Annotated in this window: 53 protein-coding genes and 1 tRNA gene (2 of these 54 only partly in view); 25 read left to right on the top strand and 29 right to left on the bottom strand. The window is 56.1% G+C overall.

The window, feature by feature from the left end; genetic code table 11:
- Both HCZ23_RS07865 and HCZ23_RS07860 read right to left on the bottom strand, forming a co-directional pair.
- Nucleotides 1-436, bottom strand: partial view of a ribokinase gene (locus HCZ23_RS07865; protein WP_167601180.1) — the beginning only. The gene continues 440 nt to the left of window position 1, outside the view; 436 of the gene's 876 nt are visible here — the first part of the coding sequence; it begins with the start codon at nt 434-436; the stop codon falls past the left edge of the window.
- A 17-nt stretch (nt 437-453) separates the two neighbouring features.
- On the bottom strand, nt 454-2718 hold the full coding sequence (locus tag HCZ23_RS07860; protein ID WP_167601179.1) for an NADP-dependent malic enzyme: 2265 nt from the start codon (nt 2716-2718) through the stop codon (nt 454-456).
- Between the two features lie 167 nt (nt 2719-2885).
- Here HCZ23_RS07860 and mutS point away from each other — a divergent pair, with 167 nt between their 5' ends.
- Complete coding sequence (gene mutS, locus HCZ23_RS07855; RefSeq protein WP_167601387.1) at nt 2886-5498, top strand: DNA mismatch repair protein MutS; 2613 nt, start codon at nt 2886-2888, stop codon at nt 5496-5498.
- Here mutS and HCZ23_RS07850 read toward each other — a convergent pair.
- On the bottom strand, nt 5495-6073 hold the full coding sequence (locus HCZ23_RS07850; protein ID WP_167601178.1) for a nucleotide exchange factor GrpE: 579 nt from the start codon (nt 6071-6073) through the stop codon (nt 5495-5497). The two genes, mutS and HCZ23_RS07850, sit on opposite strands and share 4 nt — an antisense overlap.
- Before the next feature lie 10 nt (nt 6074-6083).
- Nucleotides 6084-7148, bottom strand: a complete 1065-nt coding sequence (gene hrcA, locus HCZ23_RS07845; protein WP_167601177.1) for a heat-inducible transcriptional repressor HrcA — start codon at nt 7146-7148, stop codon at nt 6084-6086.
- Between the two features lie 121 nt (nt 7149-7269).
- Between hrcA and rph the strand changes: the two genes are divergently transcribed.
- The 4 genes from rph to hemW are packed head-to-tail and all read left to right on the top strand — an operon-like array spanning nt 7270 to nt 10143.
- Nucleotides 7270-7983, top strand: coding sequence for a ribonuclease PH (gene rph, locus HCZ23_RS07840; protein ID WP_167601176.1), 714 nt, complete (start codon nt 7270-7272; stop codon nt 7981-7983).
- Nucleotides 7983-8603 (top strand): RdgB/HAM1 family non-canonical purine NTP pyrophosphatase, encoded by a 621-nt coding sequence (rdgB, locus tag HCZ23_RS07835; RefSeq protein WP_167601174.1) that lies wholly within the window; start codon nt 7983-7985, stop codon nt 8601-8603. The genes rph and rdgB overlap by 1 nt, the downstream gene beginning before the upstream one ends.
- Nucleotides 8600-8983, top strand: a complete 384-nt coding sequence (locus HCZ23_RS07830) for a RidA family protein (RefSeq protein WP_167601172.1) — start codon at nt 8600-8602, stop codon at nt 8981-8983. The genes rdgB and HCZ23_RS07830 overlap by 4 nt, the downstream gene beginning before the upstream one ends.
- Nucleotides 8984-8985: 2 nt before the next feature.
- The gene (gene hemW / locus HCZ23_RS07825; protein ID WP_167601170.1) at nt 8986-10143 is read left to right on the top strand and encodes a radical SAM family heme chaperone HemW; all 1158 of its coding nucleotides are present in this window, start codon (nt 8986-8988) and stop codon (nt 10141-10143) included.
- On the opposite strand, the gene HCZ23_RS07820 is transcribed toward hemW, so the two are convergent.
- From HCZ23_RS07820 to hemJ, 7 genes are all read right to left on the bottom strand, one after another.
- Complete coding sequence (locus HCZ23_RS07820) at nt 10140-11051, bottom strand: ParB/RepB/Spo0J family partition protein (protein ID WP_167601168.1); 912 nt, start codon at nt 11049-11051, stop codon at nt 10140-10142. The genes hemW and HCZ23_RS07820 overlap by 4 nt on opposite strands.
- A 1-nt stretch (nt 11052) precedes the next feature.
- Nucleotides 11053-11853, bottom strand: coding sequence for an AAA family ATPase (locus HCZ23_RS07815; protein ID WP_167601167.1), 801 nt, complete (start codon nt 11851-11853; stop codon nt 11053-11055).
- On the bottom strand, nt 11846-12463 hold the full coding sequence (gene rsmG / locus HCZ23_RS07810; protein ID WP_167601165.1) for a 16S rRNA (guanine(527)-N(7))-methyltransferase RsmG: 618 nt from the start codon (nt 12461-12463) through the stop codon (nt 11846-11848). Before rsmG ends, HCZ23_RS07815 begins: the two co-directional genes overlap by 8 nt.
- Nucleotides 12463-14331, bottom strand: a complete 1869-nt coding sequence (gene mnmG / locus HCZ23_RS07805; protein WP_167601164.1) for a tRNA uridine-5-carboxymethylaminomethyl(34) synthesis enzyme MnmG — start codon at nt 14329-14331, stop codon at nt 12463-12465. The genes rsmG and mnmG overlap by 1 nt, the downstream gene beginning before the upstream one ends.
- A gap of 24 nt (nt 14332-14355) precedes the next feature.
- Nucleotides 14356-15642 carry a tRNA uridine-5-carboxymethylaminomethyl(34) synthesis GTPase MnmE gene (gene mnmE / locus HCZ23_RS07800; RefSeq protein ID WP_167601163.1) on the bottom strand — a complete coding sequence of 429 codons (1287 nt, stop codon included), beginning with the start codon at nt 15640-15642 and terminating at the stop codon, nt 14356-14358.
- 27 nt (nt 15643-15669) lie between these two features.
- Nucleotides 15670-16941, bottom strand: coding sequence for a transcription termination factor Rho (rho, locus tag HCZ23_RS07795; RefSeq protein WP_167601162.1), 1272 nt, complete (start codon nt 16939-16941; stop codon nt 15670-15672).
- A 126-nt stretch (nt 16942-17067) separates the two neighbouring features.
- Complete coding sequence (hemJ, locus tag HCZ23_RS07790) at nt 17068-17520, bottom strand: protoporphyrinogen oxidase HemJ (RefSeq protein ID WP_167601161.1); 453 nt, start codon at nt 17518-17520, stop codon at nt 17068-17070.
- 394 nt (nt 17521-17914) lie between these two features.
- Between hemJ and HCZ23_RS07785 the strand changes: the two genes are divergently transcribed.
- From HCZ23_RS07785 to dnaQ, 4 genes are read left to right on the top strand one after another with little or no spacing between them, the layout of a single operon-like run.
- Complete coding sequence (locus HCZ23_RS07785) at nt 17915-18520, top strand: nucleoside triphosphate pyrophosphatase (protein ID WP_167601160.1); 606 nt, start codon at nt 17915-17917, stop codon at nt 18518-18520.
- Nucleotides 18517-19347, top strand: coding sequence for a shikimate dehydrogenase (locus HCZ23_RS07780; RefSeq protein ID WP_167601159.1), 831 nt, complete (start codon nt 18517-18519; stop codon nt 19345-19347). The genes HCZ23_RS07785 and HCZ23_RS07780 overlap by 4 nt, the downstream gene beginning before the upstream one ends.
- The gene (coaE, locus tag HCZ23_RS07775) at nt 19344-19943 is read left to right on the top strand and encodes a dephospho-CoA kinase (protein ID WP_167601157.1); all 600 of its coding nucleotides are present in this window, start codon (nt 19344-19346) and stop codon (nt 19941-19943) included. Before HCZ23_RS07780 ends, coaE begins: the two co-directional genes overlap by 4 nt.
- Nucleotides 19936-20676 carry a DNA polymerase III subunit epsilon gene (gene dnaQ, locus HCZ23_RS07770; protein WP_167601155.1) on the top strand — a complete coding sequence of 247 codons (741 nt, stop codon included), beginning with the start codon at nt 19936-19938 and terminating at the stop codon, nt 20674-20676. The genes coaE and dnaQ overlap by 8 nt, the downstream gene beginning before the upstream one ends.
- Nucleotides 20677-20685: 9 nt before the next feature.
- On the opposite strand, the gene secB is transcribed toward dnaQ, so the two are convergent.
- Together secB and HCZ23_RS07760 are read right to left on the bottom strand one after the other, a co-directional pair.
- A complete protein-coding gene (gene secB / locus HCZ23_RS07765) occupies nt 20686-21192 on the bottom strand; it encodes a protein-export chaperone SecB (protein WP_167601154.1) in 507 nt (168 codons plus the stop codon).
- 57 nt (nt 21193-21249) lie between these two features.
- Entirely contained in the window at nt 21250-21747 is a 498-nt protein-coding gene (locus HCZ23_RS07760; RefSeq protein WP_167601152.1) for an FxsA family protein, read from the bottom strand.
- A gap of 107 nt (nt 21748-21854) precedes the next feature.
- Here HCZ23_RS07760 and HCZ23_RS07755 point away from each other — a divergent pair, with 107 nt between their 5' ends.
- The 3 genes from HCZ23_RS07755 to HCZ23_RS07745 are packed head-to-tail and all read left to right on the top strand — an operon-like array spanning nt 21855 to nt 24162.
- Nucleotides 21855-22520, top strand: a complete 666-nt coding sequence (locus HCZ23_RS07755; RefSeq protein ID WP_167601151.1) for a Tim44/TimA family putative adaptor protein — start codon at nt 21855-21857, stop codon at nt 22518-22520.
- Nucleotides 22520-23560, top strand: a complete 1041-nt coding sequence (locus HCZ23_RS07750; RefSeq protein WP_167601149.1) for a murein transglycosylase A — start codon at nt 22520-22522, stop codon at nt 23558-23560. Before HCZ23_RS07755 ends, HCZ23_RS07750 begins: the two co-directional genes overlap by 1 nt.
- Complete coding sequence (locus tag HCZ23_RS07745; protein WP_175580880.1) at nt 23557-24162, top strand: Smr/MutS family protein; 606 nt, start codon at nt 23557-23559, stop codon at nt 24160-24162. The genes HCZ23_RS07750 and HCZ23_RS07745 overlap by 4 nt, the downstream gene beginning before the upstream one ends.
- Here the strand turns inward: HCZ23_RS07745 and hslU are convergent, their stop codons facing one another.
- From hslU to regB, 9 genes are all read right to left on the bottom strand, one after another.
- A complete protein-coding gene (hslU, locus tag HCZ23_RS07740; protein WP_167601148.1) occupies nt 24163-25467 on the bottom strand; it encodes an ATP-dependent protease ATPase subunit HslU in 1305 nt (434 codons plus the stop codon). It lies immediately after the preceding gene.
- Complete coding sequence (gene hslV / locus HCZ23_RS07735) at nt 25464-26021, bottom strand: ATP-dependent protease subunit HslV (RefSeq protein WP_167601146.1); 558 nt, start codon at nt 26019-26021, stop codon at nt 25464-25466. The genes hslU and hslV overlap by 4 nt, the downstream gene beginning before the upstream one ends.
- 124 nt (nt 26022-26145) lie before the next feature.
- Nucleotides 26146-26466, bottom strand: coding sequence for a thioredoxin (gene trxA / locus HCZ23_RS07730; protein ID WP_167601144.1), 321 nt, complete (start codon nt 26464-26466; stop codon nt 26146-26148).
- Nucleotides 26467-26522: 56 nt separating this feature from the next.
- Entirely contained in the window at nt 26523-29942 is a 3420-nt protein-coding gene (gene addA, locus HCZ23_RS07725) for a double-strand break repair helicase AddA (protein WP_167601143.1), read from the bottom strand.
- On the bottom strand, nt 29939-32920 hold the full coding sequence (gene addB / locus HCZ23_RS07720; protein WP_167601142.1) for a double-strand break repair protein AddB: 2982 nt from the start codon (nt 32918-32920) through the stop codon (nt 29939-29941). The genes addA and addB overlap by 4 nt, the downstream gene beginning before the upstream one ends.
- Nucleotides 32920-33543 carry a nucleotidyltransferase family protein gene (locus HCZ23_RS07715; protein ID WP_368487313.1) on the bottom strand — a complete coding sequence of 208 codons (624 nt, stop codon included), beginning with the start codon at nt 33541-33543 and terminating at the stop codon, nt 32920-32922. Before HCZ23_RS07715 ends, addB begins: the two co-directional genes overlap by 1 nt.
- Before the next feature lie 26 nt (nt 33544-33569).
- Nucleotides 33570-34625 (bottom strand): phosphotransferase, encoded by a 1056-nt coding sequence (locus HCZ23_RS07710; protein WP_167600848.1) that lies wholly within the window; start codon nt 34623-34625, stop codon nt 33570-33572.
- Nucleotides 34626-34699: 74 nt separating this feature from the next.
- Entirely contained in the window at nt 34700-36289 is a 1590-nt protein-coding gene (locus tag HCZ23_RS07705; protein WP_167601140.1) for a PAS-domain containing protein, read from the bottom strand.
- Between the two features lie 104 nt (nt 36290-36393).
- A complete protein-coding gene (gene regB, locus HCZ23_RS07700) occupies nt 36394-37788 on the bottom strand; it encodes a sensor histidine kinase RegB (protein WP_167601139.1) in 1395 nt (464 codons plus the stop codon).
- 146 nt (nt 37789-37934) lie between these two features.
- Between regB and HCZ23_RS07695 the strand changes: the two genes are divergently transcribed.
- A complete protein-coding gene (locus tag HCZ23_RS07695; RefSeq protein WP_167601138.1) occupies nt 37935-38564 on the top strand; it encodes an SCO family protein in 630 nt (209 codons plus the stop codon).
- Between the two features lie 85 nt (nt 38565-38649).
- Nucleotides 38650-39204 (top strand): ActR/PrrA/RegA family redox response regulator transcription factor, encoded by a 555-nt coding sequence (locus tag HCZ23_RS07690; RefSeq protein ID WP_167601137.1) that lies wholly within the window; start codon nt 38650-38652, stop codon nt 39202-39204.
- Here HCZ23_RS07690 and HCZ23_RS07685 read toward each other — a convergent pair.
- Entirely contained in the window at nt 39201-40115 is a 915-nt protein-coding gene (locus tag HCZ23_RS07685; protein WP_167601136.1) for a LysR family transcriptional regulator, read from the bottom strand. The genes HCZ23_RS07690 and HCZ23_RS07685 overlap by 4 nt on opposite strands.
- 114 nt (nt 40116-40229) lie before the next feature.
- Here HCZ23_RS07685 and HCZ23_RS18225 point away from each other — a divergent pair, with 114 nt between their 5' ends.
- Complete coding sequence (locus HCZ23_RS18225) at nt 40230-40361, top strand: hypothetical protein (RefSeq protein WP_303048530.1); 132 nt, start codon at nt 40230-40232, stop codon at nt 40359-40361.
- An 18-nt stretch (nt 40362-40379) separates the two neighbouring features.
- On the opposite strand, the gene HCZ23_RS07680 is transcribed toward HCZ23_RS18225, so the two are convergent.
- Both HCZ23_RS07680 and HCZ23_RS07675 read right to left on the bottom strand, forming a co-directional pair.
- Nucleotides 40380-41300, bottom strand: coding sequence for a LysR family transcriptional regulator (locus HCZ23_RS07680; RefSeq protein ID WP_167601135.1), 921 nt, complete (start codon nt 41298-41300; stop codon nt 40380-40382).
- A 270-nt stretch (nt 41301-41570) separates the two neighbouring features.
- Nucleotides 41571-42173 carry an HD domain-containing protein gene (locus HCZ23_RS07675; RefSeq protein ID WP_167601134.1) on the bottom strand — a complete coding sequence of 201 codons (603 nt, stop codon included), beginning with the start codon at nt 42171-42173 and terminating at the stop codon, nt 41571-41573.
- 161 nt (nt 42174-42334) lie between these two features.
- Between HCZ23_RS07675 and ahcY the strand changes: the two genes are divergently transcribed.
- From ahcY to HCZ23_RS07660, 3 genes are all read left to right on the top strand, one after another.
- Nucleotides 42335-43723 carry an adenosylhomocysteinase gene (gene ahcY / locus HCZ23_RS07670; protein WP_167601133.1) on the top strand — a complete coding sequence of 463 codons (1389 nt, stop codon included), beginning with the start codon at nt 42335-42337 and terminating at the stop codon, nt 43721-43723.
- 14 nt (nt 43724-43737) lie between these two features.
- Complete coding sequence (locus HCZ23_RS07665; protein ID WP_167601132.1) at nt 43738-44478, top strand: extensin family protein; 741 nt, start codon at nt 43738-43740, stop codon at nt 44476-44478.
- A gap of 120 nt (nt 44479-44598) precedes the next feature.
- On the top strand, nt 44599-44940 hold the full coding sequence (locus HCZ23_RS07660) for a DUF2853 family protein (RefSeq protein ID WP_167601131.1): 342 nt from the start codon (nt 44599-44601) through the stop codon (nt 44938-44940).
- Nucleotides 44941-45217: 277 nt separating this feature from the next.
- Here HCZ23_RS07660 and HCZ23_RS07655 read toward each other — a convergent pair whose 3' ends face one another.
- The 3 genes from HCZ23_RS07655 to HCZ23_RS07645 are packed head-to-tail and all read right to left on the bottom strand — an operon-like array spanning nt 45218 to nt 46884.
- Complete coding sequence (locus HCZ23_RS07655) at nt 45218-45640, bottom strand: EVE domain-containing protein (RefSeq protein ID WP_167601130.1); 423 nt, start codon at nt 45638-45640, stop codon at nt 45218-45220.
- On the bottom strand, nt 45637-45912 hold the full coding sequence (locus HCZ23_RS07650) for a YciI family protein (RefSeq protein WP_167601129.1): 276 nt from the start codon (nt 45910-45912) through the stop codon (nt 45637-45639). Before HCZ23_RS07650 ends, HCZ23_RS07655 begins: the two co-directional genes overlap by 4 nt.
- 3 nt (nt 45913-45915) lie before the next feature.
- Complete coding sequence (locus tag HCZ23_RS07645) at nt 45916-46884, bottom strand: NAD(P)H-dependent glycerol-3-phosphate dehydrogenase (RefSeq protein ID WP_368487312.1); 969 nt, start codon at nt 46882-46884, stop codon at nt 45916-45918.
- Nucleotides 46885-47016: 132 nt separating this feature from the next.
- Here HCZ23_RS07645 and HCZ23_RS07640 point away from each other — a divergent pair, with 132 nt between their 5' ends.
- From HCZ23_RS07640 to HCZ23_RS07625, 4 genes are all read left to right on the top strand, one after another.
- Nucleotides 47017-47697, top strand: a complete 681-nt coding sequence (locus tag HCZ23_RS07640) for a uroporphyrinogen-III synthase (protein ID WP_167601127.1) — start codon at nt 47017-47019, stop codon at nt 47695-47697.
- Between the two features lie 87 nt (nt 47698-47784).
- On the top strand, nt 47785-49017 hold the full coding sequence (locus HCZ23_RS07635; RefSeq protein WP_167601126.1) for a hypothetical protein: 1233 nt from the start codon (nt 47785-47787) through the stop codon (nt 49015-49017).
- 15 nt (nt 49018-49032) lie between these two features.
- Nucleotides 49033-50523 (top strand): heme biosynthesis protein HemY, encoded by a 1491-nt coding sequence (locus HCZ23_RS07630; RefSeq protein ID WP_167601125.1) that lies wholly within the window; start codon nt 49033-49035, stop codon nt 50521-50523.
- A gap of 67 nt (nt 50524-50590) precedes the next feature.
- Nucleotides 50591-50666 (top strand) — tRNA-Thr (locus HCZ23_RS07625).
- A gap of 196 nt (nt 50667-50862) precedes the next feature.
- Here the strand turns inward: HCZ23_RS07625 and HCZ23_RS07620 are convergent.
- Nucleotides 50863-53187: a glycosyltransferase gene (locus HCZ23_RS07620; RefSeq protein ID WP_167601124.1), complete on the bottom strand. Its 2325-nt coding sequence runs from the start codon at nt 53185-53187 to the stop codon at nt 50863-50865.
- A gap of 262 nt (nt 53188-53449) precedes the next feature.
- Here HCZ23_RS07620 and HCZ23_RS07615 point away from each other — a divergent pair, with 262 nt between their 5' ends.
- The 3 genes from HCZ23_RS07615 to flgK all read left to right on the top strand — a co-directional run.
- Entirely contained in the window at nt 53450-54298 is an 849-nt protein-coding gene (locus HCZ23_RS07615) for a flagellar motor protein MotB (RefSeq protein ID WP_167601123.1), read from the top strand.
- A gap of 91 nt (nt 54299-54389) precedes the next feature.
- Nucleotides 54390-55685 carry a flagellar hook protein FlgE gene (locus tag HCZ23_RS07610; RefSeq protein WP_167601122.1) on the top strand — a complete coding sequence of 432 codons (1296 nt, stop codon included), beginning with the start codon at nt 54390-54392 and terminating at the stop codon, nt 55683-55685.
- 30 nt (nt 55686-55715) lie between these two features.
- On the top strand, nt 55716-57033 hold the 5' portion of the coding sequence (gene flgK / locus HCZ23_RS07605) for a flagellar hook-associated protein FlgK (RefSeq protein WP_167601121.1). 140 nt of this gene lie beyond the right edge of the window; the window shows 1318 of its 1458 coding nt (coding positions 1-1318); it begins with the start codon at nt 55716-55718; its stop codon lies off the right edge, out of view.

The raw sequence follows: 57033 nt of genomic DNA, 5'->3' as shown, positions 1-57033 counted from the left end.
AGGTCGCGGCTTGGGGTTGCAGGTTGGTTTCGTTTTGCAGCAAAAGCGTATCCGACGCCTTTGCCTGATCAATCGCCTCGACAACGAATTCGCTGTCCTGTTTCACATTCGCGCCCGGATCAAGGACGATCATGTTTTCGCCCTCGGGATCGACATAGATCACGGCGTGCCCCGTCGCCTCGGTGACTTCGCGCAGGTATTTGCAGTTCACGCCATAGCCTTCGATGCGCTTACGAACCCAAGTGTCAGACTGACCAATCGCACCGATATGAAAGACCTCAGCCCCGGCCTTCGCGGCCGCGACCGATTGGTTCATGCCCTTTCCGCCAAGGCCAAGCTTATGGCCCGTCGCGGAAAGGGTTTCTCCCGGCTCGGGAAAATGAGGAAGCATATAGAAATGGTCGATGTTCACCGAACCCAGATTAAAGATCGCCATCACAAACCTCCTACTTTTTACTTTGTCTGTCCCACCTTACACGCAGCGAGCACGGCCATATTCAAAATATCGTTTACAGTCGAAACCGTTGAACAAATCTGAATCGGCTTGTCGACACCGGTCAAAATCGGCCCGATCACGGTCGCACCGGCCATTTCCTGCATCAATTTCACCGAAATAGATGCGGAGTGACGCGCCGGCACCACGAGGATATTCGCAGGCCCAGACAGGCGACAGAACGGATAGGCCGACATGACATCGGGATTCAGCGCCACATCGACGGTCATCTCGCCATCATATTCGAAATCGACACCGCGTTTGTCGAGGACTTGCGGCGCGATGTGCATTTTGTTGGCCCGCTCGGAGACCGGATAGCCGAAGGTCGAGAACGAAACAAAAGCGACCCGCGGTTCGATCCCCATCTTGCGCGCCACAGCGGCGGCGGCGGTGGCGATGTCGGCGAGATCTTCCTCTTCCGGCCATTCATGCACGAGCGTATCGGCGATGAAAATGATCCGGCCTTTGTGCAAAACGGCGGTGACGCCCACGGCGCCATCTTCCGCCTTCGCATCGAAAACCGAATTGATCCGGTCGAGCACATGCGCGGATTTGCGCGTCGCACCCGTCACGAGACCGTCGGCATGGCCATGTGCCAACATCAAAGCGGAAAACGCATGACGGTCGCGGGCGGCCAGACGGTGAATGTCCTTTTGGTCAAAACCGGTGCGTTGAAGTCGGTTGTAGAGGAAGTCTTTGTACTCAGAGAGGTGCTGCGTGTTGGCCGCATTCACGATTTCAATCTCGGACATCGCTTCGCCAAGACCCTCTTCTTGCAGCTTGGCCTGCACATCTTCGGTGCGTCCAACGACCAAAGCCCGGCCGAAGCCGCCACGATGATAGGCCACGGCAGCCCGCAGAACACGCGGATCGTCGCCTTCGGAAAAAACCATCGTCGCCTGTGCCTGACGCGCACGGGCATAGAGACCCTGCAGGATTTGCGCGGTCGGGTCCATCCGGGCTTGAAGGTCCTGTGCGTAGCCTTCCATGTCGATGATCGGACGCCGGGCCACGCCCGTATCCATGCCGACCTGAGCCACCGCTGGCGGGATCGTGTAGATCAAACGCGGGTCAAAGGGCGTCGGAATGATGTAATCGCGGCCAAAGGTCAGTTTGCGACCGTAGGCCAAGGCCACCTCGTCCGGCACATCTTCGCGCGCCAAAGCCGCCAGCGCTTCGGCACAGGCAATTTTCATCTCGTCGTTGATCGCACGGGCATGGATGTCGAGCGCACCCCGGAACAGGTAGGGAAAGCCCAACACGTTGTTCACCTGGTTCGGATAATCCGAACGCCCGGTCGCCACGATCACGTCATCACGCACGGCGTGGGCATCTTCGGGCGTGATCTCCGGATCGGGGTTCGCCATCGCGAAAATCACAGCATTCGGCGCCATGCTCTTCACCATATCCTGGGTCACGGCGCCCTTGGCCGAAACGCCAAGGAACACATCGGCATCCACCATCGCTTCGCCCAAAGTGCGGGCGTCCGTGACAGCGGCGTGGGCCGACTTCCACTGGTTCATACCTTCGGTACGGCCCTGATAAATCACGCCTTTGGTGTCGCACATGATGCAATTGTCATGTTTCGCACCCATGGCTTTGACCAGTTCAAGACAAGCAATCCCGGCAGCACCAGCCCCGTTGAGGACAATCTTACAATCCTCAATCTTCTTGCCGGAAATATGCAGCGCGTTGATCAAACCTGCCGCACAGATCACGGCCGTGCCGTGTTGGTCATCGTGGAAGACGGGGATGTCCATCTCTTCCTTGAGACGCTGCTCGATGATGAAACACTCAGGCGCCTTGATGTCCTCAAGATTGATGCCACCAAAACTCGGACCCATGAGACGCACCGCGCGGATGATCTCTTCGGGGTCTTCTGTGTCCAGCTCGATGTCGATGGAGTTCACGTCGGCAAAGCGTTTGAACAGAACCGCCTTGCCTTCCATCACTGGCTTGGACGCCAGAGCGCCAAGATTGCCAAGGCCCAAAACCGCCGTCCCGTTCGAAATCACCGCAACGAGGTTGCCCTTGTTCGTGTAATCATAGGCCGTCTCCGGCGCTTTCGCGATTTCCTCGCAGGGCACAGCCACACCCGGCGAATAGGCCAGCGACAGATCCCGTTGCGTTGTCATCGGCACGCTCGGTGCGACATCGAACTTGCCGGGACGTGGGTCCATGTGAAATGCGAGCGCTTCTTCGCGCGTTTGTTTGGTCTTGGACATTCGGGTGGCCTCCTCGCCGTCAGTTCGGACTACTTACCCACACCCCGCCTCGGTCTCAACAAAAAGAACGCGATCTGGCTCTTTACGCCACATATTGGGTCGTTAAGTTGGGGCGAAATTAGACAGGGACCTACATCGTGGCCACTGAAACCCCCGCCGCAACGCCGATGATGGCGCAATATCTCGAGATCAAATCGCGCCATCGCGATGCTCTTCTGTTTTATCGCATGGGCGATTTTTACGAGATGTTCTTTGACGATGCGATTGCCGCCTCTGAGGCACTCGACATTGCCCTGACAAAACGCGGCAAACATGCGGGCGATGACATTCCGATGTGCGGCGTTCCCGTGCATGCCGCCGAGACCTATTTGCTCAATCTCATTCGCAAGGGTTTCAAAGTCGCGGTGTGTGAGCAGCTCGAAGATCCGAGCGAGGCGAAAAAGCGCGGCTCAAAAGCCGTGGTCAAACGCGATGTGGTCCGCTTGGTGACGCCGGGCACATTGACCGAAGACACGCTTTTGGATGCGCGCCGTCACAACTACCTCGCAGCTTATGCGGAAATTCGCGAAGAGGGTGCGTTGGCCTGGGTCGACATCTCGACCGGCGCCTTTCACGTGATGCCCTGCCCGCTTGTCGGTCTTGGCCCGGAGCTTGCCCGGCTTAATCCATCCGAGATCGTCGTGTCTGAGGCCAATGAGGCGAATTGGGCAGAGTTTGTGCCTGATTTCCATGATCGCATCACCGAATTGTCGCGCGCGTCTTTCGACAGTACGTCTGCCCAAACCCGGCTGACATCGCTGTTCAGCGTCTCGTCTCTTGAGGCCTTTGGACAGTTCACCCTGCCCGAAGTGGCCGCCATGGGCGCCATCGTCGATTACCTCGACATCACGCAAAAAGGCAAATTGCCCCTCGTACGCCGCCCCATTCGTGAATCGCTGCGCGGCGCGATGCAAATTGACGCCTCAACACGTCGCAACCTTGAGATTTCGCATGCCCTGTCCGGCGGTCGCGAGGGCTCACTGATCGCTACGATGGATCGCACAGTGACGGCCGCAGGTGGACGTCTTCTTGAACGCAGACTGTCGAGCCCCTCGCGCGACGTCGATACAATCTCCGCGCGGCTCGATGCGATCAGCTTTGCAATTGAGAATACCCAAACCGCCCAAGCGCTGCGCGAGGCGCTGCGGAAGGTTCCCGACATGGAACGTTCGCTGTCACGTCTCGGGCTTGAACGCGGAGGCCCGCGCGATTTGGCCGCCATTCGCAACGGCCTCTCGCAAGCCGAAAACATCTATAGTTTGCTGGAAAACAAGCCTGTTTCGACCCTAATCCAGCAGAAAATGGCATTCCTCACAGGACAGGCTGAGCTGATCGACTTGCTCGATGCGGCTCTGATCGCCGAGCCACCACTGCTTGCACGGGACGGTGGATTTATCGCCACTGGTTACCACGAGGAACTCGATGAATCTCGCACGCTGCGCGACGAAGGGCGCGGTGTGATTGCCTCCTTGCAGATGAAATATGCGGAGATGACCGGCGTTCAGTCTCTCAAGGTCAAACACAACAATGTCCTCGGCTACTTCATCGAAACCACATCAACCCACGCCGAAAAGATGCATTCCTTGTCGGAAACCTTCATCCACCGTCAAACGACCGCCAATCAGGTGCGGTTCACAACGCTGGAGCTTTCCGAACTGGAGACAAAAATCCACAACGCCGGTGGTCGCGCGCTTGAGATCGAAAAGCGCCTCTATGAAACGCTGCGCATGGCGATTTTGGAGCAGGCCCCCGCGATCAACGATGCCTCCGGCGCGCTGGCCGAGCTGGACTTGATCACAGCGCTCGCCGATCTTTCTGTCAGCGAAGGCTGGACCCGTCCTCAGGTGGATTTGGGTCGAGAATTCCTGATTTCCGGCGGTCGTCATCCGGTCGTTGAGCGCGCTCTACGCAAACAAGGTGGTGACAAATTCGTCGCCAACGATTGTGATCTGTCTGACGGACACGATGGTGCGGCGATCTGGCTTTTGACCGGGCCAAACATGGCCGGTAAATCGACATTTCTGCGCCAAAACGCGTTGATTGCCTTGATTGCGCAGGCTGGCTCTTACGTGCCTGCCGATTCTGCGCATATCGGCATTGTGTCCCAACTTTTCTCGCGCGTCGGTGCTTCTGACGATCTGGCGCGCGGGCGCTCGACCTTCATGGTCGAAATGGTGGAAACCGCCGCGATCCTCAATCAGGCTGACGACCGAGCCCTCGTGATTTTGGATGAAATCGGGCGCGGCACGGCAACCTATGACGGCTTGTCGATCGCTTGGGCGACGCTTGAGCATCTGCATGATGTCAACAAGTGCCGGGCGCTGTTTGCGACGCACTATCACGAGATGACCAGCCTTTCCGACAAACTGTCTGGCGCGGAAAACGCCACCGTGTCGGTCAAGGAATGGGAAGGCGAAGTCATTTTCCTTCATGAGGTGATCAAGGGCAAAGCGGATCGGTCCTACGGTGTGCAAGTCGCCCGACTTGCGGGCCTGCCAGATGCCGTGGTCGAGCGAGCGAAATCCGTTTTGGAGGCTTTGGAGAAAGGTCAGGCCGATAACGCTGCCAACCCCAAAGCGATCATCGATGATCTTCCCCTGTTCGCGGCGGTACCGCCAGCTGCAAAGCCGGTCGTGGTTAAAGAAAGTGAGGTTGAGAAAAAGCTCGCCGAGATTTCTCCCGACGAGCTTACTCCGCGAGAAGCTTTACAACTTCTCTATGACCTCAAAGCGTTGAATTAAGCCGGGGTCGAAGACACACCCACTTGTGCCGGACGCAACAGGCGGTCGTGGATCATGAAGCCCACGTTCATCACCTGGATGATGTCGCCGGCTTTGGTGCCGGGCACGGGGGCCTCGAACATGGCTTCGTGAATTTGCGGATCGAAGGTCTCGCCCACGTCCGGGTTCACGATCTGAATACCGTGTTTCGAGAAGGTGTTCAGAAGCTCGCGCATGGTCAGCTCGATCCCTTCGATCAGGGCGGCCTGCGTTTCACGTTGATCCTCGGCAATCGCATCAATCGCACGCTTCATATTGTCGAAGACCGGCAACATATCGCGGGCCAGTTTCGACCCACCATAGTTTTCCGCCTCCCGACGATCACGATCCGCGCGCTTGCGGGAGTTTTCCGCATCGGCAACAGCCCGCATGAAACGATCCCGGAATTCATCGCGTTCTGCGCGGAGCTGTTCCAGTTCCTCCGACAGATCGCCTGTTTCCGGGTCTTCAAGCGCTTCATCAGAGGTGATGTCGATGATCTCTTCTTCGACGTTGGTTTTGATCTCTTCAGACATGTCTTTCTTCGGATCCGTCATATTTCACCTTTCAAGCCTTGCCTGACACAATCCGTCCGACAAGTTGGGCCGTGTAATCGACAATCGGCACGATCCGCCCGTAGTTGAGGCGAGTCGGCCCGATGACACCCACGGCACCGATAATTTTTCGTTCAGCGTTCATATATGGAGAAACCACCAAAGAGGAACCCGAAAGTGAGAAAAGTTTGTTCTCTGAGCCAATGAAAATGCGCACGCCCTCGCCATCTTCGGTCAGTTCGAGAAATTCCGCGATGTCGCGTTTCTTTTCGAGATCATCGAACAGGCTTCTGATGCGATCAAGCTCTTCGGCTTCTGCGCTTTCCCCCAAAAGATTGGCACGCCCGCGCACGATCAACCGCTCGTAATGCGATCCCTCGCCTTCCCAAAACGCAGAGCCGTTTTCGATCAGATCGGCAGCCAGGCTATCGAGCTCCTGGCGCCGCGTTTTGATCTCGCGTTCAACCGTTGTCCGCAGCTCAGAGAGCGTCTTGCCCTCAACCAGGGAATTCAGGAAATTCGTCGCCTCACGCAGCGACGACGGGGTTTGCCCCATCGGCGGCGTGAAAATGCGGTTTTCGACATGGCCGTCGGCAAAGACAAGAACAACCAACGCACGGTCCGGCGCGAGATTGACGATTTCCACATGCTTTACAGGCGCTTCGTGTTTAGGCGCCAACACAAGACTGGCGCCTTGTGTCAAACCCGACAGAGCCGACCCGACACGGTCCAAAGCCCCATTCACATCGTGATGTTCGTTGCGGATGGTCAATTCCATCTTTTCGCGCACGTCGTCGGTGACCGTGCCGACCTCCAATAAACCGTCCACAAACAAACGCAGACCAAGCTGTGTCGGAACCCGACCTGCCGACACATGTGGACTGTCCAAAAGCCCGAGATATTCGAGGTCCTGCATGACGTTGCGCACGGTCGCGGCGGAGACTTTTTCGCTCATCGTCCGCGTCAGCGTCCGTGACCCCACAGGTCCGCCGCTTTCAAGATAGCCCTCAACCACGCGGCGAAACACTTCGCGCGACCGGTCATTCATTTCAGCGATGAGATTTACACGATCCGTCATTCTTCCTGCGTCTTCCAAGACCCTTCGCCATTAAAAGACATCGAGACCGAGGGTCAATGAGGCTTGCACGTCTGAGCTGCTCTTCGTTATGTCTGCCGCAACAGATGCGGAAGGATATAGCATGCGACCCTCAGGTAGAAATTTAGACGAAATGCGGCCGATTTCAATCGAGACCGGCGTGACGAAACATGCCGAGGGCTCCTGCCTGATCCGTTGCGGAGACACGCATGTTCTCTGCACCGCTACGATCGAGGAGCGTGTGCCGCCCTTTATGCGCAATTCGGGCCAGGGCTGGGTGACGGCAGAATACGGTATGCTGCCGCGCTCGACCTCCTCGCGGATGCGTCGTGAGGCGACCCAAGGCAAACAAGGTGGTCGTACCGTTGAAATTCAACGTCTGATCGGGCGTTCCCTGCGCGCTGGCGTGGATCGCGTGGCCCTTGGCGAACGTCAGATCACCGTCGACTGTGATGTCATTCAGGCCGATGGCGGCACGCGTTGTGCGTCGATCACCGGCGGTTGGGTGGCGCTGCGTTTGGCAGTGAACAAACTGTTGAAATCCGGTGCGATCACCTCCGATCCGCTGATTTCGAATGTGGCGGCAGTGTCCTGTGGCATTTATGCCGGTCAGCCCGTGCTCGATCTGGATTACCCGGAGGATTCCGAGGCCGGTGTGGACGGCAATTTCATCATGCTTGCCAACGGTCAGATGATCGAAACCCAGATGAGTGCCGAAGGCGCCACCTATTCGCGCGCGCAGATGAACGAACTGCTCGATCTGGCCGAAAAAGGCGTTGCTGAGCTGGTTTCGGCTCAAAACGCTGCGGTAGCATAATGCGCGCTTTCGACGGCACCAAACTGGTTCTCGCCTCTCACAACAAAGGCAAGCTTCGCGAGATTGCGGAGCTTTTGGAGCCTTTCGGGATCGAGGTGGTCTCCGCTGGTGATCTCGGGTTCGAAGAGCCGGACGAGACCGAAGACACCTTTGTCGGCAACGCCCGGATCAAAGCGCATTTTGCTGCCAAATCCAGCGGCCTCCCGGCCCTTTCCGATGACAGCGGCCTCGCAGTTGACGGTCTGGATGGGGCACCCGGCGTGTATTCCGCGGACTGGGCAGAAACCCCAAATGGCCGCGATTTTCCGATGGCGATGCAAAAGGTCTGGGACCGCCTCGAAGAGTCAAACACGGCCGAACCCCACACCGCACGGTTCTGTTGCACGCTCTGCCTCGCCTGGCCTGATGGTCATGACGAGATTTTCGAAGGCAAGGTCGAAGGCCGCATCGTTTGGCCCGCACGCGGAAAGCGCGGCTTTGGTTACGACCCGATGTTCGTCGCCGAAGGTGAAACGGAAACCTTCGGTGAAATGGACCCTGCGCGCAAACAGGCCATGAGCCACCGCGCCGATGCGTTTCGTCAACTGGTCTCCGGACCCTTTAAGGATCTCGCTAAATGAGTACCCGCAAACTGATCTCCTCCGGCTCTGATTTCGAAAAAGTCATGGGCTATTCCCGCGCCGTCGTGCAAGGCGACTGGTGTTTCGTGTCCGGCACCACCGGCTACGATTACAGCACGATGACCATGCCGGAGAGCGTCGCCGATCAAGCTCGAAACTGTTTCAAAACCATTTCCGGCGTGCTGGAAGGCGAAGGATTTTCGCTGAAAGATGCGGTGCGGGTGCAATACACGATCACCGACGCGGCTTTGGTGAACGAAGTTGTCCCGGCCTTGGGTGAATTCCTCGCCGATATTCGCCCTGCGGCCACCATGGTTGTCGCCGATCTCATCAAACCCGAGATGCTGATCGAAATCGAAATCACGGCGTTCAAGGGATAATCATGGAAGACTGGCAAAACGGAGGCTTTGGTCTCTACATCCATTGGCCGTTTTGCCAGGCGAAATGCCCCTACTGCGATTTCAACTCCCATGTGGCTGCGACGATTGATCAATCCGCATGGGAGCGCGCTTATCTGTCCGAGATCGAGCGTGTTTCACGGGAAACATCCGACCGTGTGTTGAACACCGTGTTCTTTGGCGGCGGCACACCGTCATTGATGGATCCAGAGCTTGTAAATGCCATTTTGAGCAAGGTTCGAAACTGTTGGACACTTGCGAATGATATTGAAATCACGCTTGAAGCCAACCCCACCTCTGTCGAAGCCGGGCGATTTCAGGGCTATCGCGACGCAGGCGTCAATCGTGTCTCCATGGGCATTCAATCGCTTCATGACGAGGATTTGAAACGTCTCGGGCGCATGCATTCAGTCTCAGAGGCTCACAAAGCTTTCGATATTGCGCGAAACACCTTTGATCGCGTGAGTTTTGACCTGATTTATGCGCGACAAGGACAAACACCAGAAGCCTGGCGGACGGAATTGCGCGTAGCTCTCTCTATGGCCGTCGATCACCTGTCGCTCTATCAGCTGACCATCGAACAAGGCACCGCCTTCGGTGATCGCTATGATCGAGGACTTTTGCGCGGTCTGCCTTCCGACGATAGCGCCGCTGACATGTACTTCGTCACGCAAGAAGTGTGTGAAAAGGCTGGAATGCCTGCTTATGAAGTCTCTAATCACGCCCAAAGTGGCTCTGAGAGCCGCCATAATCTCATTTACTGGCGTTACGGTGATTATGCGGGAATTGGCCCTGGTGCACATGGAAGACTTACCTTGGGCGGCCAGAAATACGCCATCGATACGCCCCTCGCCCCGAGCCAATGGCTGAAATCCGTTGATCAAAACGGACACGGTGAAAATCCACGTGAAACTGTAAGTGGATACGATCAAGCCATCGAATATCTGATGATGGGTCTTCGGATCACCGAGGGTATCGATATTGCACGGATTTCAACTCTCTTGGAACAAGAATTTATCATTGAAAACAAATACTTGATTGAAGATGAGTTCATCAAAATCGAAAATGGCCGCCTTTCTGTCACCCAGAAAGGTCGGCCAGTTCTGAACGCGATCATCCGCGATCTAATCCCGGATATTTAAGCGCCACGAGACAGGATGCCGCAAAGAGCATCCAGCTCATCCAAAGAGTCATAGGACACCGAAAGGACGCCTTTCTCAGTGCCATCCTTATGATCAATATTCACCTTCATCCGGATTGCTGCGGAAAGATCGGCCTCAAGCGCCCTAGTATCTGCATCTTTGTCCGAAGATTTATAAGATTTCTCGGCTTTGGGCTGGCTTGGTGTCTTTTCAGCCTTCGCCAAACGCTCCGTTTCTCGCACAGAAAGGCCACCCTCAATGACTTTCTTTGCCAATGCGGAAGGATCCTCAGCCGTGATCAGGGCCCGGGCATGACCAGCGGACAGCTGCCCTGAAATAACAAACGCTTGCACATCGCTCGGCAGGTTCAAAAGTCGGATCAGGTTCGCGATATGACTCCGGCTTTTCCCCAAAGCATCGGACAGCTTTTCTTGCGTATGCCCAAATCGCTCCATCAATTGCTGGTAACCGGCCGCCTCTTCGATTGCGTTGAGATCAGAACGCTGGATGTTCTCGATAATCGCGACTTCGAGCACCTCAGTGTCGGAATATTCCCGCACCAAAACCGGAAGCTCATGCAAACGTGCAAGCTGAGATGCCCGCCAACGACGTTCACCCGCCACAATTTCATATTCGCCGGCTTTGCGAGGACTTTCGCGAACGATGAGAGGCTGAATGACGCCTTTTTCACGAATGGAATCGGCCAGTTCATCAAGCGCTGACTGATTAAAGGTTCGTCGAGGCTGATCAGGATTTGGTACGATTCTCTCGATTGGCACCAACATATCGGCCCGACGCGGCTCATCCTCCACAGATTGTTCATCAGGCTTATCCTGTGCCACATCCGCCATCAAAGCAGAAAGGCCGCGCCCTAGGCCGCGGTTTTTGGGTTTGCTCGGATTTGCCATTTTATCGTCCTTTTTTCGCAATCACTTCTTTCGCCAGCGCCTGATAAGCCAAGCTGCCTTTAGACATCGGATCATAATCCAAAACGGGCAAAGCGAAAGAAGGCGCTTCACTGATACGCACATTGCGCGGAATTACGGTTTCGAAGACCAAATCGCCAAGGTTGTCACGCGCATCCTGTTCGACCTGGCGAGACAAGTTGTTGCGTTGATCATACATGGTCAACACAACACCTTCGATACGCAGCTTGGAATTTGCTGTTTGGCGAACTTCTCGCACGGTCAGCATGAGCTGAGAAAGACCTTCCAACGCAAAGAACTCGCTCTGCAACGGCACCAGGACGGATTCGGCCGCCACCATAGCGTTCACCGTCAACAAACTCAGAGACGGCGGACAGTCGATTAGGATAAAATCGAAAGCAAAATCGTCAATCGCATGCTGCCGCAAGGCATCATGTAGCAGGAAACTGCGCTTTTCATTTGTGACCATCTCGATATCGGCGGAGCTCAGATCGACAGTCGCAGGAGAAATCCAAAGGTTTTCAAACTCAGTTGTTTGAATCACCTCATGCAAATCGACTTCGCCAAGAATGAGATCATAAGTCGTATAGCTGCGGTTTTCCGGATCGATTCCGAAGCCAGTGGAGGCATTCCCCTGGGGATCAAGATCGACAACAAGCACGCGACAGCCATTTTTCACCAGAGCAGCCGCGAGATTGATCGCTGTCGTCGTTTTTCCAACCCCGCCTTTCTGGTTCGCAACAGCAATGATTTTCGGGCCCTTGGGACGGGAAAAGTCAGACACGTTCTATATCTCCGATCAGCAGAATCACGGATTCCGCATCCGTTACGCTCGCATATTCTTTGTGGCTGAAGCGCCAGCTTTCAAGAGATTCGGCGAGCTCTTCGCGAAAAGAAGCGCCCTTCAAAAACAATCCATGTCCACCCGGCGCCAAATGTCGTTCAACATACTCCAGAAGCTTCGGAAGTGAGGCCAAAGCGCGCGCGGAAATTAGATCTGCTTCCATCGGCTCAAGCATTTCAATGCGTTCTGATCTAACTGTTGCATTGAGATCCAGCTCTCGAACAACAGTTCTCAAAAAGGTGGCTTTGCGTTGATCAGATTCCACCATTGTGAACTTCGTCTCAGGAGAGAATTCTCTAGCCATAGTGGCGCAGATCAGCCCAGGAAAGCCACCGCCACTTCCTAAATCGCACCAATGGCCGAGCGGAGTTGGTGCAATCCGGAAGACTTGTGCTGAATCTACAAAATGGCGATCCCAGGCCATCTCAATGGTAGATTTTGCCACCAAATTGATCGCAGGATTCCATTTTTTTAGTAAAGCCAGATAGGTTTCCAGCCGCTCGAATGTTTCACGTGAAACATCTACATCAGCAAACTTCATGGACGTCATCAGGACGCTTTCTCTCTTTGCGATTGACGCAGTCGAGCAAGAATCAAGGTGACGGCAGCAGGCGTCATCCCCTCTACCCGTCCCGCTTGGGAAATCGTCTGCGGTCGCGCCAAGGTCAATTTGCTGCGCAATTCATTCGAGAGGCCACTGAGGGCCGAATAGTCGAAATCATCCGGAATGACCTGAAGTTCATCCCGCTTCATTGCATCAACATCGCGCTGTTGGCGTTCGATGTAATTCGCATAGAGCGCATCGCGGGACAGCTGTTCCTGTATCTCCGGCGAAATTGTTGCAATATCAGGATTCAAGGAAATGACGTTGTCGAAGCTGACATTGGGAAATGCCAGAACCTCATAGGCTGTACGACGCGAGCCATCTGAGCTCACGGTCACGCCGACCGCACTTAGTTCCTTCGGAGTGTAACTTTCCTGTTCAAGCAAAACGCGCCCTTTAGAAAGATCTTCCATCTTTTTATCGAAAATCTCTGCACGCAGCTCGTGAACCAAACCCAAGTCTTTACCAAGAGGCGTCAGACGCTGATCCGCATTATCCGCCCGCAAAGACAATCGGAACTCCGCACGAGACGTGAACATTCGATAAGGTTCGCTCACGCCGCGGGTCACGAGGTCGTCGATCATCACACCGATATAGCTTTCGGAACGCGCGAATGTCGCACCATCTTGGCCCATAGATTTACGCGCTGCGTTCAATCCTGCCACAAGACCTTGTGCAGCGGCTTCTTCATATCCTGTCGTCCCATTGATCTGGCCCGCCAAGAATAGGCCCGGCACATCGCGCAATTCCAAGGTCAGTCGCAGTGCACGAGGGTCAACATAGTCATATTCGATCGCATAACCTGGCTGAAGAATTTTAACGTCCTCAAGCCCTCGAATGGAACGCACATAGGCCTCTTGCACTTCGAGCGGCAGAGAGGTCGAAATTCCGTTCGGATAGACAGTATCGTCATCCACACCTTCCGGCTCCAGGAAGATTTGATGAGACGACTTATCTGCAAAACGAACAATCTTGTCTTCAATAGACGGACAATACCGCGGACCTACACCCTCGATGTGACCACCATACATCGCAGACCGAGATAAGTTCGCCCGAATGATATCATGTGTTTTCTCATTCGTATGCGTGATGCCGCAGGACACCTGACGCGCAAACGGCTTCTTATTGAGGAAAGAAAACACCACAGGGTCTTCATCACCCGGCTGCTCTTCCAGAATATCCCAAGCGATGGTTTTACCGTCCAGTCGCGGTGGTGTACCCGTTTTCAAACGCCCCATCGGAAGTTCGAGCCCATAAAGGCGTTCTGCTAATGCGACAGAGGGCTTATCGCCGATCCGCCCGCCCGGACGCTGTTCTTCGCCAATATGAATCAAACCGTTCAAGAAGGTGCCAGTCGTCAAAACCACCGCACCCGCTTTGATCTCTGATTGGTCCCCTAAAACGACGCCGGTTACGACATCGCCAACAAGCAAGAGATCGGCGACCTCCGCTTCGATGATCGTCAAATTTTCGATCGCCTCCAACTCCGCCAACATCTCCGTGCGGTAGATTTTACGATCCGCCTGCGCGCGCGGACCTTGGACAGCCGGACCTTTTCGTCGGTTCAAAAGGCGAAATTGAATCCCGGATTTATCTGCGATCCGGCCCATCACCCCGTCAAGCGCATCAATCTCGCGCACCAAGTGACCTTTCCCCAAGCCACCAATGGCCGGGTTACAGGACATGACGCCGATGCCATCTTTCCGCAAAGTGATCTGTGCCGTGCGCGCCCCTGCCCTTGCAGCGGCCGCCGCAGCGTCACATCCAGCATGGCCGCCACCTACGACGACAACATCGAAGTCGGTATGTTTCACGTGAAACACTCCTCGCGTTTTCATTCATTTCCCGATGCAAAAACTGGAGAAGATTTCCCCAAGAATGTTCTCAACATCAATCCGCCCCACAAGGCAGTTCAGCGCATAAACCGCACGGCGCAACTCTTCAGCCGCAAGTTCAGCACGTTCACCGCCGAGCAATACCTCATTTCGCGCCGATTCCATAGAGACAAGCGCGTCCTGAATTGCAACACGGTGACGTTCACGAATGGCTGAGGACGCATCGGAGGCACGTTCCGAAAGCGTCTCAGCGATATGCGCCACCATAAGATCTACGCCATGCCCGGTTTTGCCGGAAACGGACTGCGGATAAGCGCCGCTATCATCCTTGCCAATCAGAACAAGATCGCCGTCTTGCGGCGACATTTCAGGCTCGGCATCAACATTCGGAAGCAAGATCACCCGCAAATCGGCCTGCGATGCACGGCTTCTTGCACGATCAATGCCGATCGCTTCGACCACGTCACTGGTTTCCCGAAGCCCAGCTGTATCGAGAAGCATCACAGGCAGGCCGTGGAGATCCATACGCACTTCGATGATATCACGCGTCGTTCCGGCAAACTCGGAAGTAATCGCCGCCTCACGCCCCGCGAGCGTGTTCAACAGAGTTGATTTGCCGGCATTTGGGGGACCAACAATGGCAACTTCAAACCCATCCCGAATGCGTTCCGCCATCTTCGCGCCTTTGATTTCCTCTTCGAGCTCCATCATCGTCAGTGCGATCAATTCCAAAACCTCAGGCGAAACGTCCGTTGGAACCTCTTCATCGGCGAAATCAATCGTCGCTTCGATCAACGCCGCCGCACGCAACAAAGCCGCACGCCAACGCTCCGCCTTATCGCCGAGCGCACCAGAGAAAACCTTCAACGCCTGGCGACGCTGGGCCTCCGTCTCCGCTTCGATTAAGTCTGCGAGACCTTCAACTTGGGCAAGATCGAGCTGTTCATTTTCCAAAGCCCGGCGCGTGAATTCCCCAGCTTCAGCCAAGCGCAATCCATCCAGATCAGCGAGCGCCTGAAGCACGGCATTGATGATCGCGACGGAGCCATGAAGTTGAAGCTCAGCACTCTCTTCCCCCGTGAAAGACGCGCCTTTTTCAAAGCAGATCACCAAGGCTTCATCGAGGACAACGCCTTCCGCATTTTTCAGAACACGCAGAGCCGTCCGACGTGGAGCGGGCACATCGCCCGCCAGTTTTTGGACAGCCCAAAACGCAAGCGGCCCGGAAATCCGGACCACTGCGACACCCGCTTTCCCGCGGGCAGATGCGAGGGCGTAAATCGTATCCATAGGTTTAACCTATTGATATCCCTTGATTTAAGCGTTCATCGAGTCGAAGAATTCGCTGTTGGTTTTGGTCTGCTTGAGCTTGGAAATCAAGAACTCAATCGCGTCCGTCGTCCCCATCGGGTTCAGAATGCGGCGCAGCACATAGGTTTTCTGGAGATCTTTAGAATCGACCAGGAGATCTTCTTTCCGCGTGCCGGATTTGAGGATGTCCATGGCCGGGAAGACGCGTTTGTCGGCGACTTTACGATCCAGAACGATCTCAGAGTTACCTGTGCCTTTGAATTCCTCAAAGATCACCTCATCCATCCGCGACCCGGTGTCGATCAGAGCGGTTGCGATGATGGTCAGCGACCCACCCTCTTCAATGTTCCGTGCAGCCCCGAAGAAGCGTTTGGGGCGTTGCAGGGCGTTGGCATCCACACCGCCTGTCAGAACCTTACCAGAGGACGGCACAACGGTGTTGAAGGCGCGACCAAGACGCGTGATCGAGTCAAGCAGGATGACAACGTCGCGCTTATGCTCGACCAAGCGTTTCGCTTTTTCGATCACCATCTCGGAAACGGCGACGTGACGGGTTGCAGGTTCGTCGAAAGTCGAGGAAATCACCTCGCCCTTCACGGACCGCTGCATATCCGTCACCTCTTCGGGACGTTCGTCGATCAACAGCACGATGAGATAGCACTCAGGGTGGTTGGTTTCGATCGAATGCGCGATGTTTTGCAACAGAACGGTTTTACCCGTCCGCGGCGGCGCAACGATCAGCGCACGCTGACCTTTCCCGATCGGCGACACGAGGTCGATGATGCGGGCGGAGCGGTCCTTGAGGGTTGGATCTTCGATCTCCATCTTGAGACGCTCATCCGGGTACAGCGGCGTAAGGTTATCAAAGTTGATCTTGTGACGGGCCTTTTCAGGCTCCTCAAAGTTGATCATCGTGACTTTGGTGATCGCGAAATAGCGCTCGTTCTCATTCGGCGCCTGCATCACGCCTTCGACGGTGTCGCCAGTACGAAGACCATGCTGGCGGATCACATCAGGGGAGACGTAAATGTCGTCGGGCCCCGGCAGATAGTTCGCTTCAGGAGAACGCAGGAAGCCAAAACCGTCTTGGAGCACTTCAAGCACGCCATCACCGGAGATGACCCATTCATCTTCGGCGCGTTCCTTGAGGATCGAAAACATCATCTCGCCTTTACGCATGGTCGAGGCGTTTTCGATCTCCAGTTCTTCGGCCATGGCCAGAAGGTCTTTGGGGCTTTGGGCTTTCAAATCAGCCAGATTGAGAGTGGTGTCGCTCATAGAAAATCCAATTGGACCGGCACATCAGGCGGGTCTTTCAGTCATGTCTCAGTGGAGAATCCCTTACGCCGGACGGCGTGGGTTTGGCAGAGTGATAGGAACAGACAGAGGTTAAGTCAATCTTTCTCAGAATGGCTTGGCGATAATCATCACGACGATGAAGATCATGAACAATGTGGGAAGCTCGTTCATCATCCGATAATGACGACCGCTTCGGGTGTTTGTACCTGTAATGAAATCCTTGCGACGTGCCGCACACCACATGTGAAACCACGTCATTCCCAGCACATTCGCAGCCTTGATCCAGGACCAGCCAGCGGACCAATCGACGATACCGGGCGTAAAGACCAGACAGAGGCCAAAAAACCAGCTGGAGATCATCGCAGGGTTCATGATCATCTTCAGGAGCTTCTTTTCCATGTCCTGAAAAAGCAGATCGGTTTCGGTGCCTTGCGTCACGCTTTCGGTGTGACGGACGTAAAGACGCGGAAGATAAAACAGGCCAGCCATCCATGCGATGATGGAAATGACATGCATGGACTTTGTCCAAGGATAAATGCTTGCAAGAATATCGCCCATAAGAGGTGCCCCTTCGTTTCTCTCTAAATAAAATAATAAAAGAAAAAGAAAAGGATGATGATTTTGTAGGGCCTGTGGATAATCTGGATTATTGAGTTTTACACAGGGTTTTCCAACCTCTTGAAAACGTCATATTTCTTATCCACAACTTAGGATAAAATGAATTTTATCATATAAATCAAAATGTTGAAATTTGATTTCTTTCGGCATCAGGGGATGAAACTTAAAGGCGTCGGGAAAATGTTACTTTTACGTCCAGAGGCAAAATGTCTTACCCACGGTGATAAAGTGAGGTGAGAAGTGCCTGGAACTATCGGTTTATCCCCGGCTGCGCTAAAAGACCGAAAAACACCGCTTTGATCCCCGCACTCACACAGGAGTTTTCAACAGAGCTATGAACAGCCCGGAACAGCTTATCCTCGCCTCGGGGTCCGAAATCCGGCAGACCTTGCTTCGAAATGCAGGGCTCTCTTTCGATGTGACTGTCGGACGAATTGATGAAGAAACGGTAAAAGAAGCGCTCCTTCACGATGGCGCAACACCCAGAGACATCGCTGACGCTTTGGCAGAGGCGAAGGCGCGCAAGGTGTCCATGAAATATCCGGGTGCCATGGTCATAGGCTGCGATCAAACGCTGTCTTTCAAAGGCAAGCTGATCTCCAAAGCGCAAAGCATCGACGAGGCCCGCGCACAGCTCAAAGAGATGCGTGGCGAGCGGCACAAGCTTTTGTCTGCGGCGGTGATTTATGAAAACGGTGAGCCGAAATGGCGTCATGTTGGTGAAGTGCGGCTTGAGATGAACAATTTCTCGGACGCCTATCTCGACGATTACTTGGGGCGGAATTGGGATCAGGTTCAATATTGTGTCGGCTCCTACATGCTGGAGGCCGAGGGCGTGCGGCTTTTTTCTCGTATTGATGGCGATTACTTTACAGTGCTGGGTTTGCCCCTACTGCCACTTTTGGCATATCTTGCGCAAAGGGGAGTGATCGCATCATGAGTGACAAAATACCGGTGGCAGGGGTGATCGGCATGCCGATCTCTCATAGCAAATCGCCAAAGCTGCATAATTACTGGCTCAATCGCTATCAGATCCCCGGTCATTATGTGCCGCTTCATGTCGAGCAAGCGGATCTCGCAGAGGTCTTGCAGATGATGCCGAAAATGGGATTTGTCGGTGCGAATGTCACGATTCCCCATAAAGAAGCCGTTTTGGGGCTGGCCGACATTGTCACAGACCGTGCGGCGCTGATCGGAGCGGCGAACACCTTGATTTTCCGAGCGGATGGCAAGCTTCATGCTGATAATACGGATGGCTATGGTTTCGTTGAAAATCTGCGCTGCAATGCGGAGTGGGACCCGAAATCCGGCCCCGCTGCCGTGCTTGGTGCAGGTGGTGCTGCGCGCGCCGTGATTGCGTCTCTCTTGGAGGTGGGTGTGCCGGAAATCCGTTTGGCGAACCGAACAAGAACCCGCTCCGACGCACTTCGGGCCGAATTCGGCACGAAAATTTCGGTCGTTGAATGGGTAAACGCCGGTGACATGCTTAAAGGTGCGCGCACGGTTGTGAACACCACCGCACTTGGGATGCACGGCCAGCCTGATATGAAGATTCCCTTTGATCACCTGAGCTCTGACGCGGTGGTCACCGACATCGTCTACACGCCGCTGCGCACCGCTTTCCTGGATCGCGCCGCTGAGAAGGGCTGTCAGACTGTCGATGGTCTCGGCATGCTTCTGTATCAAGCCGCGCCGGGGTTTGAACGTTGGTTTGGCAAGCGTCCCGAAGTCGACGACGCCACACGCCAATTCATCCTGTCCTCATGAAAAAGCCTTTCATCATCGGTTTGACCGGCTCCATCGGCATGGGCAAAAGCACCACGGCGAAGCTCTTCGCTGAGGCCGGTGTGCCCGTGTGGGATGCCGATGCCGCCGTGGCCCGACTCTATGATCAGGGCGGCGCTGCAGTCGCGCCCATGACGGAGCATTTCCCATCTGCGATTGAGAACGGCAGCGTGTCCAAAGCGCGGCTCAAAGAAATCATTTCAAATGATCCCAAGGCTTTGAAAAAGATCGAAAAGATCGTGCACCCCTTGGTCGCGCAGGACCGCCAGAACTTTCTTGAAAACAGCAAATCCGAATTTGTGCTGGTCGATATCCCACTCCTGTTCGAAACCGGCGGCGATCAACATGTGGACGCCGTCGTGGTTGTCTCGGTTGACCCTGAGACCCAGCGCGAGCGCGTTCTGGCCAGACCCGGCATGACCGAAACCCATTTTGAAGCCATTCTGAGCAAACAACTCCCGGATGCCGAAAAACGCGCCCGCGCGGATTTCGTGATCGAAACCACAAGCCTTGAAGCCGCCAAAGCCCAAGTGCATGATGTGCTTTCCACTCTAAAGGGGCAACTTTCAGATGCGTGAAATCGTTCTCGATACCGAAACCACTGGTTTTGATCCGTTCAGCGGTGATCGTCTCGTGGAAATCGGGGCGATTGAGCTCGTGAATCACATGCCGTCGGGCAACACCTACCACCAATATATCCACCCGGATCGCCACATGCCGGACGGTGCTTTCGGGGTGCACGGCATCGGTCCCGACCTGTTGCAGCCCCCGCGCCCGCCGAAAGACGGCGAAGTGATCCTCGCCGACAAACCGTTTTTCAAGGCGGTGGGTCAGGCGTTTCTCGATTTCATTGGCACGGATTCGAAACTGATCATTCACAACGCCAGCTTCGATATGAAATTCCTGAATGCCGAGCTGAGTTGGATCGGTCTGCCGGAAATCCCCTATGAGCGCGCGGTCGATACATTGGCGATGGCGCGCAAGAAATTTCCCGGCTCTCCGGCGACGCTCGATGCGCTGTGTCGCCGGTTCGGGATCGACAACTCATCCCGGACCCTGCACGGCGCTTTGCTCGACTCTGAAATTCTGGCGGAGGTCTATCTTGAGCTGATCGGCGGGCGTCAGCCCGATCTCGTGCTTGCGCCCTCCAAATCGCAAAAGAAAGACGCTTCGTCTCAGATTGACGAAAACTGGCGACCGACGCGTCGCCCCGCCCCTCTTCCGCCCCGGATCACAGACGAAGAAGCCGCCGCCCATGCCTCTTTCGTTGAGGGCTTGGGCGACGGCGCGATTTGGAATAAATTTAACTAAGTCAGAAGCTTAGTTGACTGCCGCGGCAGATTGTTGTGCTTCTGCGCGGCGCGCCATGTCTTGGCGGTACAGCTGCACAAAATCGATGTTGTCGAGGTTCAGCGGCGGGAAGCCACCGTCACGCGTCACGTCATGCACCACACGGCGCAGGAACGGGAAAAGCATCCGCGGGCATTCGATCATCAGGAACGGATGCATCTGCTCGTCCGGCACGTTTTCGATGTGGAACACACCAGCGTAATCCAGCTCAAGGATGAACAGCGTCTGCTCACCGCTTTCCGATTTGGATTCGACTTTGACCTTGGTCGCGACTTCGAACTGGTGATCCTCAGTGCGCTTTTTCGCATCCAGAGCGACCTGAACGGAGATCGCCGGACGACCTTCGACCTTCAGGGCCTTTTGCGCGAGGATGTTTTCAAAAGACATGTCCCGGATGAATTGACCCAGGATTTGCATTTTGACGGGGTTGGCCTGTGCGGCCGCGTCGTTTTGTGGGGTTTCGCCGTTTTCGGCCATCGGTTCGGTCCTTGCAAAATGAAGTTCGCGGTTTTGTATCAGGTTGCCGGGCCTGCCTCAATGGCGAGTCCAGCCTGACGGGCCTTGATTGGGCTTGTTTTGATCGACCTCTTCCCATTCGCCGTCGATGATATGGGGATCACGTGGCGTGCCACGGTACGGATCATGCGTTTGACGCATGTTCTGTTGCCCCATGGTAAAGCTCTGAACCTTCACCCGTTTGCGCAATTCTTTAAGCACAAACATCCGAAAGGCGGGCACCAGCAACAAAAATCCCATGGCATCGGTAAAGAACCCGGGCGTTAGCAAAAGCGCGCCGGAAAACAGGATCATCGCCCCATGCGCCAGAGGTTCAGAGGGATCATTCAACTCGGAAAAGGACTGACGCAATTGTGACATGGCCAAAGCCCCCTGTTGGCGCACCAAAGCGGTGCCCAAAATGGCGGTCACGATGACGATCAAAAGCGTCGGCCAAAGCCCGATCAGACCGCCAACTTGAATGAACAGGGCGATTTCAATGATCGGAACTGCGACAAAAAGGGCGAAAAGCCACATGAGAAGTCCTTTCTATTCTTGCCCCCACAGGTAGACTTGGCGGGGTGCGTCACCTACATAAGGTCGGAACACAGTTATTTCTACGTTTGAACGGAGATCGACCGCCGATGGGGAATTCCCTTCTTTCCATTCTTGTCCTCGCGGGCATTGCCATTTTCCTGATCCTGCGCCTGCGCAGCGTTTTGGGCACCCGCGAAGGGTTTGAAAAGCCGCGCGCAGATGTTCCGGGGGCCGAGGAGGCCACGAAGGTCAAACGCGACTTCGAGGTGATCGAGGGCGGCGTGGATCACGACATCATCGACAATGTCGAGGCCGGCACCCGTGCCGCAGACAATCTCGCCGCGATCAAACGTGTCGACCCGAATTTCAACGTCAGCGAATTCCTCGCCGGTGCCCGCGGCGCCTATGAGATGATCCTGATGGCCTTTGAACATGACGAGCTTGAAAGCATCAAACCGTTTCTGTCCGAAGACGTCTATGACGCCTTCTCTTCTGTCGTTGAGGATCGCCAATCCAAAGGTCTGACCATCGAGAGCCAATTCGTTGGCCTGCGCGAGCTTCAGATCATCGACGCCGATCTGGATCGCGCCACCGACGAGGCCGAAATCAAGATCCGCTTTGTTGGCGAAACCTCCTCCGTCGTGCGCAATGCCGAGGGCGAGATCGTTCAGGGCGACCCCAAAGCGATCAATCGTCAGAAAGACATCTGGACCTTTGCACGTCACCTGAACAGCGACGATCCGAACTGGCAGCTTGTCGCGACTGGTGCCTGATGTGGAGAAAGCTGGCGCCTGCGGCTTTTGCAGCCTTGCTGGCTTTGAACGCGCCGGCGGCATCCTCGGATGACATGACGGTGCGTGTCCTCTCATTTGATGACCTATCCGGATGGGCCGCGGACGATCACGCCGCGGCTCTTTCCGTTTTTCGCGAGACGTGTGATCTGATCGACGGCCCCGAATGGCCGCAGCTCTGTGCTTTTGCTCAGACCACCAATGAAGCACGGAGTTTCTTTGAACTTCTGTTCCGCCCGGTCCTGATCGAAGACGGCGCCGAGCCGCTGTTCACCGGCTATTTCGAACCGGAACTGCGCGGCTCCCGCTTTCAAACCGCGCGTTATCGCTATCCCGTCTACCGCATGCCGCCGGATGTCGTCTCTGGCGAAGCCTATCTGGCGCGTCAGGACATCTCCAACGGTGCGCTTGCTGGACGCGGGCTTGAGATCGCCTGGGTCGACGATCCGGTCGAGCTGTTTTTCCTTCAGGTTCAGGGCTCCGGTCGCATCCGTTTGGAAAACGGGTCTGTCATGCGCATCGGTTACGGGGGCCACAACGGCCGCAATTACCGCTCTATCGGACAGGAATTGATCCGGCGTGGGGTTTATGACGCGCATCAGGTTTCCGCGAAAGTGATCCAGAACTGGGTGCGCCGAAATCCGGTCGAGGGCGAGGCGCTTTTGAACTTCAATCCCTCCTATGTGTTCTTCCGTGAACTGCCGCGTCTACCCGCCGAAAAAGGCCCCATTGGCGCGATGCATCGCTCCATCACCACGATGCGCTCCATCGCGGTCGATCCGAAATTCGTCCCACTTGGGGCGCCGGTTTGGATCGAAAAAGAGGGCGCAGAGCCTCTGCATCGCCTCATGATTGCCCAAGACACCGGCTCCGCGATCAAAGGCGCCCAGCGGGCCGATATCTTTTTTGGCACGGGGGATCTTGCGGGCGATCAGGCTGGTAAAATCCGTGATCCGGGCCGGATGATCGTGCTTTTGCCGATCCAGATTGCCTATGCCTATGAGGAAAGGGCAGAAGGGTGAGCCGGCGCAAGAAAACCCTGAGTGAAGAGGATAAGGGGCTGTGGAATGCCGTGAAAAAAACGGCAAAACCTCTGCATATCTCAAAGACGCCCGCGCCCTTGGTCCTTCCTGAAAAACCGAACCTGCCGAAACCCACTGCTCCGATTGCCCGAGAGCCTTTCGATTTCGATCTGGAGATCGGCAAACACGCGACGACCCGTATGACAAGCCACGATCTTGCCCCATCTATTTCGGATCGGCTGGCGCAGGCGCCGCTCAGGATGGATCGCAAGAAATTCGGCAAAATGCGCAAAGGCAACCTCGCCCCCGAAGGCCGCATCGACCTTCACGGCATGACGATCGCCCAGGCACATCCGGCGCTCACGCGTTTTATCCTAAACTCCTGGGCGATGGACCGGCGTCTGGTTTTGGTCATTACCGGCAAGGGCAAACACCGCGACGACGACGGTCCCATCCCCGTGCGCAAAGGTGTGCTAAAACACCAGGTCCCGCATTGGCTCCACATGGCGCCGTTGCGGGACGCGGTGCTTCAGGTCTCTGAGGCCCATCTCAAACATGGCGGCACAGGCGCCTATTACGTCTACCTGCGCCGCAAGAAGTAGTTAAAGCATGTAGCGGCTCACATCCGCCGCCTTGGCCAGTTCATCGACATGGTCATGCACATAGGCGGCATCGACCGTGATCTTTTCGCCGGGCTTATCAGGGGCCGCGAAAGACAGCTCCTCGAACACCCGCTCCATGATCGTGTAAAGCCGCCGCGCGCCGATATTTTCGACGGAGCTGTTCACATCGGCGGCCAGTTTTGCAATCGCTTCGATCCCATCCTCGGAGAAGGTCACTTCGACCTCTTCGGTCTCCATCAGCGCCTTGTATTGCAGCGTCAATGCATTGTCGGTTTCGGTCAGAATGCGGACGAAATCGCCCTCTTCCAGCGCTCGCAATTCCACACGGATCGGCAAACGCCCCTGCAATTCCGGCAGCAAATCCGAAGGTTTCGCGATGTGGAATGCACCGGATGCGATGAACAGGATGTGATCCGTTTTCACCGGGCCGTGTTTGGTGGACACGGTGGTGCCCTCGATCAGCGGCAACAGGTCGCGCTGTACGCCTTCACGTGAAACATCTCCGCCACGGGCCTCTTGCCGGGCGCAGACCTTGTCGATCTCGTCGAGGAACACGATGCCGTTTTCCTGCACGGACTCCAGCGCCACACGGGTCACGGTTTCATCGTCCAGAAGCTTGTCGGCCTCTTCTCCGATCAGCACATCATAGCTTTCCGCAACGGTCAGTTTCTTTTTCACCGTGCGACCACCAAAGGCTTTGCCGAAAAGATCGCCAAGGTTCATCGCCCCGCCCATTTGCGGCTGGCCGGGGACTTCGAACATGCCCATCGGCATGGCGCTGTCCTGAAGATCCAACTCGATCACCGTGTTGTCCAACTCTCCGGAGCGCAGTTTCTTGCGGAACATCTCACGGGTTTGTTCGCGGGCGTCCGAGCCAGCGATTGCTTCGATCACGCGCTCTTCGGCGGCCTCTTGAGCTTTGGCTTTCACATCGTCGCGCATATGTTCGCGGGTCTGCGAAATCGACGCATCGACGAGATCGCGCACGATCTGTTCGACATCGCGACCGACATAGCCGACCTCGGTGAATTTCGTGGCTTCGACCTTGATGAAAGGCGCTTTGGCGAGTTTGGCGAGACGACGGGAAATCTCCGTCTTGCCCACACCGGTCGGCCCGATCATCAGAATGTTTTTCGGATACACCTCGTCACGCAGATCATCGGACAGCTGCTTGCGCCGCCAACGGTTCCGCAAAGCGACAGCGACGGCGCGTTTGGCGTCATTCTGGCCGATGATAAAACGGTCCAGTTCGGAGACAATTTCGCGGGGGGTCAGGTCAGTCATTTGCTAATCTTCTCAACCGTTAGGTTGCCATTGGTATAGACACAGATATCGGAGGCGATCTTCATCGCTTCGCGCGCAACGCTTTCCGCGTCTTTGTCAGTTTCCATGAGACCACGCGCTGCTGCGAGCGCGAAATTCCCGCCCGATCCGATCGCTGCGATGTCATGCTCGGGCTCCAAAACGTCCCCTGCGCCGGTCACGACCAAAAGCGTATCGCCATCGGTGACGATCAACATGGCCTCAAGTTTCGACAGGTATTTGTCGGTCCGCCAATCTTTCGCCAGCTCAACGCAGGCGCGCGCGAGCTGTCCCGGCGTGGCCTCCAATTTGGTTTCAAGCCGCTCCAAAAGCGTGAATGCATCCGCAGTCGACCCGGCAAAGCCGCACACCACGTCTTGCCCGCCCGGCGACAACCGCCGCACTTTGCGCGCCGTGCCTTTGATCACCGTTTGGCCAAGGCTCACCTGACCGTCACCGGCCACAACCACTTCACCACCGCGGCGTACACCGATGATTGTCGTGCCGTGCCAGCCGGGAAATTCTTCTTTCGACATAAGAGGTCCTTTCGCTTGGCAATCTATATGAGGGCGCAATGGGTCGGGTGCAACCTTAGGACCCCTGCGCGCATGAAAAAGGGCGCCACATTGGGCGCCCGAATTCCTATTTTGTGAGGCCGGATCAGGCTTCTTCGTTGATCCAGTTGGCCAGAGCGGCTTTGGGTGCCGCGCCGATTTTCGCGGAGGCCACTTCGCCGCCTTTGAACATGAACAGCGCCGGGATCGAGCGGACACCGAATTGTGCCGGTGCGTTCGGGTTTTCGTCGACGTTCACTTTGACGATTTTGACTTTGCCGTCGAGTTCCTCGGACAGTTCTTCGAGGGACGGGCCGATTTGTTTACACGGGCCGCACCATTCCGCCCAGAAATCGACAACCACGGGGATGTCGGATTCGAGAACTTCGGTGCTGAACGTGTCATCGCTGACTTTTACGGTTGCCATGTGGCTTCTCCTGAATATGTACTTGGCCAAAAACCTATGCCTCTGCCCCTGACGGGTCAAGATGTGGCGGTGCGACCCAGTGCCCTCATCACGATATCGAGAGGAACCGGGCAAAGCGTGGCAGTTTTTGTCCAAAGAAACGCCACTTCGATTTCTCGTTCCGGGTAAATCTCCTGACAGGCCTGCGCATAGGCGCCGAGTTGGCGCAAAAGGCCCTCGGGAATATCTTCGACGCGCTCCGGGATCACGGTGTTGGATTTGTAATCCACAATCTGCACCTTTTCGGCTGTGATAATCAGGCGATCGATGATGCCCTGAATGATCTGGGCGCCGAGAGGTGTGGTGAGCGTGGCTGTATAAGGCACCTCAGACAGAGACTTCGGGCCAAAGACATCCCAGTCATAGGTTTGATTGAGAACGCCAAGCGCCTCGTGCATCAGATCTGGAATTTCGCTCTCAAGTACGGCCTCCTCGCCCGTGGAGAGCACAAAGCGCGCCACCTCTTCGTGACGATCTTCGCTGACTTCCGGCAAGACTTCGATCAACTTGTGAAGCTGGCTCCCGCGTCGCATCGCCGCCTCCTTGTCGAGACTGGCGTCTTCCCCCGCAAGCGCCTTGGCGCCGCCGAGGTCCGAAGGCGAGATGCGCTGTGTTTTCTCAGAGGGCGCTTCGGCCGAAATTCGAGCCCAATCCGGCAGAGAACTCTCTTTCTTTTGCGCAGAATTTTGTGTCTCTGAGGCCTCTGGCCAGTCGCCAATGGCATAACGTGTCCCCATGAACCCAGCGAGTTCAAGGCTTTCTGTCTCCAGCTCATTCACCCCGTTTTTCACCAGATCGTACCACGTTCCCGGCGTATCCTTACCGGCCCCACAGACAATCAGCCATTTCTCGGCGCGAGTCATGGCCACATACAAAAGACGCCTATCTTCCTCCAGATCACGCATTTTGAGCTGGTTTAGGGTCTCTTTTGTCAGATCGGACCTTTGACCTGATGCGCCTTTCCAAACGATCTGACCCTCTCGCGGCGTGATGAATTCATCCCGCGTTTCACGTAGCGTTTTCAACGTGTCAGGCAGGATCACGATGGGGGCTTCCAAGCCTTTCGATCCGTGCGCTGTCATCACGCGCACGAGGTTCGAGTTCTCATCGAGCACGCGTTTGAGTTGGATGGTTTGAGACTCGAGCCAGGCGATGAATCCGGTCAGGCTGGGCGTCTCAGAGGTCTCGTAATTGCGCGCCTGATGCAAAAGCGCGTCAAGCCCGTCTTCGGCCTCTTTGCCAAGGCGCGCGATGAATTTACGACGTCCCGCATGACGGATCAGAACGCGTTCGATCAGGTCGTAAGGCCGCAAGAAATCAGAGGTTTGCCGCAGGTCTTCGAGAACTGCGTAGGTCTCCGGCCACTCCTTGCGACGCTCATAAAGGGATCGCCAAAGTGTAATTGTCGTTCGACCGTGGGCGAGTTGATAGAGGTCTCGTTCCGACCAGTTGAACAGCGGAGATTTCAGCGTTTCGGCGAGCGCCAGATCGTCGTCCTGCAAGGACAAGAATGCGAGCAGAGACCGCAGGTCTTTGACCGCCATTTCCTCACCCAACGTCATGCGATCCGCCCCGGCAACGGGGATCGCAGCCGGGTGGGATTTAAGCTCCTTGAGGATCAGGCGGAACAAAGGGGAGCGCCTTTGAACAAGGATCAAAATATCACCGGGCTCGATCCGCCGCCCTACCCCGTTTTTCTCAGGAATAGAGCCATGCGTGAGCTGATCGGCCACAAAATTTGCGATCCTTTTGGCCAGTCGCGGGTTTGGCTCCTCCGGGTGGATCACGTCAATCGGGTCTTCCCAACGACTTTCCTCTTTCTCGCGCTCTTCCTTGTCTTCTTTCGACAGGTCTTCGGGTTCCTCAAGCGACCAAACGTCAACGCGACCGGGAATGTCGTCAAAGAACGCGATATGCTCCGGGATACCTCCGACGCCCTCGCCATTGATCGCCGCAAAGACCTTGTCGGTCGCCGTCAAAATGGCAGGCGAAGAGCGGAAGGAATATTGCAGCGAGAGGTCCTGAAGCGGCTGACCGACGGCGTTCAAACGCTCGCCAAAATGCGCTTTCATCTCGTCAAAGGCGTCTGGTGCCGCGCCTTGGAAGGAATAGATCGACTGTTTGTGATCGCCCACGACAAAGATCGTCCGTGTGACATCTGCACGTGCGCCCTCGCCTGCCGTGAACTCCCCCGCCAAAAGTTGCACAACGCGCCATTGATCGGGGCTGGTGTCTTGTGCCTCGTCGACAAGGATGTGATCGATCCCACCATCGAGGCGGTACAGCACCCATTGCGACACGTTCGAGATCGACAAAAGGTCCCGCGCACGGCGGATCATGTCGTCGAAATCCAAAAGACCCAGCTGTGCTTTGCGCTCCATATATGGCGGCAGGATTTCCTGAGCAAAGCGATGAAGCGCATGCGTTTTGCGCGCATCTCTCAGGCCAAAGAGATGCGGACGCACGGCTTCCACGCGCTTCATGAAAGCTTCGAGTCGATCAAAGGCGCCCGGATGCGCGTCGATCAGTTTTCGTGTCGGCAGGCTTGAGTGCTGGGCGTAGAATTTCGAACCGAGCGGGTTTGTCTTGGCTTTTTCCCCGGCCAAAAGCTTGTCACACAGGCTTTCGACCAAGTTCAAATCAGGCTCTAATCCAGCCCAATTCCGAAAAAAAACGGCGCTCTTTTGATCTGCCGCACTCGAACTTTCCATGAGGGCGGCGCAGTCAAGAAACATCTCTTTCTCGCCGCCGATAAAGACATCTCCCAAGAGCCGTGCTTCGTCATAGCCTTCGGGCAGTGAAAACCAGCGCCAAATGTCAGCCTGCTCGGGGGAGTGTAAAAACTGATCGCGTTTGGCGACCACGCTGAGCGCCAAATCCGTCAGATCAAGGTCACTGACGTAAAGCGCGACATCATCGATCACATGGCGAGCCGACCCGAGTGCGATGTCTTCGACAATCTCTGACACCATTCGCCTGGACTGACGGTCGTCCATTTCCTTGAATTGCGGAGAGACCCCGGCCTCGAGCGGAAAGCGACGCAAGAGCGCACTACAAAACGAGTGAATCGTCTGAATCTTCAGCCCGCCCGGCGTCTCAATCGCACGGGCAAACAACGTGCGGGCATGCCGCAAAATCTCGGAGTCGAGCTGTTTTTCGGGGGCAAGAGCGGTCAGCTCCTTGATCAGCACCGCATCTGGCAACATTGCCCAATCACCCAGCCGTTTGAACAGCCGGTTCTGCATCTCTGCCGCGGCCGCCTTGGTGTAGGTCAAACACAGGATGTGCTGCGGTGGTGTGCCGTCGAGCAAAAGCCGCGCCACGCGATCCGTCAAAACCTTGGTCTTGCCTGACCCCGCATTGGCCGACACCCAGGTCGACATATCGGGGCGCGCCGCCATGAGTTGGCGACGGGTGGCTTCGTTCATCTCAGTCATTCCAAATCCTCCGGCACAGGCGTGTCGGCGTCGGACCACTCCCCGTAGCGGGACAGATGCTCGAAATCTGTTTCAAATCGCACGGTTTTCATCATCCGCCGTGCGGAATAGCCAAGCTCGCGATTATCGTAAGAACGGATCAACTGCACCAGCTTTTCTTTGATCTCATCAATGTCGGCGGGCTCAAGTGGCAGGACAGTCTCCGAAAGCGTGTTGTTCAATCCGAGATAGGCCACCTCGGACACGCGCCCCATTGGGACATTCTCGAATTTGCCCTCTTCCATCATCGCCGCTTCGAGATGAAGCTGAATATTGAAGATTTTCGTCTGTTTTTCGGTTGGCGGAGACCCGGATTTGTAGTCGTAGATGACAAAACTGTCGTCCTCTTTGCGGTCAATCCGATCGGCCTTACATGTCAGTGAAAAGTCGACCTCGGGCAAATGCATGGCGCCTTTCGCCTCGATCCCGACAGGCGTGCCCTTGGCCAGACGTTCGCGTTCTCGCGCGACAAGACCATCGGCAATGCGCCGCACACGACCGAACCAGACTCTGCGTGCGGAGGGCCAGGACACCTCGCGTTCCAAAACCTCTTCGGCCACCGTCAGGAAACGGGCCAGTGCTTCCTCATGACTTTCCTCACCGATTTGCGACAGATAGCTCTCCATGATCGCGTGAAGCGCCGTGCCTCTTTCGCGCACATCGGGCTCTCGGCTCAGCGGATCGAGTTTGTTCAATCGCAAGATACGGCTGGCGTAGATGTCGTAAGGGTCACGAATGAGAGTCTCGATCCGTGTGACTGAAAGTTGCCTTGGGCGTGCCGCAACAGGCGGGCGCGGACTTGGGCGTTTGGCGGAGGGTAGCGTAAACTCCGGCTTGTCCAAAAGTTCCGCCAGTGCAATCCAATCCGAGCCGCGATCTCGCATCTCTTTCAAAGCCTCTCGGCCCGCATCAGACATGCCGGCCATGAGGTTGGTCAGACGAATAAGCCAGCGTGAGGCGACGGTTTCAGCCTCTGCATCGCGTTTGGCGCGCGTCAGAATGACCTCGGGCGCGGCAATGGCTTGCTGAAAGTCATGGGCGGAGAGGCCAATGCTTTGTTCCGGCGACAAAAGTCCGGCTTGGCGTCTCATATCGCGGCTGAACCAGGGGTCCTGCCCAACGCTTTGCGGCCAAATGCTTTCATTCAGACCGCCCAGAATAACCAAATCCGCACCAAGTGCGCGCGCTTCAAGCGTCCCCCAGATCATCACTTTCGGATGTTTGGGAGACGGATCGCGTACAGTTTCGCGCCCAAGAATAGCCCGGAAGAGATCCCCAAACTCCATGCTTGTCATCGCGCCCGCGTGGTCTGCTTCGCGATAGAGCCCCTCGACAACGCGCTTCGCCTCACGCCCTGCGTGCTGTGCCCAAAGTTCGCGATCATCGGACGATCTCGGCCCCATAACCAGTCTCGAACTCAGCGCAACAAGACGATCCAAGTGCACACCGAGCGAGCCGTTCGGGGCCTCATGAAAGTATTCGCTTTGATCGGCAACCCATCCGGCCCAAGCCAGTCGGGCGTCTTTGTCGTCCTTGTCTTCGCCAGATTTGATCGCCCAATGCAAAAGGTCTTCGCGGCTCGGAAAAGCGACCGACTTTTGGCGCAGATGAACCTCGAGCTCACGCGTCCAAAGAAGGTGAAAACCACGCGCATCATCCTCCCGCGCGCCTTCCTGAATACCACGCGCACACAGGGGGTGCTTCAATAGAACCAACAAATCCTCGGAGGACAAAACGCGTCCGACAAGTCCCACCACATGGCGCAAAAGCCGACCCGGAGGCGTTTGGTTGAGCGGAATACCCGCACTGTCATCTGGCACAATGTTCCAGCGCCCCAAAAGAGCGGTGACACGCCGCGCCAGATCGCGATCCGGCGTGACGAGTGCGGCGGTTTTGCCATCATGCACTGCACGGCGAAGGACCAGCGCAATCGCATTGGATTCAAGCCGCATGTCCGGGGCCTCGATCAGCGAAAGGCGCCCTGTCGCCTCCTCGATACCCTGAAACGTGGGACCTTCCTTCATCCACTGATCGGTGATGGGCGCTGGACGCAAAGCGAGCGAAACAAGTCGGTTTCGGCTCTGATTTTCCTGCGTGTCAAGATCCCACCTCTGGATGCGATCCGGTCTCAAACCCAACCGATGCGCCATCCGAGCCATCCGTTCTTGGGAGTGTTCGACGGCTAAACGGTCTTCGCCGTAAATCTGACTCCAAACCTCGGACGGCATATCAAAGTCAACGCCCGGAAGGATCACTGCGCCATTCGGAAGTTGGGCCACCAAGGACATGAAGCGTGCCGTCATTCCGCGTGAACCGGTGGAGCCGACGATGAGAATAGGATGATCTGGTGGCGTTATGGTCCAGGTCTTTTCAAGATGCTCGATGACAAGCCGCAGACGATCCTCGCCGCTCAATTCTGCAGTGTCGTCATTCGCAAAAAGCCCGAATAGGATTGAGAGGAATTGAAGCGATTTCTGCCAGTGGCCGGAGGCGTCTGGAACTTTCAGGTTTTGAATGTCCTCGGGCTTTACCCCCTCGTCCTGCATTTCGGAAAACAAAAGCGCGAGGCTGTCTGACAAGTCGAACACCGAGGAGCGTGTGGCGAATTGCGGTTCCTGTTTCAGAAAATGCGAAACAAGCTGTGCCAACTCAAGCCGACGCCTCAACCCACTGATCGGGACAGGGAGGTCCATGAATTCATGATCCATCCCGAGATGAGACAAAAGACGTAATTTCGGCAGGAATCGGGTCGATCCGTCTTCGAAAGCCTCTTGGATTTCCTTTTTCATCCGCGAGGTGTTGACGAAAATTTCGGTCCGAGCCAGCATGTCGGGCGGCGTATCTTTCAGTCGGGAGAGAAGTCCGTTTTTGATCGCAGTTGGATAGTGCGCGCCGCAGGGGACACCGAAAAGTGCGGGGCTTCCGTCGTCGGTGAACATCAGCAGTCCTTCAACATGGATTCGGCAATTGCGATGCCGTCAGGGTGCCCAACATCACACCAATGACCACTATACTCGACGCCAAAAATTCGACCTTGTTCAAACAGGTTTTCCCAAACCCGATTGAGCGAGAAAAACGTTTCTTCAATGGCGACGACGGGGGCCGTTTTTAGAATTTGCATGCCGGTGTAGATGTAGCTTTGTCCTCGGCGGATCTGACCGTCGGCCGCAAGCTCGAAATCACCGGCGCCAAGATGCGCATGCGCTCTGGTTTTTGGAACGACCAAAAGGAGCGCATCCATTTTCTCCGGGTCCCAGGCTTTGGACAAAATTTCAGCCGCGACAGGCCCTTTCCAAACGGCATCCGTGTTCATGGTATAAACCGCATCGCCATCAAGGTGAGGCAACGCGTTTTTGAGGCCGCCGCCGGTTTCTAACAATGTGTCTTCGAAAACAGTCTCTAATCCAGCTGAACTCAGGTGCTTTTCCAAGATATCAGGGAGGTAATGAAGATTGGCCACGCGGATTGAAATATCGCCCAGTTGCTCAAGAGCATGATCGACCAAAGGCCTGCCGGCCACCTCGATCATGGGTTTAGGACGGTTTTCCGTCAGGACCTTCATCCGTGTACCGCGACCGGCACAGAAGATCATTGCAGATTTGGGATTGTACCGCATTTTTCCTTGAGCGTTTGTAGGGCAGAGGGAGTGGGTTCGGGAAGATGTGCGCGCAGAAGTGCTGCGAGGGCCTGGAGTTCAGGGTGATCCAGATCACGTTGAAGATGACCCCAAACCCGCGGAATCAGATCAAGATAGCTGATACGGCCAAAATGCAACGACATGCGCGCAAAAACCATGAGAATGCGCAGATTGCGCTGAACGGAACAAATCGCCGCTTGGCGTGTAAAATCGACCCGATTCAAGCCCAATTGATCGCAAAAACGCGCCATGCAGCGGTTGCGAATTTGCTCGGAAACATCGCGTCGGGCATCTGTGGTTAGCGAAATCAAATCATAGGCAGGGGGACCCAACATGGCGTCCTGAAAATCAAGTTGGCCGACACGTGCGGCCCCTTCTCTTTCGGGCAGCCACAAAAGATTTTGGGCGTGGTAGTCCCGGAGGATCGTAACGCGCTCGGGGCAGAGACTGTCGATCAAGGGCTGAAGAGCAGCCTTTGCCGCGACGGTCTCATCCGCCATATCGCGGCCTAGGATCGGCTCGGCGTACCAACGATAACAAGACAGTGCAAGATCAGCCATGCGGGGGACATAGTCCTCCAAACCCTGCATTGGCTCGGCGGAACAGAGGGTGACAAGTGCATCTACGGCTGCATCGTAGAGCTCGGGCTCGCGTTCAGGGTGTTGCGCACAGACCTGATCGTACACATCGGTGCCGAAATCCTCGAGGATCAAAAAACCCAACTGTTCGTCAGCAGCATAAATTTCGGGTGCGGACAGGCCAATACCGGACAAATACGTGTCGACCTTTACGAAGGGCCGCACATCTTCACCAGCTTCAGGCGGCGCATCCATCAGGATGGCAGTGCGACCGGATGAAGCATCCGTCAATCGATGATACCGACGACGAGAGGCGTCCCCAGCCAGCGCCACAGATTGCGATCCGGCCCAAGAGCTATTGGCCACAAATGAGTCGAGAAGGTGAGCGCGATCTGTTGTGGTATCGCGGGCGACATTTGGGGTGTTCACGGAGTGCGGCCTTTGTATCAGACATGTGGTGTCTGACTTTAGGCCCCCTCGCAGGGGACACAAGAGGCAGAAGCTTACATCTCGATAAACTGCGTGTCGCGTGCTTGCGGGCGGAGGTTCGGACGCAAGGCGCTTGGCCGCTCTTCCGGGGAAAAACCGATCAGGGTTTGCCCGGACGGCAGCGGCACAAAGCGGCAATTCAGGCGACGACCATCCCAGAGGCGGGTTTGGCTGATCCATTCGGCGCGTTCGCCGGGGCGACTGACGAAATCCCGAAGATCTCCCCACATCGGAGTGGGTGCACATTTCGCATGCCAAACACGGGTCGCATCCGTGATGCTGGTTTCACGAATGCCTTCCATTTGCTCGAGACGCCAGAGGCTCGCGTAAGCGGAATTCGCCATGATCAGCATGCCTTCGCTGGAAAACACCGCAATTGCCTCCGGCAGACTGTCCAGAACCGCCTGCCCGGTTTCGATCTCGGAACGGAAGCAGCGAGTCAGAGACATTTCTGCGGAAATGTCCTCGAACAGGAAGGCGATGGCCCCATCGGGATGCGGGCGTCCGGAAATCCGATACGTCATGCCGCCCGGAAGCGTCCAAACCTCTTCATAAGTGCCATCTTCGGCAGCATTTTCCAAAGCGGCCATTTCCTGACGCCAGGATTTGTAATCCTTGGGTTCCGGCATCATCTGGCTGTCGCGCAGGCGATCCAGGAATGACGTCAAAGCCGGACGCGTGATCAGGAATTCCGCAGGCAAAGAGGTCAAATCCGTCAGGGCCGGATTGAAGAGCGCAAGCCGACGGTTGCGGTCAAAGACAGCCAAACCGATGGTCAAGTGCGAGAAGGTTTTGGTCAGTGTCTGCGTGAATTCGCGCAGAGTTTCTTCGGCCTTCACAGTGCGATCCGCACTGCTGCCCGTGTAGAGATAATCCTCACCGACTTTGAAGCGGTAAATGTCATACCAATGGGTATCGCCCACCTTGTCTTTCAGGCTGAGACGGCGGGATTCATCTGCTCCAGCATTGGCCAACAAATGCGTTTCAAAAAGCGATGCGGGGGGCCAGCTCGGCACGTCATCCGCGTCAGAGAGACTGTCGGCCAGGGAGATATAGGCACTGTTGGCCCAGCTGATCGTGCCGTCTTCGAGCTCTCGCCAGACGAGGAGCGGCACGTGTTCCGTGGTCGCGCGCAGCGTCTCCAACTCCTGCTCCATTGCCATGAGGGAGTGACGATCCATATCGATATGACTGTGTCCCGTTTCGTGATCGAACAGGGTGATGCGCGCCAAGCCGTTGCGCCATTCGCAATGGAGCACGGCGCTTCCATCGCGCGACTCGAGAATGATTTTGCCGCGTTCCGCCAGTTCCGCGATCTCATGTTGAAGCGTCGGAAATTTGGTGATCAGAACGGACAATAGCCGCGACCAATCTGACCCGACATCAACTGCGGCCGCTATGACGCTATGCGCGGAAGATGTGGCATTCACGAGGTTTTCGTCGTCGAACAGAAAGACGATGTCATTGTCCTGCGTATCGAGCGCAATCGCTTTTTCCTCCTCCTTGCGACTGGCCAGCCAGGCGAGGCTGTAGAGTACAAGAAAGGCGACGCCGAGACTACCGGCGAGCAGGATGGCCAAGGTGATCAGGAGGTCGAATGACATGTGATTCCCATCAAAAACGACACGTTTGCGATGGGGAGAGTGTGGGAAATTTTAGTTAACGCTCCGTTAAAACAGGTGACCAAACCCTGTTTCGCGCGGTCGAATTACACCTTCAATGGCGTGTTTTCACCCAAGGCCTTGTTTTGTTCTCCCTCAGGTACGCTGATGAGGTCCCGGCGCCAGCTTAGCTCAACAATCGCCCCGGAACGCCGCCCGGCGTGAAGATGCATGTCGTGCCGATCAGAGCCATTCGCAAAACTCATCTCCGCACCAGTGCGCTCCAAAAGCGTCTTCGCAATGAAGAGCCCAAGCCCCATACCTTTGTAGCCTGGCCGCTTTTCGACCTCTTTCTCCGAACGTCTGTGCCGCATGAATGGATCGCCGATACGACCGATGACTGAGGGCGGAAAGCCGGCCCCATCGTCGATGATCCGAAGTGTGATGCGCCGCTTGCTCCACAGGATGTCGACCCAGACCGTGGTTTCGGAAAAATCCACCGCATTCTGGATCAGGTTGCGTAACCCGTGAATGATTTCCGGCCTGCGATAGACATAGGGCTGTTCGGAGCCGTCTTCTGACCCCAGGACTTCGAGATTGACAGTTTTGCCACGACTGGTGTGTGGCTGCGCCGCTTCTTCGATGACGGCTTGAAGGGGCGCAAAACGCATGTGCAGATCGTCTTTTCCCGCCTGCCCCATCGAATGCAGGATGTCGCGACAGCGATCCGCCTGCTCGCTGATCAACTGAGCGTCTTCGCGCAGGAGGCTCTGGTCCTTGAGATCGTCGACCAGCTCGCTGGACACAAGTTTGATGGTCGCAAGCGGCGTCCCCAATTCATGCGCGGCAGCGGCCACAACACCGCCGATGTCGGTGAGCTTCTGTTCGCGGGTCAAAGCCATTTGAGTGGCCAGAAGCGCCTGCGACATGGTGTGAATTTCCGAAGTCACACGCCAGGAAAACACACCCAGAAACAGCACGCCGATGACGATGGCGGCCCAGTTTCCGAAGAGGAAAATATCGGGGATGATCAACTCGGCCCCGTCGGCCATATGCAAAGGCACATGGTAAAGCGCCAACAGTGTCACGAGGGCGATGGCCACAGATCCGGTCAGGATCGAGGCTTTCGGTCTGAGTGCGGAGGCAGAGATCGAGACAGGCGCGAGGATCAGAACGGAAAACGGGTTCGTTAGGCCACCGGAGAAATACAACAGAGCAGACAGCTGCGTGATGTCGAACAGCAACATCAAGGTCGCGCCACGTTCGCTCAGCCGCATGTTTTCCGGGTAGACGAAACTCGCCACGATATTGAGGATCACGGACGCACCGATGACGATGGCGAAAAAGCCGATCTCCAGATGCAGATGAAAGAAAAAGATCGCGACCAGAATGCTGGCGATCTGTCCAAAAATGGCGATCCAGCGCACAGCTACCAAAGTGCGAAGGCGCACCCAATCGGACCGTTGTTCAACCGGTATCAGGTCGTCTTTGTTTTCAATCATAGAGCTAATCCACTTTCTGCGGCATTAAGACCCTTGCGCAAGCCATTTGCAATTGATCTGAGAGACGGAACATATGCAAAAGCTATTGGCCGACGCAGATCACGTTGCGTCAAGGCGAACAAGGCACTGCGCACAGGAGGATGAACATGTCTACGAAAACCATCGCTATTGCCGCGACTGTCGTGCTTGCGGGGGCTCTTGGTGGTATGGCCTGGTATGCCAGCCGCCCCGCCAGCGACGATGCCTTCGCGCAATGCCGGGCCTCTGCCGTCAGTGGTGGCGCCGGGGCTATTGGCGGGCCTTTCGAACTTGTACGCGAAGATGGCGTGACCGTGACCGACAAGGATGTCTTCACCAAGCCGACGATCCTCTATTTCGGCTATACCTTCTGCCCCGATGTCTGCCCGCTCGACAATATGCGCAACGCCGATGCTCTGCGCATTCTCGACGAACGCGGCTACGATGCGCAGACGGCCTTCATTTCCATTGACCCGGAGCGCGACACGCCCGAGGTGGTCAATGAATTCACCTCGCTGTTTCATGACAACATGATCGGCCTCACCGGCTCGCCGGAACAGGTCAAAGCCGCCTCCATGGCCTACAAGACCTATTACAAGAAACAGGAAGACGGCGACCCGGAATACTACCTCGTCGACCACTCGACCTTCACCTATCTGGTGTTCCCGGAGATCGGTTTTGTTGATTTCTTCAAACGCGACGATACACCGGAACAGATGGCCGATCGGGTCGCCTGTTTCATTGACGCCGCAGGGTAACATCAGGGTAAAAATTGACCCTGCCTTAGAGGCGTTCTAAAACACATCTGAATTTATCAGATTTTGCGATGGCGGGAGATCCGGGATGGACGCGGACGAGATTTTGGAACTGGGCGCAGACAAGTCGCTTTTGTTGGTCGATGACGACGAACCGTTTCTGCGTCGTCTCGCGCGCGCCATGGAAAAACGCGGCTTTGAGGTCGAAATGGCCGGGTCCGTCGCCGCAGGCAAAGCCATCGCCACCGCACGCCCGCCAGCCTATGCCGTGGTCGATCTGCGTCTTGAGGACGGCAATGGCCTTGATGTGGTTGAAGTGCTTCGCGAAAAGCGTCCGGACAGCCGCATTGTCGTTCTGACCGGCTATGGCGCCATTGCGACGGCTGTCGCGGCGGTCAAGATCGGAGCCACGGATTACCTGTCGAAACCCGCCGACGCGAATGACATCGTCCATGCGCTCATCTCCAAGGGCGACGATCTGCCGCCGCCGCCGGAGAACCCGATGTCCGCCGACCGCGTGCGTTGGGAGCATATTCAACGAGTCTATGAGCTTTGCGACCGCAATGTCTCAGAAACCGCGCGGCGATTGAACATGCACCGCCGCACGCTTCAGCGCATCCTGGCGAAACGTTCGCCGCGCTAAGGCAACTGGGTCTCTTCACTGATCTCGGTTTCGATCTCTTCCACAGTTGTGACATCCTCTGCATTGCGCAAAAGCCAGTTGCGCAATGTTTTCACCTGCGGCGACAGCACGCCGGGTAAGGTGACGATGTAATATCCAATGCCTTCGGGATCGCCCTCGTACAACACTTTCATGCGTCCGGAGGCGATGTCGTCCTCCACCAGAACGCGGGACTGAATCGACACGCCCAGACCTGAGCGCACTGCAGACAGGGTCAGCGCATTGCTGGCGAGTTCTTTGTAGCCTTGCTGTTTGAAATCGATACCGATGCGATTGCCCCAGGCATATTGCTCGGAGGAAAATTCAGAGAACACCCAATAGAGCGCGCTGAGGTCTTCGATGTCTTCGAGACTGTTGGCCTCGGTATAGTCGGGGCTGCACACCACCGTGAAGGGACTCATCAAAAGAGGCACCACATCCAGCCCGGGCCACTGTCCTGCGCCAAAGCGGATTGCCACATCAATCCCGTCCGCGCGCAAATTGCTCAGCCCCATATAGGGTTGCACTTGCAAGTAAATATCCGGGTGCTCCGTCCAGAAGGCGCCCAGTTTGGGCATGAGCCACACTTCGGCAAAAGTGGGCGAAGTAGAGATATTGACGGGTCGGTGGGCACGCTCATCGGTGATGGCACGCACGCCGCTGACGATCATGCCGAAGCCTTCGGTGAGTGTTTCAGAGAGAGCAAGCCCCGCCTGCGTCAAAATCATCCCACGCGCGCTACGCGTGAACAGCTTTTCGTCGAGATGTGTCTCGAGGCTTCGCACATGTTGCGAGATTGCGGCATGGGTGACGTTAAGTGCTCGGGCGGCGGCAGAAAAACTGCCGAGTCGGGCAGCCACCTCAAAGGCGCGCAGGGCGGCGAGTGTGGGCATGTCTTTCCAATCCATGAACCCATGTTAGTTCAGCTTACATGCTAAAAGCCATATAAACTTTGGAAAACCTCTCAATGGTGCGAAAAGAGTGCCAGCAACCAAATGAGGCGCACCATGTCCAAATTTAAATCCCTGTTTTCTGGTAAAAAGCGCTCCACCCCGTCTTTCGTGGAGCGCGAAAAACGTCAAAGCCGCGAGCTGCGGTATGATCTGAACTACCAAATGAACCGTCGCATCAGTCTCTGATCGCGCCCAAAGGCCCGCTTAGGCGGGCCTTTTGTTCTCTTCACCGGACCTTGGGTTCGGAGCCAGTGTTTTGAGCCAATCGATAAACAAACGGGTGGAGGTGCGCTCCACCCCTTTGGGTGTCGCCGCGTAATAGGTGAATTTCTGGTTGAACTCATATGGCAAGCGAACCAAGGCACCGCTCGCCAGATCGTCGCTCACCGCAATCTCGGAGACAAAAGTCAAACCAATCCCCCGCATCACGGCTTGGACGCTGTCGGCCTGACCTTCGATGTAAATCGCAGAAAGCTTTTCAGGATCTAATCCGCATTCTCGCACCAGATCGTCATCGCGATAGTAGGATTGCGATTTGATCCAGGGCATGTCGCCCAACGGCAATGCTTTGGTGTCGCCGCCATATTTGTCGATAAGGCTTGGGCTGGCGATCAGAATGACGCGGGTGGTCCAGAGATGTTCGACATCAAGCCCCGGCCAGTCTCCCTTGCCGGTGCGAATCCCTAGGTCGAAGTGCTGACGTTTCAGGTCATCAACCGATCCTGAGGGGGTCAGGGACACCGGAATATCCGGATGCGCATCCCAGAATTGGCCCAGCCGAGGAATGATAAAGGCATAGGACAAAGCGGGAGTGCAGGTGACTCGCAATCCGCGCGAGGCAGGCGTCCCGCGCAGGCGCTCAATCCCGTCGGCAATCGTCGAAAACCCGTCCGACAGGGACGCGGCCAATTGGCGTCCGGCATCCGTCAATGCCATGCCGCGCCCTTCACGCTGCAACAGGGTGAGACCAAGGTCCTTTTCAAGCGCACGAACCTGTTGCGTGATCGCCGCGTGGGTGACGTTCAGTGCATTGCCTGCCGCCGTGAAGCTTCCCAGCCGCGCAGTGGCTTCGAAGGCCCTGAGGCTCGAAAGAGAGGGAATGCGGCGCCAGTCGATTTCTGTCATGTGTTAGATATTCTTACAATTTGAAAAAATCCCTGAGTGGGACGGCTCAAATATAAGTGGTACATCACCGATATGTCGAGCTTTTCGGGAGTAAACCAATGTTACACATAATGGCCACGGAACTGATGTCTGCGCGGGATGCAACCTCTCCTGAACTGCATCATCGCCGTGCTTTTATGGCGGAGCAGCGCCGTGCCAAACGAGCCGCCCACGCAGCATGGTTTGCCAAGCTGAGGGCTGTCCCCGAAAAGCTCGGCGGTTTTTCACATGTCAAAGTTCCGCCATCAACGCCGCATGGCGCGCGGTAAAGGCTTTGCGCGTCTCAACGGGCGGGCGCAGGTGAAGTTTCAGATCGCCGACCAGTTCAGGGTCCATTTTGCCGAAGAACTTATTGCTTTCCTCGACTGAAAACCCGGCGATCTGTGTGGCCTCCAGCCAAGCCGACACCTTATCCGCCTTTTTGATCTTTTTCTTGATCGTCGCCGGGATTTTTGCCGGCAGGCCAAAGCGAATGTGGATCGCGGCGGTCAGCCGATCATCCAACTCACCGTAATCGGGTCCAATCGCGGCTTTGACTGGTGAAATCATATCGCCGATCACATATTCCGGGGCATCGTGCAAAAGTGCTGCAAGCTGCCATTTGATCGGCTCGTTTGGATAGAGCATGCGAAAAATCTCTTCGACCAGAATGGAATGTTCGGCGACGGAATAGGCGTAATCACCATGGGTTTGCCCATTCCAACGCGCCACAAAGGCCAGACCATGGGCAATATCCTCGATCTCGATGTCCATCGGTGTCGGGTCCAGCAGGTCGAGCCTGCGACCGGACAGCATCCGTTGCCATGCGCGGGGCTGGGTGCGGGATTGTGCCATGTTGTCCTCATGTCTGTTTGAGAACTAGGTAACCTCGCCTTAAGGCTGTTTCCATATTTTTTCCGGTCTTAATCCGAAATCAATGGCTCTGCGTTGTAAGGACAGGGTCAAGCTGATAATCAGCGCCCAAGTTAACCATGTTTATGCAGGAGCCACGATCCATGGCCACCGACTATATCGTCAAAGACATCTCTCTCGCGGATTTCGGGCGCAAGGAACTTGATATCGCGGAAACGGAAATGCCGGGGTTGATGGCGCTCCGCGAGGAATATGGCGAAATTAAACCGCTGAAAGGCGCGCGCATCGTCGGCTCTTTGCACATGACGATCCAGACCGCCGTTCTGATCGAGACGCTTGTCGAACTGGGCGCCGATGTGCGCTGGGCGTCCTGCAACATCTTCTCGACCCAGGATCACGCCGCGGCGGCGATTGCGGCGGCGGGCATTCCGGTCTTTGCCGTCAAAGGCCAAAGCCTTGAAGAACATTGGGATTACCTCGACAAATCTTTCCAGTTCGCCGATGGACCAAACATGATCCTCGACGATGGTGGCGATGCGACGCTTTATATCCTGCTTGGCGCGCGTGCCGAAGCTGGTGAGGATGTGATCGCCGTGCCGACGTCTGATGAAGAGGTGGTGATCAAGGCGCAGATCAAGAAACGCATGGCGGAGACCCCCGGTTGGTTCACCAAAATGCGCGACCAGATCAAAGGCGTCTCCGAGGAAACCACCACCGGCGTGCATCGTCTCTACGATCTGGTGAAAAAGGGTCAACTCCCCTTCCCCGCGATCAACGTGAACGACTCGGTGACCAAGTCGAAATTCGACAACAAATATGGCTGTAAAGAATCGCTCGTTGACGGCATCCGTCGTGCGACTGACGTGATGATGGCCGGCAAAGTGGCTGTCGTCTGTGGCTATGGCGATGTGGGCAAAGGCTCGGCGGCCTCCCTGCGTGGTGCCGGCGCGCGTGTGAAAGTGACCGAAGCCGACCCGATTTGTGCGCTTCAGGCCGCGATGGACGGGTTCGAGGTTGTGCTTCTCGAAGAGGTTGCGGGTGACGCGGACATTTTCATCACCACCACCGGCAATAAGGACGTGATCCGCATCGAGCACATGCGCGCGATGAAGGACATGGCCATCGTCGGCAACATCGGCCACTTCGACAATGAAATTCAGGTTGCGGCGCTCAAGAACCACAAATGGACCAACATCAAGGATCAAGTGGATATGATCGAAATGCCCTCGGGCAGCCGGATCATCCTGTTGTCCGAAGGGCGTCTGTTGAACCTCGGCAATGCGACGGGTCACCCATCTTTCGTGATGTCTGCCTCGTTCACCAACCAGGTTCTGGCTCAAATGGAGCTTTGGACCAATGGTGAAAACTACCAGAACGACGTTTACATCCTGCCGAAGCACCTCGACGAAAAAGTGGCGCGTCTGCATCTGGGTCGTATCGGCGTCAAGCTGACAACCCTGAGCAAGGAACAAGCTGATTATATCGGCGTGGCGGTCGAAGGTCCGTTCAAACCGGAACATTACCGCTATTAAGGTAATCGCCCGAAATGGGCCGCAAAAAACCATATGAGTCGCCACCCGCCGGAGTGTGGGTGGCGCTTGCTTTTCTTCTGTTGGCTGGCCTTATCTATGTCGGATGGCAAATTCTGACACTGCCAAGCTCGCCTTTGCCACACGGCTGGAATCCTCTTGCGCCGCTTCATGTCCAGGATGACGTGACGCCGCTGACGAAGATGAAGCTCGCACGCGCCGAAAGCTCTTTGGAAAGTTGCCTTGCGGCGCTGGACGGAAGCGCAGAGGTTATCGCGATGTCGCCGCTTGAGGCCACCGGAGGTTGCGGGATTGAGGATCGCGTGACGCTGTCGACCGTGGGCGAAAGCCAAATAGACCCGCTTCAAACCAGTTGCGCCATTGCACTGCGCACCGCGATGTGGGAACGCCATGGTTTGCAGCCCGCTGCCGAAGAAATTTTTGGCACGTCCATTAGCGTTCTGCGCCAGATCGGCAGTTACAATTGTCGTGTGATCCGCACCCCTAACGGCACTTCCTCGCGCCTCAGCACGCATGCGACAGGTGAGGCCATCGATATCACGGGCTTCGATTTGTCGGATGGCACGCGGATACGCTTGATGTCCGATTGGGATGGGGATGCGCAGAAAGCGGCCTTTCTGCGCGCGGCGCGGGAGAGTGCCTGCACATGGTTCGCGACAACGCTTTCGCCGGATTACAACAGCCTTCATGCGGATCATTTTCACCTGCAGTCACGCGGCTGGGGCGCCTGTCGTTAATAGCGGTGAGAATTCGTTCAAATTTGTCCTTTCTTCACCACAGATATGCCACTACCGTTCCCGAAGGCCAGAATTGGGCCTCATGATGATGTTATTAAAGGACCAGGTGGGAGACTGCGAATGGGAAAACGTGACGAGCTTATCGCGAAATATGCCGAGGATTTGAAAACCAAATGCGGCATGGAGCCGGATATGGATCTTTTGACCAAAGTGACCATCGGTTGCGGCCCGGCGATCTACAACGACGATGCCTCCACGGTGGCAGCCTCTCAAGAGAGCGAACTTGAAACCGTCAAGAACAACTTCCTCATCAAGAAACTCGGCCTCGCCGATGGTCCTGAGTTGATGGACGCGATCAAATCCGCGATCGAGACCTATGGTCAGTCCGAGCGCAACAAGTACCGCGCCGTCTTCTACTACCTGCTGGTCAAGCACTTCGGCAAAGAGGCTGCCTACAGCTAAGATGTTCTGGAAACGTCTTGAATTGCCAAGCCGCCTCGCGATCTCGGGGCGGCTTTTCTCTTTTAAAAATGCGATCCGTTAAGCGAAGGTTTCAAAATCACTTCCAACCCGAATTACTTCGGATTTGCAGGGAATCGAGAAAACCCCTAGGTTGAATTTACCGGCTAGGATGGCCTGGACCCTTTTAAATTCGAACACGTGTGGTGCTAGGGAGCACGTGGGGTGGTGGAGGGTTCCGGGGGGTCGGAACCCTCCTTTTATTTTCAAGACGCTAAAATCAGGACGGATCTGTGTCGCCGAGCTCGCAGATAATTTTCCATTCCTCGTCTGTGACCGGCTGAACCGACAGGCGGCTGTTGTTCACCAAAACCATATCTTTGAGACGCGGGTCGTCCTTGCACATGGCAAGCGTCACCGGTTTCGTGAACGGGCGCACCGCCTTGATGTCCACACATTCCCAACGCGGGTCATCGGCTTTGCTATCGGGATGCGCCTCTGCACAGACCTCGACGATGCCGACGATCTCGGTTTCCTTGCGCGAATGGTAGAAAAAGCCGCGATCGCCCAGTTTCATCGCCCGCATGTTGTTGCGGGCCTGATAGTTGCGCACGCCGTCCCATTCCTCGCCCGCGTCACCTTTTGCGACCTGCTGATCCCAGGACCACACTTCCGCTTCGGATTTGAAAAGCCAGTAACTCATCCGCCAATCACCTGTTTCCATGCTTCGATCCGCACATCTGCAAAGAGGCCGGCCTTCGCATAGGGATCATTTGCGGCCCAGTCTTTGGCTGCCGCCATATCGTCGACTTCAATGATCACCAAAGAGCCACACATCTCATCCGAGTCATTAAGAAACGGGCCTGCGTGAACGACAACGCCGCAGCTCTTGAGATACTCGACATGCTCGGCCCGCGTATCGAGGCGAATTTGCAGAGCGCCGGGTTTGTCGGTGCAAATGACAGCGAATTTCATAGGTTATTCCCTTTTCAATGGGCGGGAGAGCAACATCTCCACCGCTTCGGATATGGACACAGTCCCGTTTATAATCTGCGTGATCGCGCTTGTAATCGGCATATCGACACCAAGTGTTTGCGACAAATGCACAACGGCTTTGGCTGTTGCGACACCTTCTACGGTGACACTTGGATCGATCTGCGCGCCCTGCCCGAGTTTCAACCCATGCGAATAGTTGCGTGACTTCTCGGAAGTGCAGGTCAACACCAGATCACCAAACCCCGAAAGCCCGGAGAGCGTCGTTGGATCGGCGCCAAGTTTGAACGCCAGTCGCTGCATCTCGGCAAAGCCGCGGGTCATGAGGGCGGCGCGGGCACTTTCGCCAAACCCGGCGCCGATGGCGAGGCCACAGGCGATGGCGATGACATTCTTGAGCGCTCCGCCAAACTCGACACCCAAAGGATCGATGCTGGAATAGAGACGAATATTGTCGGTGCTCAGGTGCGATTGCAGGTCCTCGACACGTTCGTTGTCTCGCAGGGCCAGCGTCAAAGCGGTGGGCAAACCATCGGCGATATCTACGGCAAAAGAGGGCCCGGACAGAATGGCGACCGTCGCGCCGGGCAGGGTGTCTTCGAGCACTTCAAGAGGCCCTCGATCCGAGGAAAGATCGACACCCTTACAGCAGGCAACGAGTGTTTTATGCAGGAATAGGGTCTTGTTTTCCTCTGCAAAGCGCGCGAGCTGTTGCATCGGCACGGCGAGCAAAAGGATCTCAGCCTTGGTGGCCTGGGTGAGATCGGCGGTGATTTGCAGGGTCTCTGGAAACGGTTTCCCCGGCAGTCGGCCCATGTTTTCGCGGCGTTTTTGCATCTCTGATGCGGCGCCCTCAGAACGTGCCCAAAGCTGAACATCGCGACCGGATCGGGCAAGAGAAATGGCCAGAGCTGTTCCAAAAGCACCGGCACCAAGGACCGAAATCTCACTCACGAGCTGTCTCTCCCCACGGTTATTGCATGGTCTGCGCACGATGAACCGCGCAGAACACGGGCGGCACATGTTGTTCAACCCATGCTTGGGAGGTATCACCGTGAGAAGAGCCAGACAATCCCGAGACCGATTTTGACCGCAACCGTTCTGATCACACGCCCGAAAGAGGATGCCGAGCGCCTCGCGCAGGTGCTTGAGGCATATGGTCCTCATGTGCGGTGTATTATCGCGCCCGTCATGGAGATCGTCGAAACGCCTTTTGAGCTCCCCAAAGAGCGTTTCGATCATCTTTTACTGACCTCACGGCATGCCGTTTCGGCTGCGGCTCCTTTTCAGGGCGTGCCAACTTATTGTGTTGGCAAAGCCACGCGCGATGCAGCCGTGGAAGCGGGTCATGACATCCAGGGAGTCTTTGCCAACGCCGATGAGCTTGTTGCGAAGCTCGCTGAGCATGGCGCTGGACATGCGTTCCATTTTCACGGTCGCCACACGAGAGGCAAGATTGCAGAACGGCTGACTTTGGCCGGATTAGAGACGAAATCTCTCGTCGTATATGAGCAAAACCCAAGGCGATGGAGCACGGAGGAACGGCAGGACATCTTGGTGGCTCCAAATCTCATCGTGCCGCTTTATTCGCCGCGCTCAGCCTCGCTCACTGCGAAGCAGCTTGAAGATTTCACAGGTGATTTGACCCTGATTGGCCTGTCGCAGGCCTGTCTCGACGCGTGGGATGGCCCGAACTCCGCGAAAACGTTCTGCGTGGATCATCCCGATGGACAGGCCATGAAGCAGGCCATTGCGTCGCAGCTTTGAGGATCACCGCTTGAGGGGGGCGGTCTCAGGGTCTAGGCTCCGGGTATTAAGTGCAAGAACAGGTTCTGGATTCGAAAGGTGAATCTCGTGTCAGGTGATCAGAAAACCCCGCAGGAGACTGCGAGTGACAAAACGGAAACCCCAGAGGATCAGGACGCCGTGACGGCAAGCGCCGCAGACGAAGCGCCAGACAGCGACATCACACCAGACGGAAAATCAGAAGAGCCGGTTGCCGAAGAGACCGAAACCTCTGACGAAACGGAAGAAACTTTAGAGGAAGCTGAGGCCAGCGAAGAGGCCGAAGCGGCTGAAATCTATTCTGTTGACGAGACCACCCAAGAAGAAGTTGAAGAAAAGCCTGAGGCCACGCCCCCTGCCCCGGTCACGACGGTTGTGAAACGCGGCGGATTTGTGCCTATCGTTTTGGGGGGCATCGTTTGTGTAGCACTTGGTTACGCCGGTGCGCAGTTCCTGAAACCCGAGGGCTGGCCATTCCCCGGCGCGAACACGGACGAGCTGACGCAACAGATCGCTGATCTCGAGGGGCAAATCAAAGATCTGCAATCGGCTGCGACCCAACGCGCAGAGGCGCAGCAAACCGCGCTGGCGGATTTACAGGCGCAAGTTTCTGCGGAAGAAGATACCACGGAAATTGATGCGCTTGCCGATAAAATCGCGACATTCGAAGACCGCATGACCCAGATCGAGGCCCGTCCCGTGGCGGAAGCCATCGTCTCGCCCGAAGCCACCGCGGCCTATGAACGCCAACTGGCGCAAATGCAGGACCTGCTCAACAGCGAGATCGCCCGGCTGGAAGAGGCCAAGGATCAAGCCGTGGCCGAGGAAACCGCTGCCCGCATTTCCACCGCAAAAGCCCGGCTTCAAACTCTGGTCGACGCGGGCGAGCCCTTTGATCAGGTACTGGCCGAGATGAACACCGATGTCCCCGAAGTTTTGCAACAGGCCGCTGCGGAGGGCATCCCAAGTGTGACATCGTTGCAGGAAGGCTATTCTGAGGCGGCGCGTGACGCCTTGGTGGTCTCTTCGCGCGCGGCCTATGACGCGGGCGAGCAAAGCTGGTTCCAAACCGCGCTCCAAACTCAAATCGGATTGCGATCCACCAAACCGAAAGAGGGCGACGACGCGGACGCGATCCTGTCGCGCGCGGAGCAAGACGTGCGAGACGGCCTCTTTGCCAGAGCGATCACCACGCTTGAGGCCCTGCCAGAAGAAGGCAAAGCCGAGATGCAGGGTTGGATCGCACGTGCCCAGGAACGGGTGGATGTGATGACGGCCCTTGATGAATTTCTTGGTCAGTAAGAAAGGCGAAAAAATATGCTCTGGTCCCTCGTGAAAATCGTTGTTTTCGTCATTCTTGTCGCAGCGCTGGCCTATGGCGGCACGGTGCTGATGGAAACCGAAGGCGGCGCGCAGATTGCCTTTGGCAGTTATGAAATCACCCTGACCCCGCTCAAGGCGGTCTTGGCCCTGATCGCGCTGATCGTGGCGATTTATGTGGCGCTGAAACTTTTGGGGCTTCTGGTTGCTGTGTCACGGTTCCTGCTGGGCGATGAGACCGCAATCTCCCGCTATTTCGACCGCAACCGTGAGAAAAAGGGCATCGAGGCCGTCACGGACGGCATGATGGCTTTGGCTTCTGGTGACGGACGTCTGGCGCTGGCCAAGGCCTCTAAAGCCGAGAAATACCTCCAGAAACCTGAACTGACGAACCTGTTGAAGGCGCAGGCTGCCGTGATGAATGGCGACAAGCTCACCGCTGAGCGGGCCTTCAAACAATTGGTGACGGACGAGCGCACGCGGTTTGTGGGCGTGCAAGGCATCATGAAGCAGAAGCTCGACGAAGGGGATACGGATACCGCGCTTAAACTGGCGGAAAAAGCATTTGCCTTGAAACCGAAACATGTCGAAACGCAAGATATTCTCCTCCGTCTGCAGGCCGGGAAAGGCGATTGGGCGGCGGCACGTGGCACGCTTTCTGCCAAGTTGAAACACGGCGCCATTCCGCGCGATGTGCACAAACGCCGCGACGCCGTTTTGGCGCTGTCGCAGGCGAAAGGCGTGTTCGAGGAAGGCGCCAGCATCGAGTCCAGAGAAGCGGCGATTGAAGCCAACAAAAAGTCCCCGGATTTGATCCCGGCGGCGGTGATGGCCTCCGACGAATATGTCGCGGAAGGCAAACAACGTCAGGCCGCGCGCGTGATTAAGAAGGCCTGGGAAGCCCAGCCCCACCCCGATCTCGCAGCGGCTTTTGCCCGGATCGAGCCGAAGGAAACCCCGGAGCAACGCATCAAACGCTTTGGTGCTTTGACCAAGGTGCATCCGGAAAACCCGGAAAGCCAAATGCTCGCCGCCGAGCTCTATATCGCCGCCGAAGATTTCCCGGCGGCACGCAGGGCGCTGGGCGATCTGGCGGAGATGAATCCGACAGCGCGCAGCCTCACCATTCTGGCCGCGATCGAGCGTGGCGAAGGCGCTGAGGATGTCGTGGTGCGTGGCTGGCTGACACGGGCGCTGACGGCGCCGCGCGGTCCGCAATGGGTCTGTGACAATTGCCAGACGATCCATGCGGAATGGGCACCTGTCTGCGATCAATGCGGTGGCTTTGACACGTTGAGCTGGCGCAAGCCGACTCACTCCGAGGTGGCCATGCCGGCAGGCACGGAAATGTTGCCGATGATCGTCGGCGCCATGCCCGAACCTGTGTCAGAGCCTGAGGTTTCCGAGGAGGATGAGGTGGAAGAAACCGCCGCAATGGTCGATGTGACCCCTGCGGAGGAAAAGGAAACGGAAAAGGGTGCAAATTAGGGCTACACACCTCTGAAAGAGGGTGATAAAGACCCGTTCACGCCGAAAGCGCGCTTTCGGCAAAGGTGCCGGTGTAGCTCAGCTGGTAGAGCACGTCATTCGTAATGATGGGGTCGTAGGTTCGAGTCCTATCACCGGCACCAATAGCTCTCTGCGAAAGCAAAGATGCCGACACCCTTGGAATATGAGCATGCGGCAGTCGTTTTCGGCACGAAAACGATGAGAGCATCTGGCTCTAAGCTTTGCTTCTACCCGCTCCATTTTTAATTGGCCTACTGCGCGGAGCGCTACTTGAGGCCAGTTTCCGTTCGAAAATTCTCCTCTTACCTGCATCACTTTCTACCCGATCACAGCGCTCAGTTCTTCTTCCAGCCGGGCCATGAAATGGTTGGCAGAGAAGCTCTTGAAGGCACGCTTTCGACCCGCCTCTGCCACGAGGTGTCTTTGATCGGGCCGAGCGATCAACTCGGATATTTTCTTCGCGAGTATCTGTTGCCCCTCGACACCGGCAGAAAAGAGAAAGCCGGTCTCCTTGTCGATGATGATTTCTTTGGTTCCGCCAGAGGCCGTACCGAACACGACATTTCCAGCGGCCATGGCCTCAATCGTGACTCGACCAAAACTTTCGCCTCTGCCCGCCTTAAGTCCTTGACTGTTCATCACAAAAATATCGGTTGCGGCATAAAAGCCAGCGACATGTTTTTGAAATAGGAACATCCGTGAGGGGTCGATGATGGTGATGCCCTTGAGTTGGAATTTGAGCCGGTATCGTTTCAGATAACGCGTATTTTTGAAGCCGACCAAAAGCAGTTTGATTGGCAAACCTTCGCGCTTGGCGAGGCGCGACAGAGTTTGGGCGAGCATGTCCTGTCCCTTGCGAGGTTCAACCGTTCCGATGCAGGTCACGAGGATTTCGTCCGGTTGGACATTCAACCTGCTGCGAATTTCCTCTCGCGTGAGGGCTGCCCAGCGCGTCGGGCCCTGTGTGTCCGGAAAGAGAAATGTGTCTTGCGTGATGGTATCGACGAAATCGTCGCTCAATGCAGGATGTATGACGCCGTGATGATCCGGCAAACGCGCAACATCTTGCCAAGCTTTTTGTGAGTGCAGGCTGCCAAAGAGCACCAGTTTGGCGAGGTGCAGATTGGAAGCGGCGTGTTGAAAGCGCTCGACATCAATCTCATGCACCCACCAGACCAGCCGCTCTGCAATGTCAGGGTGTTCAGCGAGCGTTTCGACAATCCAGCCATTCACGCGTTCATGGGTCGTGTTGGCGATGATGAGATCGGCCGTCTGTGCCAGATCGGCGGCGACCTCAGACGGCACAAGGGGAATGCGATGCTCGTTCGCGATGTTGCGCGCGGGGCCAATCCCACCTTCCAAAGTGAGCAAACGCACCTCAGCGCCCGCAGCGATCAGCATTTGCGCGGTTTCCATGAGCAACAGCGGCGCACCAGTCCTGCTCAAATCATGTGAGAGGAGCAGGATAGATTTGCCGCGAAACACATTCGGTGCAGCCTCAGGTGATTTTCTCGACAGGTGTTTCACATCAGCTTCCCAGAGTTCGGCTGAAATCGGACCGGGGGTCGAGCCGTCACCACGGGCTTTCTGCCCGCCTGTGAACACAAGCGTGTCGCCGATCAGGGTTGTCGACGGCAGTTTGAGACGAGTCGGAAGATAGCCCGCGATCGTCCAGTGATCACTCTCGGGATCATAGGTTTGGATGGCATCGGTCAGATGCAGGTAGAAGGTCTCGGGATGTTTGTAAATCTGTCCGCCCAGCACCAGAATTTTGCCTGCATATGTCTGCACGGAGTAATCGATATGCGAGGTCGCGATGGGCAAATCGCCTATCCGGTGCCAGTCGCCATCAGCCGTGTCGAGGCGGAAACAGGCCTGAATATAGGTCTCTTGGGTATGCCCCGTACAGCGGCACTCCGGATCGCCTTCAATCGCGATAAAATCACCCTGTTGCCCGCCAATGACATAGAGCGCATCTTTGAAAACAATACTGCCCCGATGCATGCCGGGCACTGGGATTGGACGTTCTTCGCGCCATGCCACCTCCGTGGTGCCGCCATCTTTTACGGCAAGGCTCCAGTGTTCTCCCTTCGGGGTCCAGCGATCCTCTCCAGCGCCGCCCACGAAATGCAGGCGACCGTTCCAGACTTGCATCGTTCCCGCATATCTTGGCGCTGGAAGTGGGGGCAACTCGGTCCAGGTTTCGCTCTGCGTGTCAAAAACAAAGACATTTGCAATTGCCGGGCGGCATTCGGCGCCAACCTGACCCGCAGCCGAATAGATATACCGTCCATCGGTCGCGATCGCATGGTGAGAATGCGGAAACCCATCGGGCACGGGGTGTGAGGCCACCCATTTCCGCGAAGCCACATCATAGACCTCCGCGGTCCCGCTGATTGCAGAGAGGGCATGATACCCGCCAAAAACATACAGGCGTCCATCAACAGTACATGACGATGAATCATAGAGCGGAAAAGCCGCATCAGGGCCGCGTTGCCAATCCAATCCCGTGGCCTCAGCCATGTTGTCGTAGAGGAGGCGTTCGGTCCGTTTTTCGCGGGATTTCTTCCGGGCGCGGGCCGGGGCCTGCAGTCGAAGCCTGAGGGCATGTAGACTATTTTTCAGTGCGCTGGCTGTGTTCATTGGAAATTTGCCTCTGTTCTACTTTGTTCAGGCTTAAACGATCTATGCCCTGTCGTCCGTTCATATTTTTGCGTCCGCGACACTGATATTTTAACCCATATCCAATGGGTGTCGGAGGTTTCATGCGGACGCAAAGGCTCAACGGACTGCGCAAACTTGCTGCGCATCTTATGTGACGGAATATCTGTTCAATTTTAGAAATTAAGACGGTGTTTATTCACAACTGCTATCCCTGTTTTCGGGTGAAAAATGAGGTGGTGGTATGAGCGGAAAAGGGAACGCTCCGATTATCATCAAGAAGAAGAAGGTTATCGCAGGCGGCGGCCACCATGGCGGCGCCTGGAAAGTGGCTTATGCCGACTTTGTGACCGCAATGATGGCCTTCTTTCTCTTGATGTGGTTGTTGAACGCGACGACGGAAAAACAGCGCAAAGGGCTTGCGGATTACTTTAATCCGACCATTCCCGTGAACCGCATTTCCGGCGGTGGTGACGGCTCTTTTGGTGGCGACTCAGTCTTCACCGAGGAAACCCTGTCGCAAAATGGGACAGGGGCGTCAAACACGCATAGTGCCAATGACAGTGGGGCCGCGAAATCCGAAAGCACGGAAGACGAGGATACAGCTGAGGCACTCGAGGCGAAGGCTTTCGCAGATGTACAAGAGCTTTTGACGGCATTCAGTGGCGAAAGCATGGCTGCAGATGAGGCGATGCGACATATCGTGACCCGGGTGACGGACGAAGGTTTGATCATCGAACTGCACGATCTCGATGATGAGCCGCTGTTCTCCTCGAAATCCTCAGAGCCGTCTGAGGTGATGGATTTGCTCGTGGAAATGTTGTCTGAGGTCTTTAAAATCGTCCGAAATGACATTGCGGTCTCAGGCTATGTGCGCTCTCAACCCCTTGTTGTTGCTGACAATCCGGTCTGGGATTTGTCGACCAAACGAGCAGATCAGGTTCGGCTTTTGTTGGAAAAAAATGGCACCCCTTCGGCACGTATTCAACGGGTGACAGGTTATGCGGATCGCAAACCTGCTGTCGGCAATCCAATGGCTGCCCGTAACAACCGTGTCGAGATCGTCTTGCTGAGAAAACAGATAAAGAAATAGATCGCATTTTAAGCGTTAGGGAGCCGTTAAGCCTCATTGTGCATGCTGAAACCAGTTTTTTGGGTCCCAGCAGCAGAAAGGCGCTACCCCCATGTCGATTTCTTCTTCTCTTAATGCCGGTGTTGCCGGCCTTGCAGCAAACGCTACGCGGCTTGCAACGATTTCCGATAACATCGCCAACTCCGGGACATATGGGTACAAACGTGCCTCAACCGATTTCGAATCCTTTGTGATCTCGAACTCCGCAAACACCGGCACCTATACTGCAGGCGGCGTCCGTGCGAGCACGACTCGCTTGATTGACGAGCAGGGGCCGCTGATCTCGACCTCGAACGCGACGGATATTGCCGTTGCTGATGGCGGTTTCCTTCCGGTGACTACCGAAGTGTCGCTTGACGGCAATATGGGCGATCAACCCCTGATGATGACCACCACCGGATCGTTCCACACGGACGCGGACGGCATTCTCAAGACGTCTTCCGGCCTTGTTCTGCTGGGTTGGCCCGCCGAGGCCGATGGCTCCATCGCCACCTATGCGCGCGATACAATGACGGGACTTGAACCCGTGGTTATCAATTCCAACCAGACGGCTGGCGACCCGACCACCAAAATCAATCTCGGTGTAAACCTGCCCGCAGAAGGCGCGACCACTGCCCTGCCGGCTTCTGTGGAATACTTCGGCAACCTCGGTACCTCCGAGGCGTTGGACATCACTTTCACGCCGGACCCTGTGACCCCGAACAGCTGGACCATGACGATCACTGACACTGCATCCGGTGGTGCCATTATCGGCGAATATGATCTGGTGTTCGATGATACGCGCGGCGCAGGCGGCACGCTTTCGACCGTCACTCCGACGGTCAACAACCCGGCAACTGCAACCTATGATTCGGGGGCAGGCACCCTGGCTCTGACCGTTGCGGGTGGCCCGATCGAAATGACCATCGGCAAACCGGGCGACACCAATGGTCTCACCCAGCTGTCCGACGGGTTTGCGCCCACCTCGATCACCAAAGACGGTTCGCCCGTTGGTAACCTGACTTCGGTAGAGATCGACGACGGCGGCTATATCACGGCAACCTACGATACCGGTTTTACCCGCGTGATCTATCAAATCCCGCTGGTGGACGTCCCGAATCCCAATGGCCTGACCTCTCTGGGCAACCAAACTTATCAGGTGTCGCCGGATTCGGGTTCCTTCTTCCTGTGGGATGCGGGGGACGGCCCGACCGGTACGATCGAAGGTTTTGCTCGCGAAGGCTCCGCCACCGACGTGGCCGCTGAACTGACGGATCTGATCCAAACTCAGCGGGCCTATTCCTCGAATGCAAAGGTCATCCAGACGGTCGACGAGATGCTCCAGGAGACCACGAACATCAAACGCTGAGCCTTAAAGTGACAAGTTAGGAGGCTAGACATGAGTATTTCTTCGGCCCTTTCAAATGCCTTGAGTGGCCTGAATGCTGTGTCGCGCGCGGCGGATGTCGTGTCCTCCAACGTCGCCAACGCCATGACAGAAGGGTATGGCAAGCGGGAAATCGAGTTAACCTCGCAGCAACTGGGCAGATATGGCTCCGGCGTTTCAGTCGTCGGGGTCACTCGCTATCATGATCCGGTCGTGACGGGCGAGCGTCGTTATGCGGGTGCAGAGGCGGCACTCGAAAATACCCGCGCGGAGTTTTACGACTCCTATGCTGCGGCCATGGGCCAGGCCGATGAAAAGGACTCCATCGCAGGCCGGATCACCGGTCTCGAAACCGCACTGATCGAAGCCGCCAGCCGCCCGGATTCCGAGGCGCGGCTGGCGACTGTTCTGGACGCGGCAAGTGACTTAACGACACAAATCAACGATGCCTCCGACAGCATTATGGACACGCGTATGGCCGCGGATAAGGAAATCGCACAGACCGTCGATTTCTTGAATTCCGCACTGCAACAGGTTGTCGATCTCAATGTCGCGATCCAGAAACAGATCACTCAAGGCTATGATGCCAATGGTCTCATGGATCAACGTCAGACATTGGTTGATCAAATTTCCGAATTCATTCCCGTGAATGAAGTCGAAAAAGATAACGGGATGATTTCCCTCTACACCAATGGCGGTGCCTTCCTCGTAGACTCCAAGGCCGCAACCCTCGGGTTTACACAGACGCCGATCATCACTCCCGATATGACTGTTTACGGTGGTGCTTTGTCAGGCCTGACGATCAATGGTCTGGACATGCCGACGAGCACGGACAAAGGCCCCATCGCTGGCGGTAAACTCGCGGGCTTGTTCGAAGTGCGCGATGTACTGGCACCTCAGGCCCAAACCGAACTGGATGCTCTCGCACGTGACCTGATCGAGCGTTTCCAGACACCCGATGCGGATTCCACTCTGGCGATCGGTGATGCGGGTCTCTTTACCGATGGCGGTGTGGCCTTTGATGTTTTGAACGAAGAGGGCTTGGCTGGGCGGATTTCCGTGAATGCTTTGGTCGACCCAGATCAGGGTGGCGACCTGTGGAAGCTTCGTGACGGGCTTGGTGCTGTGACAGAGGGCGATCAGGGCGACGCGACCGTCCTGAATTCTTTGGCCAACGCGCTACAAAAGTCCCGTGTCGCGGCTTCGGGCGGATTGACCGGCATCGAACGCTCGGCACTTGGATTTGCAGCTGACATCTATTCGCTCGCGGAAACGAACCAACTCAACGCGGAGGCGGATCTGACCTACGCCTCGGCCCGCCGCGACTCGC

The organism is Celeribacter sp. HF31, assembly GCF_011806455.1.
GTDB lineage: Bacteria > Pseudomonadota > Alphaproteobacteria > Rhodobacterales > Rhodobacteraceae > Celeribacter.
Note: the sequence above shows the minus strand (reverse complement) of the source record. Positions and strands in the feature narration are given on the sequence as shown.

What these genes read in the sequence shown, in the direction of transcription:
- rsmG (WP_167601165.1), bottom strand. Translation starts at nt 12,463, where the DNA reads ATGACGTCCATGAAGTTTGCTGATGTAGATGTTTCACGTGAAACATTC.
- addA (WP_167601143.1), bottom strand. Translation starts at nt 29,942, where the DNA reads ATGACTGAGATGAACGAAGCCACCCGTCGCCAACTCATGGCGGCGCGC.
- HCZ23_RS07660 (WP_167601131.1), top strand. Translation starts at nt 44,599, where the DNA reads ATGGGAAAACGTGACGAGCTTATCGCGAAATATGCCGAGGATTTGAAA.
- HCZ23_RS07675 (WP_167601134.1), bottom strand. Translation starts at nt 42,173, where the DNA reads ATGGCACAATCCCGCACCCAGCCCCGCGCATGGCAACGGATGCTGTCC.
- HCZ23_RS07785 (WP_167601160.1), top strand. Translation starts at nt 17,915, where the DNA reads ATGAACAGCCCGGAACAGCTTATCCTCGCCTCGGGGTCCGAAATCCGG.
- HCZ23_RS07705 (WP_167601140.1), bottom strand. Translation starts at nt 36,289, where the DNA reads ATGTCATTCGACCTCCTGATCACCTTGGCCATCCTGCTCGCCGGTAGT.
- HCZ23_RS07620 (WP_167601124.1), bottom strand. Translation starts at nt 53,187, where the DNA reads ATGAACACAGCCAGCGCACTGAAAAATAGTCTACATGCCCTCAGGCTT.
- hemJ (WP_167601161.1), bottom strand. Translation starts at nt 17,520, where the DNA reads ATGGGCGATATTCTTGCAAGCATTTATCCTTGGACAAAGTCCATGCAT.
- HCZ23_RS07830 (WP_167601172.1), top strand. Translation starts at nt 8,600, where the DNA reads ATGAGTACCCGCAAACTGATCTCCTCCGGCTCTGATTTCGAAAAAGTC.
- HCZ23_RS07665 (WP_167601132.1), top strand. Translation starts at nt 43,738, where the DNA reads ATGGGCCGCAAAAAACCATATGAGTCGCCACCCGCCGGAGTGTGGGTG.
- HCZ23_RS07850 (WP_167601178.1), bottom strand. Translation starts at nt 6,073, where the DNA reads ATGACGGATCCGAAGAAAGACATGTCTGAAGAGATCAAAACCAACGTC.
- HCZ23_RS07685 (WP_167601136.1), bottom strand. Translation starts at nt 40,115, where the DNA reads ATGCCCACACTCGCCGCCCTGCGCGCCTTTGAGGTGGCTGCCCGACTC.
- rph (WP_167601176.1), top strand. Translation starts at nt 7,270, where the DNA reads ATGCGACCCTCAGGTAGAAATTTAGACGAAATGCGGCCGATTTCAATC.
- rdgB (WP_167601174.1), top strand. Translation starts at nt 7,983, where the DNA reads ATGCGCGCTTTCGACGGCACCAAACTGGTTCTCGCCTCTCACAACAAA.
- HCZ23_RS07610 (WP_167601122.1), top strand. Translation starts at nt 54,390, where the DNA reads ATGTCGATTTCTTCTTCTCTTAATGCCGGTGTTGCCGGCCTTGCAGCA.
- addB (WP_167601142.1), bottom strand. Translation starts at nt 32,920, where the DNA reads ATGTTCACCGACGACGGAAGCCCCGCACTTTTCGGTGTCCCCTGCGGC.
- HCZ23_RS07615 (WP_167601123.1), top strand. Translation starts at nt 53,450, where the DNA reads ATGAGCGGAAAAGGGAACGCTCCGATTATCATCAAGAAGAAGAAGGTT.
- HCZ23_RS07860 (WP_167601179.1), bottom strand. Translation starts at nt 2,718, where the DNA reads ATGTCCAAGACCAAACAAACGCGCGAAGAAGCGCTCGCATTTCACATG.
- hemW (WP_167601170.1), top strand. Translation starts at nt 8,986, where the DNA reads ATGGAAGACTGGCAAAACGGAGGCTTTGGTCTCTACATCCATTGGCCG.
- trxA (WP_167601144.1), bottom strand. Translation starts at nt 26,466, where the DNA reads ATGGCAACCGTAAAAGTCAGCGATGACACGTTCAGCACCGAAGTTCTC.
- HCZ23_RS18225 (WP_303048530.1), top strand. Translation starts at nt 40,230, where the DNA reads ATGTCCAAATTTAAATCCCTGTTTTCTGGTAAAAAGCGCTCCACCCCG.
- HCZ23_RS07655 (WP_167601130.1), bottom strand. Translation starts at nt 45,640, where the DNA reads ATGAGTTACTGGCTTTTCAAATCCGAAGCGGAAGTGTGGTCCTGGGAT.
- regB (WP_167601139.1), bottom strand. Translation starts at nt 37,788, where the DNA reads ATGATTGAAAACAAAGACGACCTGATACCGGTTGAACAACGGTCCGAT.
- mutS (WP_167601387.1), top strand. Translation starts at nt 2,886, where the DNA reads ATGATGGCGCAATATCTCGAGATCAAATCGCGCCATCGCGATGCTCTT.
- HCZ23_RS07690 (WP_167601137.1), top strand. Translation starts at nt 38,650, where the DNA reads ATGGACGCGGACGAGATTTTGGAACTGGGCGCAGACAAGTCGCTTTTG.
- HCZ23_RS07820 (WP_167601168.1), bottom strand. Translation starts at nt 11,051, where the DNA reads ATGGCAAATCCGAGCAAACCCAAAAACCGCGGCCTAGGGCGCGGCCTT.
- HCZ23_RS07695 (WP_167601138.1), top strand. Translation starts at nt 37,935, where the DNA reads ATGTCTACGAAAACCATCGCTATTGCCGCGACTGTCGTGCTTGCGGGG.
- HCZ23_RS07780 (WP_167601159.1), top strand. Translation starts at nt 18,517, where the DNA reads ATGAGTGACAAAATACCGGTGGCAGGGGTGATCGGCATGCCGATCTCT.
- coaE (WP_167601157.1), top strand. Translation starts at nt 19,344, where the DNA reads ATGAAAAAGCCTTTCATCATCGGTTTGACCGGCTCCATCGGCATGGGC.
- mnmE (WP_167601163.1), bottom strand. Translation starts at nt 15,642, where the DNA reads ATGGATACGATTTACGCCCTCGCATCTGCCCGCGGGAAAGCGGGTGTC.
- HCZ23_RS07750 (WP_167601149.1), top strand. Translation starts at nt 22,520, where the DNA reads ATGTGGAGAAAGCTGGCGCCTGCGGCTTTTGCAGCCTTGCTGGCTTTG.
- HCZ23_RS07755 (WP_167601151.1), top strand. Translation starts at nt 21,855, where the DNA reads ATGGGGAATTCCCTTCTTTCCATTCTTGTCCTCGCGGGCATTGCCATT.
- hrcA (WP_167601177.1), bottom strand. Translation starts at nt 7,148, where the DNA reads ATGACGGATCGTGTAAATCTCATCGCTGAAATGAATGACCGGTCGCGC.
- dnaQ (WP_167601155.1), top strand. Translation starts at nt 19,936, where the DNA reads ATGCGTGAAATCGTTCTCGATACCGAAACCACTGGTTTTGATCCGTTC.
- HCZ23_RS07630 (WP_167601125.1), top strand. Translation starts at nt 49,033, where the DNA reads ATGCTCTGGTCCCTCGTGAAAATCGTTGTTTTCGTCATTCTTGTCGCA.
- HCZ23_RS07650 (WP_167601129.1), bottom strand. Translation starts at nt 45,912, where the DNA reads ATGAAATTCGCTGTCATTTGCACCGACAAACCCGGCGCTCTGCAAATT.
- HCZ23_RS07715 (WP_368487313.1), bottom strand. Translation starts at nt 33,543, where the DNA reads ATGAAGGTCCTGACGGAAAACCGTCCTAAACCCATGATCGAGGTGGCC.
- HCZ23_RS07760 (WP_167601152.1), bottom strand. Translation starts at nt 21,747, where the DNA reads ATGTGGCTTTTCGCCCTTTTTGTCGCAGTTCCGATCATTGAAATCGCC.
- secB (WP_167601154.1), bottom strand. Translation starts at nt 21,192, where the DNA reads ATGGCCGAAAACGGCGAAACCCCACAAAACGACGCGGCCGCACAGGCC.
- hslV (WP_167601146.1), bottom strand. Translation starts at nt 26,021, where the DNA reads ATGTCGAAAGAAGAATTTCCCGGCTGGCACGGCACGACAATCATCGGT.
- hslU (WP_167601148.1), bottom strand. Translation starts at nt 25,467, where the DNA reads ATGACTGACCTGACCCCCCGCGAAATTGTCTCCGAACTGGACCGTTTT.
- HCZ23_RS07680 (WP_167601135.1), bottom strand. Translation starts at nt 41,300, where the DNA reads ATGACAGAAATCGACTGGCGCCGCATTCCCTCTCTTTCGAGCCTCAGG.
- rho (WP_167601162.1), bottom strand. Translation starts at nt 16,941, where the DNA reads ATGAGCGACACCACTCTCAATCTGGCTGATTTGAAAGCCCAAAGCCCC.
- ahcY (WP_167601133.1), top strand. Translation starts at nt 42,335, where the DNA reads ATGGCCACCGACTATATCGTCAAAGACATCTCTCTCGCGGATTTCGGG.